Raw genomic sequence first — 57,671 nt, forward strand, 5'->3', positions numbered from 1 at the left:
CGCCCTTGTTCTCGGCCTGGTTAAGGCGGCGGTAAAGCGCCATGCGCACCGCCAGATCGGGCACATAGTCTTCGGGGATCATGATCGGCGCATCGACCGTGATCTGCGGTGACAGGCCGGTGCTGTCGCGCTCCAGCCCAACCTCGCCTGCCTTGGCGGCGAGGATCGCGTCTTCGAGCATCGATTGGTACAGTTCGAAGCCGACCTCGCGGATATGGCCCGATTGCTCGTCTCCGAGCAGGTTGCCCGCACCGCGGATGTCGAGATCGTGGCTGGCGAGCTGGAAGCCCGCACCCAGCGAATCGAGATCGCTCAGCACTTTCAGGCGCTTCTCCGCCACTTCCGAAAGCGCGGTGTTCTCGGCCGTGGTGAGGTAAGCATAGGCGCGGATCTTCGCGCGGCCGACGCGCCCGCGCAGCTGGTAGAGCTGGGCAAGGCCGAAGCGGTCGGCGCGATGAATGATGATGGTGTTCGCGCTCGGAAGGTCGAGCCCGCTTTCGACAATCGTGGTCGAGAGCAGCACATCGTACTTCTTCTCATAGAACGCGCTCATGCGCTCCTCGATCTCGCTCGGCGCCATCTGGCCGTGCGCGGTGACGTACTTCACTTCCGGCACGGTGTTGTGCAACCAGTCCTCGATCTCGGGCATGTCCGATATGCGGGGGACGACGATGAAGCTCTGCCCGCCACGGTGATGTTCGCGCAGCAGGGCCTCGCGCACCACCATTTCGTCCCACTCCATCACATAGGTGCGTACCGCAAGGCGGTCGACCGGCGGGGTCTGGATGGTCGAGAGTTCGCGCAGGCCGCTCATCGCCATCTGCAAGGTGCGCGGGATTGGCGTGGCGGTCAGCGTCAACACGTGAACGTCGGCGCGCAGCTGCTTGAGCTTTTCCTTGTGATTGACGCCGAAGCGCTGCTCCTCGTCGACCAGCACGAGGCCGAGGTTCTTGAACTTGGTGTTCTTGGAGAGGATCGCGTGGGTGCCGATCACCACGTCCATCGTCCCTGCCGCCAGTGCTTCGCGGGTTTCTTTCGCCTCCTTCGCACCGACCAGACGCGAGAGGCGCCCGATGCGCAGCGGGAACCCGGCAAAGCGTTCGCAGAAATTCTGGTAGTGCTGGCGCGCAAGCAAAGTGGTGGGGGCCACCATCACCACCTGTTGCCCGGCCATGGCCGCCACAAAGGCGGCGCGCAGCGCGACCTCGGTCTTGCCGAAGCCGACATCGCCGCACACGAGCCGATCCATCGGCCTGCCGCTTTCGAGATCGCCCAGAACGTCAGCGATGGCCTGATCCTGATCCTCGGTTTCTTCCCATGGGAAGCGGTCGAGGAACTGGTTGTAGCTCGCCTCGTCCACCGCCAGCACCGGGGCCTTGCGCAAGGCGCGCTGCGCGGCGACCAGCATCAGCTCGCCCGCGATGGCGCGGATGCGCTCCTTCAGGCGGGCGCGCCGCTTCTGCCATGCTTCGCCGCCTAGTCTGTCGAGAGCCGCACCATCCTCGCTGCTGCCATAGCGGGAGAGGACGTCGATGTTCTCGACCGGGATGTAGAGCTTGTCGCCGCCGTGATACTCCAGCATCACGCAGTCGTGCTGGCTCTTGCCCACGGCAATGGGTTCGAGCCCGAGATACTTGCCGATCCCGTGATCAACGTGGACCACCAGATCACCCCGGCGCAGCGCCTGCAATTCGGCGAGGAAGGCGTCGGCGTCTTTCTTCTTCTTGCGGCGGCGCACGAGCCGGTCGCCGAGCAAGTCCTGCTCGGTGATCAGCTCGATGTCGTCGCTGGCAAAGCCGGTGTCGAGCGGCAGGACCATCGCCGCAAGCCGCCCCTTGGCCGATTGCCCCAGCGCTTCCTGCCAGCTTGCGGAGAGGGTAGCGGGGGCTCCGGCCTCTTCGAGGATCGAGACGATCCGCGCGCGCGAGCCTTGCGAATAGGCGGCCAGCAGCGGGCGCTTGCCCTGCTTGCCGAGCGCGGTGAAATGCTTGGCGGCGGCCTCATAAACGTTCTCGCCGCGTGAGCGCTCGGGCGTGAAATCGCGCGCCGAGCGGAAGCCGAAATCAAGCGACTTCGCATCTTCGGGGCGGGCGAACTGGTCGGCCACATGGGCGGGCCACTTGGCGAAGAGTCCGGCTGCTTCCTCCGGCTCCAGATAGAGCGCATCGGTGGCGAGCGGACGGTAGCTGCCCTTGGCCTGGCCTGCGACTTCGCTGCGCTGGCGGTGATAGTCGGCGATGTCCTTCAGCCGCTCTTCCATGGCGGAAACGGCGCCTGCATCCATCACCAGCACGTCGGCGGGCGAAAGGTGGTCGAACAGCGTAGCGAGCCGATCTTCGAACAGCGGCAGCCAGTGCTCCATCCCGGCAAGCCTGCGGCCTTCGCTGACCGCCTCGTAAAGCGGGTCTTGCGTGGCGGTGGCGCCGAAGCGCTCGCGGTAGCGGCTGCGGAGGCGCTTGATCGTATCGTCGTCGAGCAGCGCTTCGCTGGCGGGGAGCAGGAGGTGGTTTTCGATCACCTCGGTGGTGCGCTGGGTGCTCGGATCGAACAGGCGCAGGCTTTCCAGCTCGTCGCCGAAGAAATCGAGCCGGAGGCCTGCTTCGAGCCCGCTCGGATAGATATCGAAAATCGAGCCGCGCACAGCGAACTCGCCGGTGTCGACGACGGTATCGGTGCGCGAATAGCCCTGTCGTTGTAACAGCGCGGCGAGGCTCTCGTGCCCGATGCTAACGCCCGGCTTCAGCTCTCGCACCGCCTCGCGGATGCGGAACGGGGTGAGCACGCGTTGCAGCACGGCATTGATGGTGGTGACCAGCAACTGGGTGCCGGGTTTGCCCTGTTGCAGCCGGTAAAGCGCCGACAACCGCCGCGCGCTAACTGAGAGTGCGGGGCTCGCGCGATCGTAGGGCAGGCAGTCCCACGCGGGGAATTCGATTACTTCAAGCTCGGGCGCGAAGTATGCTGCGGCATCCGCCACAGCCCGCATCGCCGCATCGTCGGGCGCGACGAACACCGCGCGGCCCTTCGAGGCGCGCGTGAGATCGGCCAGCACCAGCGGCTGCACCCCGCGCACCAGCGAGGACAGCGTGAGCGGTGTATCCGCCGAGAGGATGCGATTGAGGTCGGGCATGGGGAGTTACTGGATCGGCTGCGGCGGGGATGGGCGCTCAGATGCGCACGTAATCCAGTTTGCGCAAGGCGGTGAATTGTTCTCCGTGGAATTCGGGTGGAGCCTCTGCGGTGCCCAGCGCCCATGACATGATGTCGACGTCTTCCTCGTCGAGCAGCTTTTCGAACCAGACCAACTGCGCTTCGTCCCAGCCTTCATGATAGGCGTCGAAGAAGCCACCGATCATGTAGTCGGCCTCGCGGGTGCCCCGGTGCCAGGCGCGGAATTTCGCGCGGGCGAGGCGGGTGGAAAGGTCTGGGGTAATCATCGCCGCGCCTCCTATCCGATGCGCGCGGCTTGGGCTAGAGCTTCATCCATGCGCCCCGAAGAGCTCAACCCTCTGTTTGCCGAGATCGATAGCCTCGATGGCATCGGCCCAAAGCTGAAGAAGCCGCTCGAACGGCTCGGGCTGGAGCGGGTGCGCGACGTGCTCTATCATCTGCCCGAACGCTTCGTGGCGCGGCGCAGCGTGGCCGATCTCGACGAGGCGCTGGTGGGCGAGCAGATCGTTGTCGCGCTGACGCCCACCGAGCATCGCGCACCGCGCAATCCGGGGCGTGGGCCATACCGCGTGCTGGCCGCCGACGCCAAGGGCAACATCTGCGCGCTGACCTATTTCGGGCGCGCCAGCTACAACGCCAAGAAGCAGCTTCCGGTGGGCGAGAAGCGCTGGGTCGCCGGGCGGCTCGACCAGTATGGCGATATGCTTCAGATCGTTCACCCCGACCACGTGACCGAGGACAGCGCGGGCGCCATGGGCCGCCTGATCGAGCCGATCTATCGCCTTGCCGAAGGGCTGACCCAACCGCGTATCGGTGCGATGGTCGAGCAGGCCTTGGCGCGAATGCCCGAGCTGGCCGAATGGATCGAACCGGGCTTGCTTTCCCGCCAAGGCTGGCCTGAGTGGGCCGAGGCGTTGAAACTCGCTCACGCGGGCGAGGCAGCCAAGGCGCGCGACCGGCTCGCCTACGACGAACTGTTCGCCAATGCGCTCGCCCTCATGCTGGTGCGGCAGAGCAACAAGGCGCGCAAGGGCCAGAGCCTTCAAGGCGACGGAACCTTGCGCGACAAGCTCGCGCTGCCGTTCCCGCTGACGGGCGCGCAGAAACGCTCGATTGCCGAGATAACCGGCGACATGGCGCAGGCGAGCCCGATGCTGCGATTGCTGCAAGGCGATGTCGGCGCGGGCAAGACGGTGGTGGCGCTGGAAGCGATGCTGGCGGCGGTCGAGGCGGGCGCGCAGGCCGCATTGCTCGCGCCGACCGAGATCCTCGTGCGCCAGCATTTCGAGACATTGCGCAAGATGGCCGCGCCCACCGGGGTGACCATCGAGCTACTGACCGGGCGCGACAAGGGCAGGGCGCGCGAGGGCATTCTGATGGGGTTGGTCGACGGTTCGGTGCAGATTCTCGTCGGCACCCACGCCATTTTCCAGCCTACGGTCAGCTACCGTAACCTCGGGCTGGTGGTGATCGACGAGCAGCACCGCTTCGGCGTTTCGCAGCGGCTGATGCTTACGCAAAAGGGCCGCGTTACCCCGCATACCCTCGCCATGACCGCAACGCCGATCCCGCGCACGCTGGTGCTGGCGCAATATGGCGAAATGGATGTCAGCCGCCTCGACGAGATGCCGCCCGGACGTCAGCCGATCGACACCCGTGTGGTGGCGCTCGACCGAATGGCCGATGTGGTCGAAGGCGTGGCACGGCATATTTCCAGCGGCCAGCAGGCCTATTGGGTTTGCCCGATGGTGCGCGATAGCGAGACCGCCAGCGATGACCTCGCCGCCGCAGAAGCCCGCTTCGCGGCACTGAAAGAGCGGTTCGGTGAGGATGTGGTGCTGGTCCACGGCCAGCTCGCGCCCGAGCAAAAAGATGCCGCCATGGCGCGTTTCGCGGCAGGCGAGGCCAAGCTGCTGGTTGCGACGACGGTGATCGAGGTCGGGGTCGATGTGCCCAGTTCCACCCTGATGGTGATCGAGCAGGCCGAGCGGTTCGGCCTTGCCCAGCTCCACCAGCTGCGCGGACGGGTAGGGCGCGGATCGGAGAAATCGGTCTGTCTCCTCTTGCGCAGCAGCGAGCTTTCCGAAGTGGGCAAGCAGCGCCTTGCCCTGATGCGCGAGAGCCAGGACGGGTTCTATCTCGCCGAACAGGATCTGGAGCTGCGTGGTGGCGGCGAACTGCTCGGCACGCGCCAGAGCGGCGAGGACGGGTTCTCTATCGCCAGCCTCGAACAGGTTCAGAAGTATGGCGAAATGGCCAACGATGACGCGCGCCTGCTGGTCGAGCGTGATGGCGGGCTCGACGGGCCACGCGGACAGGCCGCGCGTACCTTGCTCTATCTGCTGGAGCGCGATTGGGGTGTGCAAATGCTCCGAGGCGGCTGATCGACAGCCATCGGGTAACAGTGTGGCGTCAATGCAACACTGCTGTTGAATCTGCGCCTCAACGCGGCGTCGTATTGTATTATCTTTGCGCCATATCAAATGCACCGCGAGCGAACTTTGCCAGCTGCCGCTGTGCAATTAGAGTTTGAGGAAGAGGAACTTCGATGACACCCAGGAATTTCGCCCGCGTCGCCAGTCTTGGCACCGCGTCTCTCGTCGCACTGGCCGTTGCCGCACCGGCTCTGGCGCAGGATGCCGGGCAAGCCGACGATGACATGATCATCGTGACCGCGAACAAGCGCGCGCAGGATATGCAGGACGTATCGGTGGCGGTCTCCGCCGTTGGTGGCGAACTGCTCGCCGATCGCGGCATTTCAAACCTGGCCGACATCCAGTCGGCCGTGCCGTCGGTCACCTTCGGCAACGACTTCAACCAGGCCAAGGTCTTCATCCGCGGTGTGGGCGCCAACACCTCGACCACCGGGTCGAGCACCGGCGTCGCCATGCACGTCGATGGCGCTTATGTCGCTCGCGCCGAAGCGCAGCTGACCTCGATGTTCGACCTTGAGCGCGTTGAAGTGCTGCGCGGCCCGCAGGGCAGCCTCTATGGTCGCAACGCGGTTGGCGGTTCGATCAACCTCATCACCCGCAAGCCGACCGACTACCTGACGGTCGATGCCCAGTTCACGCTCGGCAACTATGAAACAAAGTCGGCGGAAGTCGGCATTGGTGGCCCGATCACCGATGGCGTGATGTTCCGTCTGGCGGGCCGCGTAGATGAGCGCGCCGGTTACGGCGTCGATCCGGTCAATGGCTGGGACGTCGATGACAACTCGCGCCAGATGGTTCGCGGCCAGCTGCTGTTCGACTTCGATCAGGGGTGGGACCTGCTGCTGTCGGCAGAGTATTACGGCCAGCACGACAACTCGGGTGCGGTGCACTATTCGGCTCCGGCCTTCCCCGGTGTTGCGCGCCTTGCCCCTATCGGAGCCGGCGGCTTCGCCACCGACCCGCGCGATCTCTCGAGCGACGAACCGCCCTCGGTCGACACCGAGACCTACAGCTTCACCGCGAACCTCGGCATCGACCTGAACGAGAACCTGCGGCTGACCAACCTTGCCAACTATCGCAAGTTTGACACCCAGCTGATCCAGGATCTCGACATTTCGGCGGTCGTGAACCGGTTGCCGCAGGCGACCACGGTGCAGACCCGCACGATCGATGCCGAGCAGTTCTCGAACGAACTGCAACTCGCGATCGATACCGATTTCGTCACTGGTGTGGCTGGCCTCTACTACTTCAACGAGCGTCAGAAGCCGCGCGATCAGGTCGGGCTTTCAAGCACGACCGGTATGCAGAGCAACATCACCACGCTCGCCACCCGCCCGGTGGTGATCGACGGTACGCCCGCTCCGGTCGGTTCGATCTCGCTGGCCGAATCGCTCGACATGTGCGCGTTCCAGGCTGGCGCTGCGCCCAACCGCGTGTGCCTGCGCTCGAACCTCGGAACCGAGGCCTATGCCGCCTTTGGTCAGCTGAACTTCGACATGGCCAAGTTCGGCCTGGATGGCGTCTCGATCAAGGTCGGAGGTCGCTGGAGCCATGAAGAGGTCGACAGCCGCAACCCGTCGATCATCATGACGGCCAACGCCAACCCGGCGGTGTCGACTATTCTCGTCAACACCAACGAGGGCACCTTCACTGAGCGGACCTTCGAGGACTTCACCCCGGAACTCGGCATCAGCTGGGAGCCGAACTCGGACATGCTGTTCTACTACACCTATTCCGAGGGCTTCAAGGCTGGCTCGGGTGAGAACGCTGCCGGTTCGACTACCATCGTCGACCCCGAGAGCGTGGTGAACCACGAAATCGGCGCCAAGCTGCAGCTGTTCGACCGGATGCTGACGCTGAACCTTGCGGGCTACACCTACGAACTGACGGGTCTGCAGATCAACAAGACCGTGGGTGGCGGCCCCGCCGGCTTCACCACGATCTTCGAGAACGCGGCCGAAACCAGCGCGACCGGATTCGAGGCCGACTTCGTGTTCTCGCCGGTGGATGTGTTCCGCCTTTCGGGTGGCCTGAGCTACACCGACAGCAAGTACGACGATTTCGTCACGCTTGATCCGCTTGATCCGGTTAACGTGTCGCAGCCCGGCCAGCCGGCCTATGACCCGGTGACCAACCCGAGCCCGACCGCCTTTGGCGGGCCGTGCCCGGCGGATTCGCTTGACGACTTTGGCCCCTGCCGCATCCAGCTGGCTGGCAACCCGACGCGCAACACGCCCGAATGGTCGTACAACCTGCGCGCCGAGCTTGATGCCTCGCAGGATCTGCTGGGCGGCACGCTCACCCTTGCGGGTGACATGTATGGTCGTTCGGACGTGTTCTTCACCGAGTTCAACCGCTTGGTGGAAGGCTCGGAGGCCTACACGATGTTCGACGCATCGCTGCGCTGGGAGGACAACAACGGCGGCCTCTATGCGCTCGCCTATGTCCGCAACATCGGCGACACGCTACGTCGTTCGAGCACCTTCGCGCTGTCGACCGGCCGCGTGATCGGCGCGACCTACTTGCCGCCGCGCACCTATGGCCTGACGCTGGGCTATCGGTACTAAGCAAGCGGCCGGGGCGGGCAACCAGCCCGACGCAAAACGAAAAGGCGCTCCCTCACGGGGGGCGCCTTTTTCGCGTGTGGGGGCTGGCCTTTCGCGACACTCCCTTGCGAGCAGTGCCCCGCCACCCCAAATGGCGGACAAAATCAACTGGAAGGGATACCCCGATGACCACCCAGCCGACCGCTGCCGACCTTGCCGCCGACATCAAACGCGTGTTCGCCGCGCAGCAGGAGCATCAATGGGAGGTCAAGGCTTCCAGTGCCGAGGCGCGCAAGGCCAAGCTCACGAAGCTGAAAGAGGTGATCGGCGCGCGGACCGATGACATCATCGCCGCCGTGCGCGAGGATACCCGAAAGCCGGAAGGCGAGATCCGCGTAACCGAGGTGCTCAATATCCTCGGCAATATCCAGCGCAACATCGATAGCCTCGACGACTGGATGAAACCGACCGAGGTGGGCTCATCCTCGAACCCCGACGACAAGGCCGAGATCATCTACGAGGCGCGCGGCGTGTGCCTGATCCTCGGGCCGTGGAACTTCCCGCTCGGCCTCACCTTCGGCCCGCTCGCGGCGGCTGTGGCGGCGGGCAATGTCTGTATGGTCAAGCTTACAGACCTGTGCCCGGCGACTGCGAAGATTGCCAAGGCTATCGTCGAAGAGGTGTTCGACGAGAACGAGGCCGCTGTGTTCGAAGGCGACGTGAGCGTGGCCGAGGCACTGCTTGACCTGCCGTTCAACCACATCTTCTTCACCGGCAGCACCAAGGTCGGCAAGATCGTGATGACGGCTGCGGCCAGGAACCTCGCCAGCGTCACGCTGGAGCTGGGTGGCAAGTCGCCGGTCATCGTGGACGAGGGCGCGGACGTCGCTGCCATCGGGGCTGCGCTCGCCGGGGCCAAGCAGTTCAACGGCGGGCAGGCCTGCATCTGCCCCGACTATGTGTTCGTAAAGGAAGGGCAGAAGGATGCGCTGGTCGAAGCCTTTGCCAGCAACGTTGAGACCAACCTCTACGAGGACGGCAAGATAAAGCACGAGGCCATCGCGCAGGTGGTTAACAAGGGCAACTACGACCGTGTGAAAGGCCTGTTCGACGATGCCGTGGCCAAGGGCGCCAAGGTTGCCGTGGGCGGCACGTTCGAGGAGGACACTCTTACGGTCCACCCGACCATGCTCACCGACGTCACCCCGCAGATGACCATCCTGCAGGAAGAAATTTTCGCGCCGCTGCTTCCGGTCATGACCTACGACGATATCGACCAGGCGATCGGTTACATCGAGGCGCGCGACAAGCCGCTCGCGCTCTATGTGTTCAGCCCGAATGAGGAAAACGTCGAGAAGGTGCTTCAGCGCACCAGCTCGGGCGGAGTGACGGTAAATGGCGTGTTCTCGCACTATCTCGAAAACAACCTGCCGTTCGGCGGCGTGAATGCCAGTGGCATCGGCTCGTACCATGGATACTTCGGGTTCAAGGCATTCAGCCACGAGCGCGCGGTCTATCGCCACATGGCCGAGGCCTGATCTTAAGCCCACCGACAGCAAGCCCCGGCTTTTCCATTGCGAGGCCGGGGCTTGCCGCCTAGACGCCTCGCAGTCGCTTAAACCATACAGAAGCTCAGGCCCTTGATATTAAGCCCTTTCGAATGGACCGTCGCCAAGCGCTATATGTTACCCGGTCGCGGCGAAGCCGTTATCGCGCTGGTGGCTGGCATTTCGATCACCGTGGTGATGCTCTCGGTCGCCATGCTGGTGATCGTAATGAGCGTGATGAACGGCTTTCGCGCCGAGCTGCTTGACCGCATTACCGGCCTGAATGGTCATGCGGTGATTCAGGGCTATGGCGACAAGATCGACGACTGGCAGCAGGTGCTTGAGATCGTGCGCACGACCGAGGGCGTCACCAAGGCCTCGCCGATGATCGAGAAACCGCTTCTGGCAAGCTACGAGGGACGGGCCGACGCGGTGTTCGTGCGTGGAAACACGCCCGAGGACATCGCCGACATGAAGCAGAACCTTGTCTCGGGGTCGCTCGACGATCTCAAGCCAGGTGAGCGCAATGTTGCCATCGGCTCGCGGCTGGCGTTCAATCTGGGGCTGAGGCTGGGCGACACGATCACGATCATCAACCCGCAGGGCCGCACCACGCCTTTCGGCACCTATCCGCGCCAGGTCGGCTACACGGTAACCGGCATTTTCGAAGTCGGGCTCTACGACTTCGACGAGCGTTTCGTCATCATGCCGATCCCCAATGCGCAGACCCTGCTGCTGACGGGTGACACCATCGGCATGATCGAGGTGCAGGTCGACGATCCCGACAAGGTGAGCGAAATTCTCGGGCCGGTGCAGCAGGCAATCTCGGGCCGCGCGGTGCTGACCGACTGGAAGACCCTCAACGCCTCGCTGTTCGAGGCCTTGCAGGTGGAACGGGTGGCGATGGCCTTTGCATTGTCGATCATCGTGCTGGTGGCCGCGTTCAATATCCTGTCCTCGCTGGTGATGCTGGTGCGTTCCAAAACGCGCGATATCGCGATCATGCGTACGATGGGCGCGCGGCGTAATTCGCTGATGAAGATCTTTGTCACCACCGGCTCGGCCATCGGTGTAATTGGAACGGCAGCCGGGCTGACGCTGGGCTTTGTGGTGCTCTATTTCCGGCAGTCGATCGTAAAGTTCATCGAGGTTGTGACCGGGCAAAATCTGTGGGATCCGCAGATCCGCTTCTTGTCCGAACTGCCCGCGCGCACCGACCCGTTCGAGGTGATCGCGATTGCCGGCATGGCGATGGGGCTGTCGTTCCTTGCAACGCTCTATCCGGCCTACCGAGCGGCTAATACCGATCCGGTCGAGGTGCTTCGCTATGAGTAGCCCGGTTGTCCGTCTTACTTCGCTGGCCCGTAATTTCGAGCAGGGCGGCGAGGTTATCGAGGTTCTGCGCGGGGTCGATCTGACGATCCAGCCCGGCGAGATCGTGGCGCTGCTGGGGCCGTCAGGCTCGGGCAAGTCGACCATGTTGCAGGCGGTGGGTTTGCTCGAAGGCGGCTTCTCGGGCCGGATCGAACTCGCCGGTGTCGATGCGAGCAAGGCCAGTGCGGCAGAGCGCACCACAATGCGGCGCGAAAACCTCGGCTTTGTCTATCAGTTCCACCACCTGCTGCCCGATTTCTCCGCCGAGGAGAACGTCATCCTTCCACAGCTTCTGCTGGGTATAAGCCGGAGCGATGCCGAGGCGCGCGCGCGCGACTTGCTCGGCGCGCTGGGCCTCGCGCATCGGCTGACACACCGGCCGAGCCAGCTTTCCGGCGGTGAACAGCAACGCGTGGCCGTAGCCCGTGCGCTGGCCAACAAGCCGCTGCTGGTGCTAGCCGACGAGCCGACTGGCAACCTCGACGAGACCACCTCCGACAAGGTCTTCGCGCAATTCCTCGAATTGGTTCGCGGGCAGGGGAGTTCGGCCTTGGTGGCGACGCATAACGAGCGGCTTGCGGCGCGGATGGACCGGGTCGTACGCTTGTCAGAAGGGCGCCTCGAATAGGCCGGTTCGCGCGGAAACCCGCAGCGCGCTTGGGCGTTGATGAAGCAAACTTAGGAGCGTTCTTAGATGGTCGATTTTCCCAGCAGCTACAGAGCCGAGGGCACGAACCGCCAGGGTATCCAGTGGGATGACCGGGCGTTCCTTCATGCGGCGGGAGATGGCGATGGCGTGCTCGACCGGGCCAAGGCGATCAGGAGCGGGACCTTCGCGGAGCTGGTGGCCGAAATTGCTGCGCTGCCGGAGGACGAACGTCGCGGCTACTACATCCAGAAGGCCGGCGACCGCGAGTTTCATGCCGAAGAGATCGCCGCCCTTGCTGCGCGTGACGACTTCCCGCGGAAGTGATTGATCGCCTGCCGCGATCCTCTAGGTTCGCGGCAGGTGCCCGATGAAGTGCGCCGGAGGTATCGGAGTCGCGCGTGCTGGGATCTTTCAACGACTGGTTTCTAGGTCTCGGCGCGCAATACGGCGTCAATCCATACATCTTCGGCGCGATCTACGTCGGCGCGATCCCGTTCTTCCTCGCCTCCATTGGCTGGTTGGTGAAGCGGGCACGGGCAGGCCGCTCGACCGTGGCCCCCACGATGCTGGCGGGGTTCTTCTTCGTATCGGCCTATCTCTATCTGGCGATTTTCGGTGAGGACATTCCGCTTTGGGTGTGGATGTTCCTTGCCGCACTAATAATCTACGGCGCGTGGTCGACGATCCGCGACACCCGCCGCAAGATCGCCGCCAAGGAAGAGTAAGCTACTCCCCGTTGTTGTCGACCGTGATGTTGACCTGTTCGCCGTCAGGGCCGGTGATGGTCATGGTCGAGCCATCCTCGCTCGCCTGCATCGAGCCAAGGCCACCCATATCGAGCGACATCTGATCCTGCGCATCGGCCGCTGCGATCATTGACGGCGCGGTAATGGCGGTGGAGATCGCACCGGCGATAAGCGAGATCACGAAGGCTGCAACCACCGTGGCAATGGTGAAGACGGGCAGCTTGTCCGGAGCCACGCCCATCACCGGAACCGCGCCCTTGTAGAACAGGTAGAGGCTGTAGATCGCAAAGAGGAGCCCGATCACCGAAAGCGCCGGGAGAAGCCCCACAATGCCGCCCACCATGCTTGCCGTCATCGCGTAGGCCACGAGGCGGAAGGCAGCCGGATAGTCATCCTTGCCACCGAATTTCGGGCTGAGGAAGTTTGCGACGAAGGCGACCAGCCACACGCTCACCAGCGCCATCACGTAAGAGGTTATGAGCGTGGTGATGCCCGTCATCAGGCTGGGGCGGTAGGTGAAGCCGAGAGCGCCATATCCAAACACCTGGCCGCCGATAAAAGCCGCAACCGGCCCGATAGCGGCAAGCGGCACGACATAACGCAGGAAGACGTCTTTGGGCGAATCGCTCTCACCCGCTATGGCCTGCCACTCGGCGGCCGGAGCCATCAAAATGCCCTTGGCGCGCGCCAAAATCGGCGATGGTCCGGATTGTACTGGATTGTCACTCATGTGTTCGTCCCCCAACGAAACCTGACGTGTGCGAAGTTGAACACGAAATCGGGAGACTGGCAAGAATATTGGGTTTTCCCCAAGCCCTGCAACAGACCCCTTGATCGACCGGGCCGCTCTCCGCACATTCACCGGCCCATGCCATATGCCCCCTTTGTCCCCTTGCGAGTCTTTTCCAGTTTCTCGATGCTGGAGGCGGCGATCGACCCCAAGCAGATCGCCAAACTGGCGAAGGAGCGCGGCTTTCCCGCCATCGCCATCTGCGACCGCAATGGCCTCTATGGCTCATCCGCCTTCGCGGGGGCCTGCAAGGGCGAGGGGGTTCAGCCCATCATCGGCACGCTGCTGGGCGTGGCGCGCGACGTTACCGGCGAACTGGTCGATTACCTGCCGCTGTTCGCTCAGGGCGAGCAGGGGTGGAACAACCTGTGCCACCTCGTCAGCCGCGCGCATCTCGACCGCCCGCTAGAGCTGGAACCGCACGTGCAGCTTGGCGATCTGGCCGGCCATACCGAGGATCTGATCGCGCTCACCGGCGCGGGCGAGGGGGCCTTGGCGCGATGGCTGGCTCAGGGCCAGACAGCCCAGGCCGAGGAGCTGCTAAGCCAGCTTGAAGAGCTGTTTCCCGGCAAGCTCTACATCGAACTGGCGCGGCGCGGCGATCCGGTAGAGGAGGCCGCTGAGGGTGCGCTGATCGACCTCGCCTATGCGCGCGACCTGCCGCTCGTGGCAACGAACCCCGCGCACTATGGCGAGCCCCACATGCACAAGGCGCACGATGCCATGCTGTGCATCGCCAACTCGTCGCAGCTTGACAGTTCCGACCGGCCCACCTCGAACGCCGAGACCTACATCAAGCCCGCCTCGATGATGGAGGAGCTGTTCGCTGACCTCCCCGAAGCGCTGGCAAACACGCTGGTGGTGGCACAGCGCTGTGCCTTCGCGCCGCCAAAGCGCAAGCCCATCCTGCCCAGCCTCGCGGGCGATCAGGAGGGCGAGGCGCGGATGCTGGAGGAGGACGCGCGCAAGGGCCTCGCCATGCGGATCGCGCCTTATTACCCCGAAACCGATCAGGCTGAGCTTGACGAAGCCTTGTCCTTGCTTGCCAGCGGCGCGCCCGAGGAAGGGCAGCCCTTCGACAAGCTCAGGGAGAGCGGGAATCTCGAAGAGTTCCGCGAATATGCGAAACGCCTAGATTTCGAGGTTGGGATCATCCAGCGGATGGGCTTCCCCGGCTACTTCCTGATCGTTGCCGACTTCATCAAGTGGGCCAAGGCACAAGGCATTCCGGTTGGGCCGGGGCGCGGCTCGGGTGCGGGCTCGCTGGTGGCCTGGGCGCTGACGATCACCGATCTCGATCCGATCCGCTTGGGGCTGCTGTTCGAACGTTTCCTCAACCCGGAACGCGTTTCCATGCCCGACTTCGATATCGACTTCTGCGAAACGCGGCGCGGCGAGGTTATCCGCTATGTGCAGGCCAAATATGGCCACGATCACGTCGCGCAGATCATCACCTTCGGCAAGATGAAGGCACGCGCGGTGCTGCGCGATTGCGGGCGCATTCTGCAAATGCCCTATGGTCAGGTCGATCGGCTCACCAAGATGGTGCCCAATCACCCGACAGACCCCTGGACTCTGCCACGTACGCTCAACGGCGCGGCCGACTTCAAACGCGAATACTCGAACGACAACGAAGTGAAGCGGCTCGTCGATCTGGCTATCCAGCTCGAAGGCTTCCCGCGCAACTCTTCCACCCACGCGGCGGGCGTGGTGATCGGCGACCGCCCCTTGTCGCAACTGGTGCCGCTCTATCGCGATCCGCGTTCGGACATGCCGGTGACGCAGTTCGATATGAAGCATGTGGAAGACAGCGGGCTGGTGAAGTTTGACTTCCTCGGCCTCAAGACGCTGTCGGTGCTGCGCAAGGCGGTCGACCTACTCGCGCGGCGCGGGATCGAGGTGGAGCTGGACACTCTCGCATGGGATGATCCGGCGGTGTTCGAACTGCTCAAACGCGGCGACACAGTCGGCGTTTTCCAGCTGGAATCGGAAGGGATGCGCCGCACGCTGACTGCGGTAAAGCCCACAAAATTCGAGGATATTATCGCGCTCGTGTCGCTTTACCGACCCGGCCCGATGGACAACATCCCAAGCTTCGGCAGGCGCAAGGCAGGCGAAGAGGAGATCATCTACCCGCACGAAAAGCTGAAGGGCATCCTGGAAGAGACCTACGGCATTTTTGTCTATCAGGAACAGGTGATGCAGGCCGCGCAGATCCTCGCGGGCTATTCGCTCGGCGACGCCGACCTGCTGCGCCGCGCCATGGGAAAGAAGATCCAGGCCGAGATGGACGCCCAGCGCCTGCGTTTCTGCGAGGGCTGCAAGGAGGTCTCGGGGATCGAGAAGGACGAGGCGAACAAGCTGTTCGACTTGATCGACAAGTTCGCCGGCTACGGCTTCAACAAGTCGCACGCCGCCGCCTACGCGCTGCTCGCCTATCAGACCGCGTGGCTGAAGGCGCACTATCCGGAGGAGTTTTACGCCGGGTCGATGTGCTTCGACATGCACCAGTCGGAAAAGCTGGCAGTGTTCGTCGACGACCTCAGGCGCAACGGGCTGAAGCTGCTCGGTCCCTGCATCAACCATTCGGAGGCCGAGTTCCACGTCGAGCAGACCGAAGAGGGGTACGCCGTGCGGTTTGCGCTCGCCGGCTTGCGGAATGTGGGCGAGAGGGCGATGGAGCAGGTGGTGGCTGAGCGCGAGGCGCGCGGAGCCTTCGCCAGCCTCACCGACGTGTTCGAACGGATGCCCGCAGGCGCGATGAACCGCCGCCAACTCGAAAGCCTCGCCGCGTCGGGGGCATTCGACGCGCTCGAACCCAACCGCGCCAAGGTGCTCGCCAATGCCGACATGCTGATGGCCGTGGCCGATGCCGCAAGCCGCGAGCGTTCAAGCGGCCAGGCGGGCCTGTTCGGCGGAGACGACCATGCCGAGCCCGAAGTGCGTCTGGTCGAAGCAAAACCATGGCCGCGCGCCGAGCAGATGGCGGCGGAGCGCGAGAACTTCGGGTTTTACTTCGCTGCCCACCCGGTCGAGCAGTTCCGCCATGCTGCCTCGGCGCAAGGGGCGCGGACCTATGCCTCGCTAATGACCGGCGGGGTGCGCGGGGGCCGCGAGAACGCGGTGGTCGCGGCGATGGTCGAGGGCGCGAGCAAGGGCCGCACCAAGCGCGGGGCCGAATTCATCCGCGCGGACTTCTCCGACAGCACGGGCAACTTCTCCGCCGCCTGCTTCGAGGAAGGGCTGGTCGAGAGCTTCCAGCGCTGGGCCTCGGAGGGCACCTGCGTGCTGCTGAACGTTGAACTCGATAGCCCGAGCCCCGACGAGCCGCCGCGCATCACCGTGCGCGGGGCCAAGCCTCTGGCCGAGGTGACCGGCTCGGCCAAGATGATCCTGCGCGCCGATGTCTACGACGAGGCGGGGCTTGCCACCTTGCGAGCGATGCTCGAACCGGGGCAGCCGGGCCATGGCGAGGTTCTGGTGCGCCTGCGCATCGGTGAGGAGCAGGAGCCGAGCGTGCTGCTCGGCCGCGATTTCGCGCTCGATGGCTCGCTGGTCGACAAGCTGTCCAATGTTGCCGGACTGGGGTCAGTCAGCCTCGCGCCGATCCGGGGGATCGGGCACCTGCGACTGGTGGCGTAAACAGATTCTGGTTCGTCAGTCGTCGAGCGTGACAAGTAAGCATGCTCGAAAGGCGCCGTTTACTGCGTCTTGCCGGTGCCAGATTTCGACGACGTCATAGTATTGGAAATAGCCTGCCGCATCTCGGGCAAGGTGTTCGCCGACATGCGGCAGGAAGTCGAACTCGGCTGCGAACAGCAGCGTTTCCGGATCCTTGCTGTCAAATACTTCAACCAAAGCCATAAAGCCCTCCGTGGGGTATGATTGCCATGTCACCCAGGTTCGGCAACCAATTGTGCCCCGCCACCTCCAGATATAGGTTCATATCTCTCGGCGGTGCCTAGTCTACGCAGCAGGCCAAAGCAGCGCGGGCAGGGTCGAGCCGAGCAGCAGTGCGGCCATCACCACGTTGAACACGCGCAACTGGCTCTCCTTGCGCAGCACCCGCTCGATCCCGCGACCGGCCACCAGCCACAGCGTCACGCTCGGCAGGTTGACCAGCAGAAATACCCCGACGAGCGCCGCCACATCGGCGTACGAGCCGCCCGGGGCGAACAGCGCGCTCACGGCGATCGCCACCACCCAGGCCTTGGCGTTGATCAGTTGCAGGCTCAGCCCCTCGATGAAGCCGAGCGGCTTTGTCTGCGTCGCGCGCGCCTTGGCGGGACTGCTGCGGGCCAGCTTCCAGGCCAGCCACAGCACCACCACCGCGCAACCGAGGCGGAACACCAGATCGGCCTCGGGATGGGCGAGCAGGATCGCCGCCGCGCCCAGTCCGGCCAGCGCGATCAGCATGTGAAAACCGACGATGATCCCGCACAACAGCGGCAACGACCGGCGCACACCGAAGTTTGCGCCCGATGTCATCAGAAGGATATTGTTCGGTCCGGGTGTGATCGAGCCCACGAGCGCAAACAGGGCGAGGCTGGCAAAGCTGGTTTCCATGCCGGCAATAATACGCTGCAATGGGCGCAATATCCTTGTGAAGCGCAGTGCGTTCCCGGTAACAGCGCAATTAATGCCGAGAAATGACGAAATAGACCGCAGGATATTGCGCGAACTTCAGCGCCATGCCCGACTCACCAATGTCGAGCTGGCCGAGCGGGTGGGGCTCTCGCCCTCGGCCTGCCTGCGCCGGGTTCAGGAGCTTGAGCGCGCCGGGATCATCACGGGCTATCACGCGCGGGTCGACCCTCTCGCGGGCGGCGCCGGGTTCATCGCCTATGTGACAGTGGCCCTCTCCTCGCACTCGAAGGAAAACCTCGAGGCGTTCGAACGCGCGGTGGCAGGCGCACCGCAGGTGGTCGAGTGCCACAATATCACCGGCGCGACCTCCTATCTGCTGCGGGTCGAGGTCGCCGGGTTGCAGCAATACAAGAAGTTCCACACCGAGACGCTCGCCGCCGTGCCGGGAGTGGCGCAGATTACCACGCATGTGCTGCTCGCGACAACAAAGCACCGGTTCGACTGAACGCACACAAGGAAAAGGCCCGACAGGATCGCTCCTGCCGGGCCTTCTTGTGTCTGGGCCTAGGGCCGGTTGGGCTTAGTTGCCCGAGCCGGGACCGTAGGTGACTTCGACGCGGCGGTTCTGCAGCTCGCGGACACCGTCGGCAGTCGGCACGCGGTTCTGCGTTTCGCCGAAGGCTTCGGTGCTGATGCGAGCGGCGGGGATGCCGCGGCCGGTCAGGTACTGCTGGACCGAAGCGTTACGACGCTCCGACAGGCCCATGTTGTAAGTGGCCGAGCCCGAACGGTCGGTGTGACCGGCAAGCATGATGCGGGCGGTGCCGCAATCGCCATAGGCCGTAACCGCCGAGTTCAGAACGCTGGCAGCCTCAGCCGTGATGTCCGACTTATCCCAGTCGAAGAACACGATGTACGGGCCAGTGTTGCAAGGCTGCGCAACCGGAGCCGGAGGAGGCGGCGGTGGGGGAGGCGGAGGAGGCGGAGGAGGAGGTGGCGGCGGGGGCGGAGCCGCCGGTTCGCTGCCACCGAAGTTGTAGATCAACGTCGCGAGAAGCGAATGCGTGGCAAAGTCGGTGTCGAGCGTGCGATCCGCTTCGTCGAGCAGAGTCACGTCGTTCACGCGATGATACTTGTACTTCAGCGAAGCTTCGAGCTTATCCGACACCGGCGCGCGCAGCTGGGCGATACCCTGATAGGCGAAGAGAATATCGTTATCGTCGACAAAGTTGATATTCGCGCCGGTGGACAAATCGAAGAACCGCGCGTTCGAGAAGCCCGCGCCGCCGCCGATCGAGAAGCCGATACCGTCTTCACCACCGAAATCGAGCAGCAGGTTGGCCATGCCGCTAGCGACATCGACCTTGCCGTGACCCTGGTCGTAACTCGCGAAACTGAGCGCGGTCCCGCCCGTATAGATGCCGCCCGAAGTGGCATCCACGGGGCCGAGGGTGATGTGCTTGTAGGCACCTTCTGCCTCCAGGCGGACCGGGCCGAAGTCATAGCCGAGCACGGCTTCTGCTTCCCAGCCCGCGTCGAGATCGAGGTCGACCGTGTTCGCGGTGCCAACGACACGCAACGACGGATCGTCGGCGAGCACAATGCCCCCACCGAGACCGCCATAGACCTGGCCATCGCGCGCCATGGCAGGTGTCGCAACGAGCGCCGTGGCTGTCAGGAGGCCGATTGCGGAAAGTCTCATTCGTCATTCCCCTTGCTGCTGGCCGCGATTACGAAACACGGCCGTTAGCGAGCGCTTAGGCTCGAGATAAGGCAAATTGGAGACAGTCGCGCGAAGCCTGAAAATCTCCGTTTCGGCTATCCTAGAACAGCGACAACTGGCCCGTGGGCTCTGGCTTTCGAAAAGCGGTGGTGTCGAGCGCGACGACCTTGCGCGACATGCCCGCACGGCGGCAGGCGAGGTGGAAGCGCTTGCGGAACAGGTCGGCCCAGACTCCTTGCGGGCGCATCCGGGCAAAGAAGCGCGGGTCGTTGTCGCGACCGCCGCGCATGTCGCGCAGAGTGGCCATGACCTTGCCCGCACGGTCGGGGTAATAGGTCTCCAGCCATTCGCGGAACAGCGGGGCAACCTCGTGCGGCAAGCGCAGCGGTATCCAGGTTGCCGACTTGGCCCCGGCAGCGGCGGCGCGCTCGATCAGCCGCTCCATCACGTCGTCGGTGATGGCCGGGATCACGGGCGCGATGGAGCAATTGGTGTGGACTCCCGCTGCCGAAAGCGCGGCCAGTGCAGCAAGGCGCTTTTCCGGGGTGGTCGCGCGCGGTTCGAGCTGCGCGGACAGCCGCGCGTCAAGCGAGGTGACCGAAATCGCCACCGCCACCAGATCATGCCGTGCCAGCTCCGCGATCAGATCGAGATCGTCGAGAACGCGGTCGGACTTCGTCGTGATCGTCACCGGATGGCGCAGCTCAAGGCACAGTTCGAGGATCTGGCGGGTGATCCGGTATTGCCGCTCGATCGGCTGATAGGGATCGGTGTTGGTGCCCATGGCAATCGGCGCGCACTTGTAGCGCGGATGCGCCAGCTCGCACCGCAGCAGCTCTGCCGCATTGGGCTTGGCGAACAGCCGCGTTTCGAAGTCCAGCCCCGGCGAGAGATCGAGATAGGCATGGGTGGGCCGGGCAAAGCAATAGATGCAGCCGTGCTCGCACCCGCGATAGGCGTTGATCGAACGGTCGAACGGAATGTCGGGTGATGTATTGTAGCTGAGGATCGAGCGGGGATGCTCCTCGGTTACCTCGGTGCGCAGCGGGGGAGGCCCGCCATCGACGGCCTCGCGCGCATCACGCCAGTCGCCGTCCTCGGTCCGCTCAGGCAGGGCAAAGCGCGCGGAAACCTTGCCCGATTGCGCCCCCCGTCCTTTGATCCGCTGCTGTTCCACAGTAGGAACATAAACGGAACATTTGAGTCGGGAAAGCTATTTTTCCCGCAGCCTCGGCATCAGTTCGACGAAGTTGCAGGGCCGGTTGCGGCTGTCGAGCTGTTCGGCGAGGATCTTGTCCCAGCCATCCTTCACAGCGCCGTTCGAGCCGGGCAGCGCGAAAATATAGGTGCCCCGCGCCAGCACGGCGCAGGCGCGTGATTGCACCGTGCTGGTGCCGATGGTGTTGTAGCTGACCCAGCGGAACAGTTCGCCGAAGCCGGGGATGTCCTTCTCCTTCACCCGGTCAAGCGCTTCGGGCGTCACGTCGCGCCCGGTAAGGCCCGTGCCGCCAGTGGAGACGACCGCGTCGATGGCCGGATCGTCGATCCACGCCTCAAGCTGCGCGGCGATCAGTCCCGCATCGTCGCGCAGGATCGTGCGCGCGCCGAGCGTGTGGCCTGCGGCGGTGATGCGCTCGGCCAGGATATCGCCTGAGGTATCCTCCTCCGGGCCGCGCGTGTCGGACACGGTCAGCAGCGCGATGGTGATGGGGGTGAAGGTTCGGGTGGTGTCGATAGCCATCGGAGTGCCTTAGTTGGAGAAGTAGACGCGGCCGCTGGTCTGCCCACGTTCCTCGCCGGCGGTGCCGGTGGTGAGCTGCGGCCAGACGTTCTGCGCCAAAGCGCGGCGACTGGCCGAGGGGGCGCGGGCCTGCCGCTCGTACATCCAGTAGTTGCGCATCACGATGGCGACATAGCTGCGCGTCTCCCAATAAGGAATCGCCTCCATGTAAAGCAGCGGATCGTTCTGGTCGTTGACCTCGCTCTCCCAGCGGCGAACCGGAGTGAGGCCGGCGTTATAAGCCGCCATCATCTTGGGCAGCTCGCCCCTGATAGAAGAATCGTCGCGCAGCATCTGGATGTTGCACTGGCCCAGCGCGAGGTTGGTGCTCTCGTCGAACACGTTGATGGAACCGGACGACTGGCCGACGCAGCCCGCGTGCTGGCGCACAGTGATCGGCGTAATCTGCATCAACCCTTGTGCATTGGCCGGGCTCACCGCGCTGGCGCGGAAGTTCGATTCCTGCAGGATATGCGCAAAGGCCAGCGCCGGATCGATCTGCCACCCGCCGCGCGGTGCGATCTTGGGCGCAGGGAAGTAGGAGGCCGGGTCGCTGCTGGTGCCGACCGGCGCGTTGTAGGCCATGTAAAGCTGTGTCTGCGGGAATCCGAGCGAGCGGGCCAGACGCGAGAGCGCGGCATAGTTGCCGGCCGGGCCGATGGCCGCTTCATGCAGAAGCACCTCGCTGCTGAGCACGTCGCGGCCCAGTTCTGCCAGCGCAATGGCAGTCCGGACGTTGTCATTACCGCCGAGCTGCTGCCAGTCGGTCTCGGAGAAGTCGGCGCTTTCCACCCGGTCGGGCAAGTCGCGGCCCAACTGCTCGGCAGCGAGCATTCCGTACATCGTGCCGTCGTTGGCTGCAGCCTGTCCGAGCATCTCGGTAGCCAGATCGGGCTGGCGGCACAGCAGCGCGGAGCGGGCACCCCAGTAGAGCGCTGCCGTGCGCAGTTCCGGGTTGATCGCGTTGTAGGCTGAGCGCCGGAACGCATCGAGCGCGCCTTCGCAATCGTTGAGTCGCCACGAGGCCAGCCCCTCGACCCACTGCCCCTCGGCCACCCATTCGCCAGTACCTTCGCTCACGGTGCGGGCCATGGCCAGCGACTGAGCGTCCATATTCTCGATGAAGTATGACCAGGCGACGCGCTGGCGCCATTCGGCCCGTGCATCGGAGCTGAGCGAGGCGTCGATCCCGTCGAGCAGCTGGCGTGCGCCATTGGGATCATCGTTGGTGATGCGTTCGAGGATCGCGGCTTCGAGCGATGAAGGCATCGTGCCATCGTTCACCGAGCGCGGGCGGGTGCGGCGGACCTGTCCCGGCTGCTGGACGAACCCTTGTTTGGCGGGCAGCGTCAAGGGCACCGATGCCCCGCGCCGTTCGCCCAGACGGGCCAGTTGCTCGGCCTGCGGCAGGTTGCGACCGCTCTGCATCCAGGCCTCGATCTGCGGAGCCTCGACGCGCGGCGAATTGGCGGCAAGGTAATACTCGGCGCGGGCGACCGCGTGGAGCGGCCCATCCGGCCGTTGCGCCAGCAGGCTTTCGACCTCACCCCAGCGCTCTCCGTCGATGGCGCTGAACAGCGCGCCGTAATAGTCGCGGTCAGACTGGTTGAGCACCTGTGGCACGTCGCTCTGGGTTATGCGGGCGGTGAAATAGGTGCGCGAATCCTGCGCCGTGGCGGGCGCACACAGGCAGGCCGTGGCGGCGAGGCCAAGGGCCATGCGTAGGGTCAATGGGCGAAGCGTCATTGGCTGGGCATCCAGTCAAGCAGCGCGCGCCACAGGCGGGCGCGCTGGCGTGGGTGAGCAACGAGGTGTTCGGGCGCGCGCGCGGTGAGCGCCGGGATATCGGCAAGCTGGCCTTGACCCTGCGCCAGCCCGAGCATCTGCCCCATGCCGTCGCCCAGAACCAACACCCGCTGTGGCGCGGCGAGTGCGATATGGCGCTCGGTGATGGCGTTAAGGCCGACGCGCGCTAGGCCGGGCCAGTCGGGCATGGTGGTGGGGCAAGGCAGGGCGCTGGCGAAATAGGCTTTGTCTTCCGTCAAACCGAGTGCGCGCAGGATGTTCTCGAGCAAACGCCCGTGATCGCCCGCGAGCAGCCGATCACTGTCGCCAAATTCAGGCATCGGCACCAGCACCATGATTGGCGCCTCGGCAGGGCCACGCGCGGCGACCCGGTTGCCATGCGCAAGCGGAAGCTCGGTCGTCGGGTCTTGCCACCAACTGGCGAAGGCTTCGAGCGAGGTCGGCAAGGTCGAGGCATCAAAGCTCGGAACCGCCTCTGCCTCGGCTTGGGCCGTTGCTTCGGCCGCTTTCGGCATTGCCTCGGGACTGGCTACCTTCTCACGCAGCAGCGCCTGCGGCTCGTCGTCGAACAGGTGATCGACACCCGCATCGGCCCACCACGCATTTATCGCGGCAAGCTGATCGGCGAAAGAACCAGCAGGTGAATTGTCGAACCCGAGCACGGCGCCACCCTTGACGTTGGCGTGGCTAGCGATCAAGCCCCAGTGCCATGATCTCACTGCAAAACGGGCCGAAACGATGAGTGCGGAGACGGAAATAGAACGCGAAAGCATGCCCTGCGACGTCGTGATCGTCGGCGGTGGCCCGGCCGGCCTTTCCGCCGCAATCCGGCTGAAGCAGCTCAATGAAGAGCTGGAAGTGGTCGTGCTCGAAAAGGGCTCGGAGATCGGCGCGCATATTCTTTCGGGCGCGGTGGTCGATCCCAAGGCGCTCGACGAGCTGCTGCCAGAATGGCGCACGATGGACTGCCCGATGGCCGAAGTGCCGGTCACCGATAACTGGCACTGGCAGCTTTCGAAGGGCGGCAAGACCAGTCTGCCCCACGCTTTCATGCCCCCGCTGATGAGCAACAAGGGCTGCTACACCGGCTCGCTCGGCAATCTGACGCGCTGGCTTGCCGAACAGGCCGAGGCGCTGGGCGTGATGGTGTTCCCCGGCTTCCCCGCCGCCGAAGTGATGCTTGGCGAGGATGGCGCGGTGACCGGCGTGATCACGCAGGACATGGGCGTTGCTGCCGATGGCAGCCATAAGGGCGATTTCCAGCCGGGAATGGCAATCGAGGCCAAGTACACTCTGCTCGCCGAGGGCGCGCGCGGCAACCTTACCAAGCAGATGAAGGCGCGCTTCGATCTGGAAGCGAACTGCGAGCCGCAGGTCTATGGCCTCGGCATCAAGGAGCTGTGGGACATTGATCCGGCCAAACACGTGCCGGGCCGGGTGATCCACACGCAGGGCTGGCCTTTGAGTGAGAGCGATACCTGGGGCGGGGGCTTCCTCTATCATCAGGCAGGCGGACAGGTGGCCTTGGGCTTCGTGACCGCGCTCGATTACAAGAACCCCTACGTCAGCCCGTTCCACGAATTTCAACGCTGGAAGCAGCACCCGGAAATCCGCGCGATCCTCGAAGGCGGCAAGCGCGTGGCTTATGGCGCGCGGGCGATCAACGAGGGCGGGTGGCAGTCGGTGCCGCAACTGGCCTTCCCCGGCGGCGCGCTGATCGGCTGTGCGGCAGGCTTCGTGAACGTGCCGCGCATCAAGGGTAGCCACACCGCGATGAAGAGCGGGATGCTGGCGGCCGAGAGCGTGGCGGCAGCGATTGCTGCGGGCCGCGAGCATGACGCGGTGATGGAATACGATGCGGCTCTGCGCGAGAGCTGGATCGCCACGGAGCTGAAGCTGGTGAAGAACGCGCAGCCCGCCGTCGCCAAGTTCGGGGGCGAGATCGGCACCGTGCTGGCGGGGGCGGACATGTGGATGCGCTCGCTGAAGATCGGCCTGCCGATCACGATGAAGCACCACCGCGATTACGAAGAGCTGCAACGCGCCGACCTGCACCAGCCGATCGAGTACCCCGCGCCTGATGGGAAGATCAGCTTCGACCGGCTCACCAGCGTGTCCTACTCGTTCACCAACCACGCCGAGGATCAGCCCAACCACCTCAAGGTGGCGGACATGGAGCTGCAGCGGGTGAGCGAGCTGGGCGTCTTTGCGGGTCCGTCGACGCGCTATTGCCCGGCGGGGGTCTACGAGTGGCTGATCGAGGACGGCAAGGAGCCGAAGTTCCAGATCAACGCGCAGAACTGCGTCCACTGCAAGACCTGCGACATCAAGGACCCGAACCAGAATATTACCTGGACCACGCCCGAGGGCGGTGGTGGGCCGAACTATCCAAATATGTGAGGGCAGATTTTGAAGCGATTGCGGACGTGAGCAAATTGGCCGATACTATTCTGATGAGCGGTCGAACAAAGCCTCTGACTATCGCTTTCTATCTTGCTTTCGCTGTGTGGTTCATAGCGATGATCTATGTTGGAACGGGGCTTTATCGATGGCTCATCCATCCTTACGCGCAAATCGTGTTCAATGGCGCTCTTTGGGTAACATTTATTGCAATTGTTGTCGCAGTGGCTCGTCGGTCACTTCGCCTCGCATCAATTCCCTGGATTGATTTGGTTGTCTTTGGTTGCGCTCTTGTAGCTCTCGACTTGTTTTGGCGATTTTATCTGAGCTTGCATGCCTGGGATGCCTACAAGATTACTTCAGTCATGGCTGACGCTGCCGCGCCTATAATTTGTGGAATTGGCATTGTTGCATTTGTGGGAGAGTGGCGGCGCGTATGACAGCGCGCGCGCAGCTGCCCATGACCGGGTTCGCTCGGAATGGTTGCGCTCGCAGGTGATTGCGACCACGCGGATTCCGGCACGTTTGATTCTGGGTGAGGTTGAGCCGGTTGTGGTGCGGATAGTCGAGATTTGTCGGGAGCGGATCGGGCGGGGGGCTTTCCAGCGGCCCGTGCCCCTCCACCATGCTGCGCATGGTCCCCCTCCCCCGGTGGGGGAGGATTGATGCAAGAAACCGCCTACGCCAAGATCAACCTCGCGCTGCATGTCCGCAAGCGGCGGGAGGACGGCTATCACGAGCTCGAAACGCTGTTCGCCTTCGTCGATGGCGGCGACACGCTGCTGGCCAAGCGCGCCGAGCAGGACCGGTTGCAAGTGGTCGGCGAATTCAGCACCTTCCTCACCTCTCCCCTCCCCACCGGGGAGGGGTTGGGGGTGGGGGCTCCGGCATTCGATGATCAAGACGGCGCAAGCCCCCCACCCCACCCCCCCCCCCAAGGGGGGAGGAGTTCTGGCGCGAACATCGTCATGCAGGCGCTGGGCGCGCTGCCTCGGCCCAACGGCCTCGCCATCACGCTGGAGAAGAACCTCCCCGTCGCGGCGGGGCTGGGCGGGGGCTCGGCTGACGCCGGGGCGCTGTTCCGGGTGGTGGAGCGCGCGCACGGCCTGCCCGACGACTGGCGCACCCGCGCCGCAAAGCTCGGCGCCGATGTTCCGGCTTGCGTCGAGAGCATCACCTGCGTCGGGCGCGGGACAGGGACCGATCTCGAACCCATCGACAGCGACCTCACCGGAACGCCTGTCCTGCTGGTCAACCCGCGCGTGCCGCTCGCCACCGGGCCGGTGTTCAAGGCGTGGGACGGCAAGGATCGCGGCCCGATGCCCGAGGGCACCGCACGCGAAATCGCCCAGGCAGGCCGCAACGACCTGCGCGATCCCGCGATCAGCCAGTGCCCGGTGATCGCCGAGGTGCTGGCGGCGCTCGGCCAGAGCGCTGCGTGGAAGGTCGAAATGTCCGGCTCGGGCGCGACCTGCTTTGCTCTGTTCGATACCACTGAAGCCCGCGATGCGGCGGCGGCGGCTATGCCAAGCGAATGGTGGCAGATGGCGGGGAAGTTGCGGTAGGAAGTTCAGAACCCCGTCCGCTCGCCCTGAGCTTGTCGAAGGGCCGTCCTTACTTTCACCCTCGCGCTGAATTCTGAAGAGAAGGGCAATCCTTCGACAAGCTCAGGATGAGCGGGTGTTGGTGTTTGGCTCAACATGAACAGGTGTCGCGCTGGGTAAGGACGAGCGCGAATTTTGCTGTATAGGCGCCCCATGACCTTCACCCCCTTCCGCCAGATCGGCACCCCCACGCGCAGCGGCATCGTTGCCGTTTGCGACCATGCCTCCAACCACGTTCCCGATGGCGTCGAACTGGGCGTCACCGCCGAGGTTCTCGAAAAGCACGTGGGCTGGGACATCGGCACCGCCGGAGTGGTCGAGCGGCTGGTGCGGAGGCATGGCATGGCAGCGCACCTTGCGACGCTCAGCCGCCTCGTGATCGACCTCCATCGCGAGGAAGAGTCCGCAGGCCTGATCCCCGAGGTAAGCGACGGCATCCTCATCCCCGGCAACATCGGAGCCGACCGCGAGGCGCGGATCGAGGCCTATCATCGCCCCTATCACGCGGCGATGGCGAGCTGGCTCGACGAGGCCGACCCGGCGCTGATCCTCTCGGTCCATTCGTTCACGCCTCGCATGGAAGATCGCGGCGAGCCGCGCCCCTGGGAGATCGCCCTCCTTTACAATGAAGACGACCGCGCCGCGCAGCACGCGATGAAGTTCTTTGCCGATCAGGGTCTCGTCGTGGGCAACAACGAGCCCTATTCGGGCCGCCAACTCAACGCGACGATGAACCGCCATGCAGAGGCTCATGGCCGCCCCTATTGCGCAATCGAAATTCGCAACGACATGATTACCAACGAGACCGGCCAGGCCCGCTTTGCCAAGCTGCTCGCGCAGATGGGTCAGACGGTTGTCCACGCGCTGGCAGGCTAGGCGAGCCGTTGCAGGTGCAACCGCATTAGCGCTTAGCTTCACGCCTTCGCTGCGCTAAAGGCGCAGCCACAAGCAAATTCAGTCAGGACAAGTTCAATGCCCGCCTATCGTTCCCGCACCTCCACCCACGGCCGCAACATGGCAGGCGCGCGCGGGCTCTGGCGCGCGACCGGCATGAAGGATGGCGACTTCGGCAAGCCGATCATCGCCGTGGTGAACAGCTTTACCCAGTTCGTGCCCGGCCACGTCCACCTGAAGGACCTCGGCCAGCTGGTCGCGCGCGAGATCGAGGCTGCGGGCGGTGTTGCCAAGGAATTCAACACCATCGCGGTCGACGACGGGATCGCCATGGGCCACGACGGGATGCTCTACTCGCTGCCCAGCCGCGACCTGATCGCCGACAGCGTGGAATACATGGTCAACGCGCATTGCGCCGACGCGATGGTCTGCATCTCCAACTGCGACAAGATCACGCCTGGCATGCTGATGGCCGCGATGCGGATCAACATCCCGGTGGTGTTCGTCAGCGGCGGGCCGATGGAAGCGGGCAAGGTTGTGCTCAAGGGCAAGGAAAGGGCGCTCGACCTCGTCGACGCCATGGTTGCCGCCGCCGACGAAAGCTATACCGACGAGGAAGTTTCCGACATCGAGCGCTCGGCCTGCCCGACCTGCGGCTCGTGCTCGGGCATGTTCACCGCCAACTCGATGAACTGCCTGACCGAGGCGCTTGGCCTGTCGCTGCCGGGCAATGGCTCGCAGCTTGCCACCCATTCGGACCGCAAGGGCCTGTTCGAACGCGCCGGGCGGCTCGTGGTGGCGCTGGCCAAGCGCTACTACGAGGAAGACGATGCCACGGTTCTGCCGCGCAATATCGCCAGCTTCGAAGCCTTCGAAAACGCGATGAGCCTCGATATCGCGATGGGCGGCTCGACCAACACCGTGCTGCACCTGCTCGCCGCCGCCAACGAGGCGGGGGTCGACTTCACCATGGCCGATATCGACCGGCTGAGCCGGAAGGTGCCGTGCCTGTGCAAGGTCGCTCCGGCGAAGAACGACGTGCATATGGAAGACGTCCACCGCGCGGGCGGGATCATGGCGATCCTCGGCGAGCTTGACCGGGCTGGCCTGCTGCACACCGCGCTGCCCACTGTCCATTCGCCGACGCTCGGCGATGCGCTGGCCGACTGGGACATCGCGCTCACCAACAATCCGGTGGTCCAGGAATTCTACAAGGCCGCGCCGGGCGGCGTACCGACGCAGACCGCCTTCAGCCAGTCGCGCCGCTGGGACGATGTCGACCGCGACCGCGAGAACGGCGTGATCCGCAGCGGCAAGCATGCCTTCTCGCAGGATGGCGGCCTTGCGGTGCTTTACGGCAATATCGCGGAAGACGGCTGCATCGTGAAGACCGCCGGTGTCGACGAGAGCATCCTCAAGTTCTCCGGTCCGGCGCGCGTGTTCGAAAGCCAGGATGCGGCGGTCGAGGCGATCCTCGCGGGCAAGGTGGGCGAGGGTGACGTGGTCATTATCCGTTACGAAGGCCCGCGCGGCGGCCCCGGGATGCAGGAGATGCTCTACCCGACCAGCTACCTGAAATCGAAGGGCCTGGGCAAAGCCTGCGCCCTGCTGACCGACGGGCGCTTCTCGGGCGGCACTTCCGGCCTCTCGATCGGCCATGCCTCGCCCGAGGCGGCGGAGGGCGGCAATATCGGCCTCGTCGAAGAGGGCGACGTAATCACCATCGACATTCCGGGCCGCACCATCGCGATGGAAGTGTCCGACGCGGACCTTGCCGCGCGCCGTGCGGAAATGGAGGCGAAGGGCGATGCCGCATGGCAGCCTGCCGCCGTGCGCACGCGGCGGGTATCGCCCGCCTTGCAAGCCTATGCCGCGATGACGACCAGCGCAGCCAAGGGCGCAGTGCGCGATGTCACGCAGGTTACCGGGAAGAACCGGGCGTAGGCCCTTTCCTACGGGGGCTTTGCGAGAGTAAGCTCGCCGCCATGATGCTGACCTCGCTCCTCTTCCGACGCCGCGCTCGCCATGTCTTCGGGTCGCGGCTCAGGCGGGACAGTTTTTTTGCCTCAGGACCGTGTAACACCTGTCACACCTTGGGCCTTGCCGGGCTGGCCGCGCTCACGCTGGCCGGATGCGGCAGCGCCAGCGGCGATGAGCTGGCGGAAGGCGCTGTGATGGTCGAATGCGCGGTCGTGGGGGCGGCCTCGTTTGCGCCCGATTGCAGCATGGAGCTGCGCGAGGATAGCGATGGCCGCACCGCGATCCTGCGCCATCCCGACGGGGGCTTCCGCCGGTTCCAGCTTGGCGTTCCGGGCGAAGGCCTGATCACCGCCGATGGGATGGAGCAGGCCGAGGTCGTGCCCGGTGAGGGGATAGTCGAGGTGCGCGTGGGGGCAGACCGCTACCGTCTGCCGATGAAGCCTTAGCGGTATGGAAGCGCCCAACCAGATCCTCACCGCAGCGCAGATGCGCAGCGCGGAAGATCGCCTCATCGAAGGCGGCACCAGCGTCATGGAGTTGATGGAAAGGGCCGGACACGGCGCGGCGGACTGGGTCTATCGCATTGCGGCGGGGCGCAAGGTCACGGTGCTGTGCGGCCCCGGCAACAACGGCGGCGATGGCTATGTGATCGCCCGCGTGCTGGCCGAACGCGGCGTGCCGGTGGAGGTGGTCGCCCCGCGCGCTCCCACGACCGATGCAGCGAAAGAGGCACGCGCGCGTTGGGGCGGCGAGCCGGTCGCAACGGCCAAGGGCGCGGTGCTGGTCGATTGCCTGTTCGGAACGGGCCTCTCGCGTCCGCTTTCGGACGATCTGCATCGGCTGCTGATCGAGCTGAGCTACCATCACGAGCACTGGATCGCGGTGGACCTGCCAAGCGGGATCGACGCTGACAGCGGCGAACTGCTCAACGATCGGCTTCCCGTCTACAGCCTCACCATCGCGCTCGGCGCGTGGAAGCTGGCGCACTGGATGATGCCCGCGCAGGCCATCATGGGCGACATGCGGCTCGTCGATATCGGGGTGATGCCGGTGGAGGGCGCGGCGAGCCTGTCGGAACGACCGCTCCTGTTCGCGCCCGAGCGTGATGACCACAAGTACTCGCGCGGGCTGTTGGCCGTGATCGGCGGCGCGATGCCCGGCGCCGGTGTGCTGGCCTCGCGCGCGGCGATGCACGGCGGGGCGGGCTATGTGAAGCTTTACAGCGATCACGATGGCCTGCCCGGTGTGCCGCCCGATCTGGTGGTGGCAAGCGAGGCCATGCCCGCGCTGGCGACCGATCCGCGCATCTCCGCTGTGCTCATCGGGCCTGGGCTGGGCCGCTCGGAAGAAGCGCGTTCGGTGCTGGCCTGGGCGCTCGCCTGCGATCTGCCGACCGTCTGCGATGCCGACGCGCTGGTCTTGCTCGAACCCGAGATGCTGGAGGACCGCAGCACGCCGCTGGTGCTCACGCCGCACGCGGGCGAGCTCGATGCCATCGGCAACGCCTTCGCCAGCTCGGAGCCCGACCGGCTCGAACAGCTCACCGAGCTGGCCGAGGCGATCGAGGGCGTGCTGGTGGCCAAGGGGCCGGATACGATCGTGGCCGCACCGGGCCGCCCGCCGGTGTTCATGCCGCCCGCGCCCAGCTGGCTATCGACCGCGGGCACTGGCGACGTGCTGGCGGGCCTTATCGCCAGCCAGCTTGCTGTGGGCGAAGTGACCGCCTTTCAGGCAGCGCAAAACGGCTGCTGGCTCCATCGTGAGGCAGCGCTGCGCGCCGGACCTGCGTTCTCGGCAAGCGATCTGGTCGCGCAGGTTCCGGCAGCCTATGGGGCCTTCCTGTGAGCGAAACCGAACAGATCATCCGCATCGCCGCCAAGGGCGATGGCATTACCGCAAGCGGGCGTCACGTCCGCTATGCTGCCCCCGGCGACACCATCAGCGCTGACGGTGCGATTACGCCAGGGCCGCACCATGCCACTCCGCCATGCCGGCACTTCGGCAAGTGTGGCGGATGCCAGTTGCAGCACTGCGACGACGAGGCGCTGGCCGGCTTCGTGCGCGACCGGGTGGTGAACGCCGCCGAGGGGCAGGGGCTGGTGCCGGCCAAGGTCGCCGCGCCGCACATGTCGCCGCCGAACTCGCGCCGCCGCGCTTCGCTGCGCGCGATCAACGGCGGCGGCCGCGCCGTGATCGGCTTCAACGAGGGCGGCTCGCACAAGGTCGTCGACATGCGCGAGTGCCATGTGCTGCGCCCTGAGCTGATGGCTGCGCGCGACACGCTGGCGGCATACTTCGGCAAGCTGAAGGGCAAGTTCGCCATCGGGGTGGAGCTGGCCTTGCTCGATCAGGGTATCGACTGCCTGTTGTCGGGCTTCATGCCTGAGGGGCTGGAGCAGACCGAAGACCTGCTGGAGCTGTGCCGCCGTTCGGGCTTTGCACGGTTGTCGCTCGATCAGGGCTATGGACCGGAGGGGTTCTGGGAGCCCGAGCCGGTGACGATCACGCTGTCGGGCACGCCGGTCGCCTGTCCGCCCGGCGCCTTCCTGCAAGCGACCGACGATGGCGAGGCGGCGCTGGCCGGCGCGGCTCAGGAATGGCTCGCCGGTTGTACCAACGTGGCGGACCTGTTCAGCGGGCTCGGCACCTTCGCGCTGGCGCTGGGTGAGGGCCGCAAGGTGCTGGCGGCAGAGGCCGAGCGGGCCGCCTTGCTCGCCTGCCGCACGGCGGGCGCGAAGGCGGGCTTGCAGTTGGAGGCCGCGCACCGCGACCTGTTCCGCAACCCCCTGCGCGCCGAAGAGCTGCGCGGCTTCGACGGCATCGTGCTTGACCCGCCGCGTGCAGGCGCACGGACGCAGGTCGAACAGATCGCGGCTTCTGGGGTGGAGCGGGTGGTCTACATCAGCTGCAACCCGTCAAGCTGGGCGCGCGATGCCACACTGCTGCGCGAGGCGGGTTACGAGCTGGCAGAGCTGCGCCCGGTCGGCCAGTTCCGCTGGTCAATCCACGTCGAGCTGGCCAGTCTGTTTGTTAAATAGGGCCTGTTCGTCAAGCGCGGCGATTAGCTGGCTGAACAGCCAGTCGCTGTCGGCCCTTGCGGAGAAGGCGTGATCGGCCCCCTCGCGGCGATGGAGGCGCGGGTCGGACTGGTCCCACACGGTGGCAAAGGCCTGCGCGGTGCGGTCGCGCATGGCGAGCAGGATGCGGGCGGGGCCGGCAAACCGGCTCAGCCCTTTGCGCATGTCCTCGGCCAGCGACGAGGGCGCGGCGGGTTTGCTGAGCGCTCCTTGCAGGCCGCGCGCCAGCTTGCGCAGATCGACCCCTCCGCTCACCAAGCGAAGCCACTCGCGCGGGTCCTTGAGGCGGGCGGCATAGCGGGCGCGGATCGCCTCGGCGGGCATGGCCGAGGCATCGTCCGCGGTCTCGCCCTCGAAGGTCCACGGGTTGGCGAGTACCAGTCCGTCGCACCCGGAGCCCGCGCCGAGCATCAGCGCGCTGGCCGCATCGCAGTTGCCGAAGGCCACCACGCGGCGCAGGCCGGGTCGGGCAGCAGCGAAGGCGCGCAAGGCGGCGGTGATGTCGGGTGCGCTGCCGGTGAAACCGAGGTTGTCGCCGCTGCTGTCGCCCACGCCGCGCCGGTCGAAGCGGAGCACCGGGTAGCCTGCCTCGGCGATCCGGGCCGCAAGGCGGGCCTGTCCGGCGAAGGCTCCGGCGCGGGTCTCGTTGCCGCCGCTGACGATCAGCAGGCCGACCGGGCTTGCCGCCTCGTCGAGGGTGCAGGCGAGGGTGTCGCCCTGGCAGTCGGCGGTGAAGTGGGTGCGGCTCATCGGGTCAGCCCAGCGGCGATGAGGTCGGCCAGCGCGGCGGCTTGTTCGGGGTTGTGCTCGGGCTCGGTGCGCAGCCACAGCAACGGGCCGCCCGGTTCTAGCGGCGCAAGTGCATTCGGAGCGAGTGTGGCTTCGGCGAGGTCAGACACCATGGTCGCACCCAGATGGTAGCCCGCCAGCGCCAGCCCCTCGACCTTGCCGGTCTGGAGCAGGGCTTCGGTTGTCTCAGGGCGGCCAGCCTCCTTGGCGGCGAGCGTCCGCGCCCGGAGCAGCGCGCGCAAGGCCGACTTCCCGGCAAGCGGAGCATAGGCAAAGCCGGGCAGGTCGGGCACCAGGTTCGCGCCAGCACGAATGGTCAGCACATGCGAGCATCCGAAATGGTTCGTCGCTTCCCCAGCAGACGCGCGCCACGATCCGAGCGTCTGTTCGGGCAATGCTGACATGCTTTCGTTGCAACCGGGCAGGTCAGGCAGGACGCTGGCTATGCCGCGCTCGGCCAGCAGGCGCATCGTCTCTACGGTGAAGTGGCGGGTCTTGTTGCCCTCGTCGAACCAGGCAGGGAGGACAAGCAGGCAGGGGCCGGTGTCATCGCCAAAGCGGATTGCCAATTCGTCGCTGCCGCCGGGCGCCCGCCAGGTGGTCAGCACGGTCGGTCAGCCCTCGGCGCGCTTGGCGCTTACGAAGGCGAGCAAGGCGCCGTATGTCTCCAGCATGTCGCCATCGACCTCGTCGTCCTCGATCAGGATGTCGCAGCGGTCCTCGACCTCGGTGAGCAGCCCCGCCACCGCCATCGAGTCGAACTCGGGAATATGGCCAAACAGGCCCGAATCCGCATCAAGCTCGGCGACGCGTTCGTCCGACAGGCCCAGCACGTCGCGCAGGATCGCGCGCAGGATAGCGTCGGTATCGTCGGGCTGTGTCACCGAAGCGGGAAGATTGGTCGTCATAGTTTTTGGGCCTTAGCGAGGGCGGATCAGCGAAACAAGTTTGCGCAGGGCGGTCCTGGCCAGTTCGGGCCAGTTGCCGGGCGCGCCGGGCCTCAGACAGGTGAGACGACGGCGTTCGCGTATCTGTTCCATCCAGTCGCGCTTGTAGGCATCGTCGCCCGTGCCAAAGTCCACCAGCGCGACCTTGTCCACATCGATGACCTGCGCGAACAGCGCCGCTGATAGGGTGGTTCCGGGCGACAGCGGCTTCGCGCTCTCGCGGTGGGCGAGCTTGTGGATATAGGCCGTGCCGCCGTCGACGGTCCAGAACTGCGCGGCCACCGGTTGCCCTTCGGCCCGGGCGAGGCCGAAGCGCATCCGGCCCGCAGCGGCTTCCTCGATCGCGAAGCGTTTGAGCAGCGCCGGATCGCCCTCCTCGGGCTTCCAGCTATCGGCATAGATGTCTTCGTAGGCAGCCCAGTCCTGCTCATCGAACTCTTGCGAGAGCGCAATCTCGACCTTGCGGCCCTTGCGCTTGAGCGTGGTGCGCAGTTGCCCCGGGCGTTCTGCCAGATAGTCCGCATAGCTGCGTCCGTTCACGGTGAGCACGTGGTTCACGTCGCAGCGTTCGTCGCGCACGATCCAGCCCGTCCGGCGAAAGGCGTGGGCGAGCAGGGCGGTGCTGCCGTCTTCCACACTCAGTTTGTCGAGCACCACCCGGCGGCTGTGATGGGCAAGGTCCTGCGCCAAGACGCGCAGCAGGTCTGCATCCGGTGCGGGGCCGCTGTGCAGCGGCGCCCAGGTGAAGGCATACCAGTTGGTGAGCGAGATAAGGCTCGCGCCCTGCCGTTCGAGCGGCAGGCAGACATGTTTATCACCGTCACTGGCACAGACCAGATAGGGCCGCTTCCCCGCCTGTTCGAGCAACGCAAACCAGCGCGGCCGAGCAAAGGGCCCGGCGTCAGCCCAGCCTTGGGCTTGCAGATCGTTAAGACTGGCGTGATAGCTGATCGCTGTCACAGCAAAGAAGTCCCCATCTCTTGAAGCAGCCCGCAAACCTTTTCGAACCCGATCCTGCTCCGTGGCCGCTCGATCATCTCGCCCTGCGCGGGAGCGACGATAGCGCGGCTCTGGTGCTCAAGCACGAAGTCCTTAGCTGGAAGGACTTAAGAAGCCGTATCGGGCAGCTTGCGGGATGGCTGGCCGCGCGCGCGTCTGAGCCGGGTACGCGGGTGGCGAGCTGGGCGGGAAAGGGCGAACTGACCTGCCTGCTGCCGCTTGCTGCGGCGCGGGCAGGGGTGGTGCACGTCCCGATCAACCCGCTGCTCAAGCGCGCGCAGGTGGCGCATATCCTTGCAGACTGCGGGGCGAGCCTGCTGCTCGGAAACAAGGCGCGGCTGGCACTGCTCGAAGAGGGCGACCTGCCCGAAGGCTGCGCGGCGCTGGAGGATCTTACCGCGCTGGTCTGGGCTCAGGAGGCTGAAGCGCTGCCGCCCAGCACGGCCGATCCCGATACGCTGGCGGCCATCCTTTACACCTCAGGTTCGACCGGACGGCCCAAGGGTGTGATGCTCAGCCACACCAACATGTGGCTCGGCGCGGTCAGCGTCGCGCACTATCTCGGCATGGCCGCCGATGACGTGACGCTCGGCGTGCTGCCGCTGAGCTTCGACTACGGCCAGAACCAGTTGTTCTCGACCTGGTATGCCGGAGGCAGCGTGGTACCGCTCGATTACCTGACCCCGCGTGATGTGGTGAAGGCCTGCGCGCGCCATGGCGTGACCACGCTGGCGGCTGTCCCACCCTTGTGGGTGCAACTGATCGAGCAGGACTGGCCCGCCGAGGCCACCGCGCCGATGCGCAGGCTCACCAATTCGGGCGGCGCGCTGACTGAAGACATGGTCCGCGCCCTTCGCGGCATGTTTCCCGATGCGCGGCTGTTCCCGATGTACGGGCTGACCGAGGCCTTCCGTTCGACCTATCTCGACCCTTCGATGGTTGACGAACACCCGACCTCGATGGGTCGCGCCATCCCCTTCGCTGAAATCCTCGTGGTCGACGACAAGGGCGAACCGGCCAGCGAAGGCGAGCTGGTCCACTGCGGGCCGCTGGTTGCGCAGGGCTATTGGAACGACCCTGAGCGTACCGCCGAACGCTTCAAGCCTGCGCCCAGAGCTTCGCTTTATGGCGGAATGGCGGTTTACTCGGGCGACATGGTGCGCCGCGACGAACTCGGCCTTCTCCATTTCGTCGGCCGCTCCGACGCGATGATCAAGAGCGCGGGTAACCGCATCAGCCCGCAGGAAATCGAGGAAGCTGCGGTCGCCACCGGACTTGCCAGCGAGGCCGCCGCCTTCGGCGTGCCCGACGCGCGGCTCGGACAGGCGATCCATCTGGTCGTGCGCGGCAGCGGCGACGAGGAGGCCCTGCGCGCCGCGTTGCGGGCCGACCTCCCGAATTTCATGCAGCCTGCGGTGATCCGCTGGGTCGAGGCCATGCCTTTGAACCCCAATGGCAAGATCGACCGCGCTGCGCTCGCGAAGGAACATTCATGAAGCCGCTCGGTCCCATTCCGGAAGACTATACCGCCATTGACGGCGAACTCGCCATTGGCGGTCGCAAGGTGTCGGCGCTGGTCAAGGAAGCCCGGAGAACCCCGCTGTTCGTCTATTCGCGCGACATTATAGGCGCACGGGTCGCCGCCTTGCGCGCCGCCATGCCCGAGCAGCTCAGCATCCACTATGCGATGAAGGCCAACCCCTATCCGCCTTTGCTGGAGCATATGGCTGAGCTCGTCGACGGGCTCGACATTGCCTCGGGCGGAGAGCTGGAGATCGCGCGCAAGGCGGGCTACCTCCCGCGCGAGATCAGCTTTGCCGGGCCGGGAAAGCGCGATGGAGAACTCAAGGCCGCGATTACCACCGGGGTTACGCTCAACTGCGAAAGCGAAGGCGAAATTGCGCGCGCGCTGGCCATGGGCAAGGCGCTTTCGGTCAAGCCGCGGCTCGCCATCCGGGTTAACCCGGGTTTCGAGATGCGCGGCTCGGGCATGAAGATGGGAGGCGGTGCCAAGCCCTTCGGGATCGACGAAGAACAGGTTCCCGCTCTGGCGCGGCGGATCGTCGACGAAGGCGCGGATTGGCGCGGCTTTCACATCTATACCGGAAGCCAGGCGCTCGATGCGTCCGCCATTATCGAGACGCAGGCCAATGTCATCGCACTGGCCGCACGGCTCAGTGAAGAGGCGGGGGTCGCGGTGCCGCATCTCAACATGGGCGGCGGTTTCGGTATCCCCTATTTCGACAAGGATACCCCGCTCGATATCGGTGCCATCGGAGAAGCGCTGAAGGCAAATTTTGCGGAGCTGCCCGAACGTCTGCGCGAGACACGGTTTGCCATCGAGCTGGGCCGCTACCTGGTCGGCGAAGCGGGGGTCTATCTGACCCGGATCGTCGATCGCAAGGTGAGCCACGGCACGACCTACCTCGTCACCGACGGCGGTCTGCATCACCAGCTCGCCGCTTCGGGGAATTTCGGTGCCGTGGTGCGGCGGAACTATCCGCTTGCCATTGGCAGCAGCTTCGATAGTCCGGGCGAGGAAGAGGTGAGCGTGGTCGGGTGCCTGTGTACTCCGCTGGACCGGTTGGCCGACAATGTCCTCCTCCCACAAGCCGATGTTGGTGATCTGGTCGCGGTCTTTTGTGCCGGGGCCTATGGTGCCAGCGCCAGCCCGGCATCGTTTCTAGGGCAGGGACCAGCCGCCGAAATGCTCGTCTGAATTTGCCATATACCGGTTACCGCTGAGCTGTCCCTTATTGGGACGGGGGCTCACAAACCCCGCTATTCCGGCGGGTTCGGACGCAAAACTAACGCAATGTTCACCCTTTTTGGCGAGAAGCGGCTGCGGATCCAAGGGCCTTTGGGTTGCGCCGGGCTTAGTCCCGGCCGCGCCTCAGGTTCGACCACGTGAAGGACTTTCGATGCGAACGACAAAAATCGCCCGTTTCACTCTTGCCGGCGCGGCCCTTGCGCTGACGTTGAGCGGTTGCGCCACCAGCAGCGCGCCGCAGCTCGAACCGGCGCGGTTCGTGGCCATGCAGGAAGGTCCGGGCGAGGAATATGTCATTGGCCCGCTTGACGAATTGACCGTGCACGTGTGGCGCAACGACGAACTCGGCGCTTCGGTGCAGGTACGTCCTGACGGGCGCATCACCACCCCGCTGGTGGCGGATATGCCCGCCGTGGGCAAGACGCCGACCATGCTCGCCCAGGACATCCGCCTGCAGCTCTCGCAGTATATCGAGGAGCCGCTGGTCACCGTCATCGTGAACAAGTTTGCCGGCACCTTCAGCCAGCAGGTCCGCATCGTGGGCGCCACCGAGCAGCCCGCTTCGCTGCCATACCGCGCGAACATGACCCTGCTCGATGCGATGATCGCGGTGGGTGGCCTCAGCGAATATGCGGCAGGTAACCGCGCCAAGCTGATACGTTTCGATCGCGAGAGCGGCCAGCAGGCCGAATATTCCCTGCGCCTGTCCGACCTGCTGCGCAAGGGTGACAGTGATGCCAACGTGATGCTGATGCCGGGGGATGTCATCATCATCCCGGAAAGCATGTTCTGAACCGGAGGCGGGGGGCTTGAACCAACTTCTGGAAGAGGCACGGGCAGCGATATGGGCGGTGTGGAACCGTCGCTGGCTCGCGCTGGGCATTGCCTGGGGCCTGTGCCTGTTGGGCTGGCTGGTCGTGGCGCTGATCCCCAATTCCTACGAGAGCGAGACCCGCATCTTCATTCAGCTCGATGACGTGCTGGCCGAGCAGATCGGCATCGGCTCGGCCAGCCGCGCTCGCGATATCGACCGCATTCGCCAGACGCTGGTGAGTTCCGTCAACCTTGAAAAGGTCGTGCGCGCCACCCGGCTTGGCGATGCCGTCACGACCCCTGCGGAAATGGAGGCTGCCACCACCCAGCTGGGCAAGGAAATTGCGGTCGAAAGCCAGGGCGAGAACATCTTCGAGATTACCGTCACTATCGGCCGCAGCGACTTTTCCGACCGCGAGAACGCGGAACTCGCCCAGACCGTCACCCAGCGCATGATCGACATCTTCCGCGAGGAAAACCTCGGCGGTGCGCGCGACGAGATGCAGCAGTCTATCGCCTTCCTCAACGAACAGCTCGCAGAACGCGAAGCGGAGCTGGCCAAGGCCGAGGAAGAGCGCCTGGCGTTCGAGGCCGCCAACCCCGACCTCGTGGGCGGCTCGGCGGCGATCGCCTCGCAGATGAGCGCCACGCGCAACGAACTGCGTAGCGTCGAGGCCGATCTCGCTGCCGCACAGAGCGCGCTCGCCGCGCTGCGCGGCCAGCTTGCCAGCACGCCCCGCACCATCATCACCGCCAACTCGGGCGGCCCGCAGGCGGCACTGGCGCAGGCCGAAGCGAACCTTGCCGCGCTCCAGGCGCGCGGGCTCACCCCCGAACATCCCGACCTGATGGCCGCGCAGCGTACGGTGGAGAACCTGCGCGCGACCGTCCAGCGCTCTGGCCCCGGAAGCGGGGGTTCGCTTAACCCGGCCTTTACTTCGCTTCAGTCGATGCTGGTCGAGCGTGAAGCGAATGTGCAGGCGCTCATGTCGCGGGCCGCAGCCCTTCGTTCGGAGATCGCCTCGATCAACAGCAGCCTCGCGCGCGAACCTGGCGCGACCGCCGAGGCGCAACGCATCAGCCGCGATTACGACGTGCTGCGCAAGCGCTACGACGACCTGCTCAACGATCGCGAACAGCTTCGCCTGCGCGGCGATGTCGAGAGCGAGAACAGCGCGATCAAGTTCGAAGTGATCGACCCTCCGAGCACCCCGCGCGCGCCCGCCGCGCCCAATCGGCCACTGCTGCTGGCGGGCGTGCTGATAGTAGGGCTGGGAGCGGGGGCGGCCACTGCCTTTGCGCTGTCCAAGCTTGGTTCCACCTTTGCGACTGCGAGCCAGCTTGAACGCGAGATAGGGCTGCCGGTTATCGGCACGGTGTCGCATGTGTTCACCCCTGCGGGCCGCGCTTTGCGGGCCAGGCGTTTGAAGTATTTCGCTGTCGGCGTCGGCGGGCTAGGGCTGCTGTTTGTAATCCTGATGGGCCTCGAATTCGTCCAGCGCGGGCTGATGGCATGAGGATGGACGCATGACCGACCAGAGCAAGATCCCCGGCCCGGGCCGTTCGCTGTTCGACCGCGACGAAGATGTCTGGGGCGCTGACGAGCTGCGCCCGGCTCCCGTTCCCAGCGAGCTTGCGCGCCCGGTAAACCGTCAGGCTCCGAAGCGGGTTGAACCGGCAGTGTCTCCCTTGCGCGATTTGCAGCACGCCGCTCCGGCCCCATCGTCTCCGGCTTCATCGTCGCCGGCCCCATCGTCGCCAGTCTCGGTGTCGGCTCCTCAGGTGCAGGAAGCCGTGCCTGCCGATGTTGCGCCGCTGCAACTCTCAGGCCACATCGAACCAATTGACCGCGAGCAGTTGCAGCGCGCCGGCCTGATCCTGCCCGAAGGCCAGGTGACTGGCCTCCTCGAAGAATTCCGCATCGTGAAGCGGCAGGTGCTCAATTCTGTGCGCAAGGCGCGCGAGGCGGGCAAGGGTGCGCGCGCTCAGCGGGTGCTCGTCTGTTCGCCGCTACCCGCCGAGGGGAAGACTTTCTGCGCCGCCAACCTCGCTCTGGCGATGGCGGCCGAGAAGGACAGTGAAGTGTTGCTGGTCGATGCCGACTTTGCCAAGCCCTCGATCCTCTCTACGCTTGGCCTCTCCAGCAGCACTGGGCTGATGGACGCGCTCGCCAATCCCGATGTGCGGCTCGAAGACTGCATTATCGAGACCGACATCGCCGGTCTGCTAGTGCTTCCAGCGGGCAACCAGACCAATTCCGACAGCGAGTTTCTGACCAGCGAGCGCACCGCGCAGGTGCTTGACCGGCTGACGGCGGGTGCGCCCAATCGCATCGTGATCTTCGATTCTCCTCCGGCGCTGGCGGCTTCTCCGGCGGCGGAACTGGCGCGGCACGTGGGCCAGGCCATCGTCGTCACCCGCGCCGACCGCACCGGCCAGAGCGCGCTTGAAGATGCGCTGACGCTGCTTTCTGCCTGCCCCGATATCAAGCTGCTGCTCAACGCGGCGCACTTCAGCCCCAGCGGTCGCCGGTTCGGCACCTATTACGGTCAGGAGGCGTGAGGATTATGCACCGGTTCCGGCATTCCACTGCTCTGGTCGCCACGCTTGTTGCCGCTTTCGCGACGCCCGTGATGGCGCGCGATGATGAGGCGAGCGGCGAGCGCCAGAGCCGCGTCCAGATCACGCCCTACATCGAAGCGGCACAGGTCGTGACCGCCGAGCTTCAGCCTGGCTCCGACGTGTTTACCTATTCGCGTCTCGGGGCAGGTGTTGACGCCTCCATTTCCGGGCGCAACTCTGCCGCTTCGGTTTCGCTGCGCTACGAACGCTCGATCGGTTGGGACGACGACGTTGCCGATGTCGACACGTTGACCGGCATCGCGCGCGGTTCGCTCGCGCTGGTGCCGCGCACGCTCACCCTCGAGGCGGGCGGCATGGCGGCGCGCACGCGGGTCTCGCGCAACGGCGCCACTTCCATCGGCGGCTATGGCGTCAATTCGGATTCAACCACGCAGATATACTCGGTCTATGCTGGTCCCAGCCTGCAAACGCAGGTGGGTGATGTCGAGGTCACCGGAGCCTACCGGATTGGCTACGCGCGGGTGGATTCGCCCGACGTCGTGACGACCTCCTCGAATGGCGATCTGGTTGACGTGTTTGACGACAGTGTGAGCCAGGCAGCCACCGTGCGGGCAGGAATTGCCCCCAATGTGGTGCTACCGGTCGGCCTAGGCGTTGGCGCCGGATGGAACCGGCAGGACATTTCCAATCTCGATCAGCGGATCGACGACCGCCATGTGCGCGCCGACGTGACCGTGCCAGTCAGCCGCGATGTCGCGCTGATTGGCGGCGTGGGTTACGAGGACGTCGAGGTTTCGAGCCGCGATGCGGTGCGCGATGATAGCGGCACCCCGGTCATCGGGCCCGACGGTCGCTACGTCACCGACGACAGCCAGCCGCGCCAGATAGCCTACGAAACCGAGGGGCTGATCTGGGATGTCGGCGTGATGTGGCGCCCGAGCCGCCGCACCAGTCTGAGCGCAACGATTGGCCGCCGTTACGATTCGACGACCTTCTATGGCTCGCTTTCCTACGCGCCAAACGCGAACTCTTCGATCAACGTTTCGGTTTACGACAACATCACCGGCTTCGGCGGACAGATGTCGGACTCGCTCGCAGGACTGGGCACAGACTTCGAGGCGATCCGCAATCCTGTGACCGGCGATCTGGGCGGGTGCGTGGGCAGCCTTGAGGGCGGCAATTGCACCCTCGCAGGGCTCGGCTCGCTGCGCTCGGCAACTTACCGCCGTCGCGGTGTCAGCGCCAGCTACGCTCGCGCCATGGGCCGCACGCAGCTTGGGCTCGGCCTGGGCTATGATCGGCGCAAATACATCGCCGCGCCGGGAACGGTGCTCGCCCCGCTGGATGGCCTGAAGGACGAGAACTACTGGATCGCCGCCTATGCCAGCCGCCAACTCGACCGCCAGTCGAGCCTCAATTTCAACGCCTCGGCGTCATGGTTCGAAACTGGACTCGATAATGCCGGCGGCTCGCTTGGCTACAACGCGACGCTTTCGTATTATAGGACCATCATCGCAGGCCTGAGCGGCACGGCGGCCGTTGGCCTCGATGGCATCACACGCGAAAGCCTGCCCGATTACACCTCTGCATCGGCCCTGCTCGGCCTACGCTATTCATTCTGACGGACTACGGGAGTTCACAGATGCACGACCAATTCTACGGCTTCACCGCGAAGCCCTTCCAGCTGACCCCCGATCCGGACTTCTATTTCCGCAGCGCCACGCATCGCAAGGCACTGTCGTACCTCGGCTATGGCCTCGCGCAGGGGGAGGGCTTCATCGTCATCACCGGCGAGATCGGCGCGGGCAAGTCCACGCTGGTCGCGCACACGATCCGCAGCCTCGATCCGAACCAGGTAACGGTGGCGCAGGTCGTCACCAGCCACCTCGATGGCGAGGAGATCATCCACGTTATCGCGCGCGCGTTCGGACTGTCGGTGGCGGGTCATGACAAGGCGACTGCGCTGGGCGAGATCGAGGCGTTCCTGCACGAAGAAGCGCGCGCGGGCCGCCGCTGCCTGCTGGTGGTGGACGAATCGCAGAACCTGTCGGTCTCGGCGCTCGAAGAGCTGCGGATGCTGTCGAACTTCCAGCTTGGCAGCCACCCGCTGTTGCAGGTGCTGCTGCTCGGACAGCCCGAGTTCCGTGCCACCTTGCAGAACGAGCCCGCGCTCGAACAGCTGCGCCAGCGAATTATCGCCGCCCATCACCTCGAGCCGATGCAGGCCGAAGAGGTGGAGCCCTATGTATTGCACCGCCTTCAGAAGGCAGGCTGGCAGGGCAACCCGCAGTTTGCCGAGGGCGTGTTCGCCGAGCTTTACGAGGCCAGCGGCGGCATTCCGCGCAAGGTCAACCAGATCGTGAACCGGGTGCTGATGCTCGGTTCGCTTGACCGGGTCGAGGTGATCGATGTCGAATTGGTCGACCACGTGCTTTCCGAAATGGCATCGGAGACGTCCCACCTTGCGCCTGTGAAGGTGCCGCAGGAATTCGGCCAGCCGACAGCGCAGGCAGCCCAGGCCCCGGTGACCGAGCAGACCGCTCCCTCCGCGATCGACCCGCAATTGATCGACGACCTGCTGGCCGAGCGTGACGTGCGCATCGCCGAACTCGGGCAAGCGCTGGACGAACTGGCGGCAAAGGCCGACGGCGGATCGCATGCCGATTCCGATCTGGAGATGATGCGCGAGCAGATCGCCGAGTTGCAGCATGCCGTGCTCGATCTGTCGGGACAGGCGGAAGACAGCGTCAAGCGGCTGCTCACGCCGGAAATTGAGGCCATGCGCGAAAGGATGGTCAAGCTTGAGGCTCGCACCTTCGAGCAGGAGCGCACCATCCGCCAGACGCTTTCGATGCTGATCGAGTGGATCGAAGCGGAAATGGATTCGAGCAAGGCCGCCTGAGCGGCGGTTGGGGGCAGAGCACCGTGAACGCGATTGCGCCAGATCGTGCCGCCAGTCAGGGCAAGGCCACATCCGCAAGGGTGGTCAATGCCCTGTCGGTCGATGTCGAGGACTGGTTCCAGGTCGGCGCCTTCGAGAAGGTGATCGATCGCGATAGCTGGCCTTCGCTGGAAGACCGGGTGGAGCGCAACGTCGAGGCGATCCTCGCCATGTTCGACGCGGCACAGGTCAAGGGCACCTTCTTTACGCTGGGCTGGGTGGCCGAGCGGCATAAGCAGCTGATCCGCCGGATCGCCGACGCAGGCCACGAGATCGCCAGCCATGGTTGGGATCATGCCCGCGTGTTCACGCTCAGCCCTGAGCAGTTTGCGCAAGACATTACCCGTGCGCGCGGCGTGCTGGAGGATGCGGGCGGAACTGCGGTAAAGGGTTATCGCGCCCCGAGTTTCTCGATCGACAAGCGCACTCCCTGGGCTTTCGAGGTGCTGGCCGAGCAGGGCTATGCCTACTCGTCGAGCGTGGCACCAGTCGCGCACGATCACTATGGCTGGCCCGAGGCCCCCCGCTTCGCGTTTCGCCCGCTGGCCGATGCCGATCTGATCGAGCTGCCGGTGACCACCGCCATGCTTGGAAGCAGGCGCGTTGCCGCTGGCGGCGGTGGGTTCTTCCGCGTGCTGCCCTATCACTTCAGCCGATGGGCGATCCGGCAGGTCAACCACCGCGAGGGGCGGCCTGCGATCTTCTATTTCCACCCGTGGGAGGTGGACCCGGGCCAACCGCGCGTGCCCGATGCGCCGCTGCGCTCGCGCTTTCGGCACTACACCAATCTCGACCGGATGGCGGGCAAGCTCGCACGTGTGGTGAGCGAGTTTGCATGGGACCGGGTCGACACGGTTGTCGCGCGTGAGGCGGCGATGCTGGACGCCGCACGATGAACGCGCCGTTCGTCATGACCACCGATGCTGTGCGGCTAGCCGAGCTCACGCAGCCCGACGAGTGCGCGCGTATCGAGGCCTTCGTCGCGCGGCAGGGAGGCACGCTCTTTCACTCTCCGCAATGGCTTCAGGCCGTGGAGCGCGGCACCGGGCAGCGGGCCTTGGGCCTGATCGCCGAGCGCGGTGAAGAGCTAGCCGGATGGATGCCGCTTACCGAGCTACACTCGCCGATTTTCGGGCGCACGCTGGCGTCGTCCGGTTTTGCCGTGGGCGGCGGTGCGCTGGCAGGTGATGAAGCGACGGCCGAGCGGCTGATCGTCGCGGTCGAGGAACTGGCGCAGCGGCTTTCGTGCACGAGTGTCGAACTGCGCGGCGGACCGGCGCGGACAGGGTGGGACTTGCTGACCGAACGCTATTGCGGGTTCGTGATGCCACTGGCCGAGGATGACGAGGCCCAACTCGCCGCGATCCCGCGCAAGCAGCGCGCCGAAGTGCGCAAGAGCCTTGGCGCCGATCTCGAAGTCAGCGTTGGCCGCGATGAGGCCGACCGGGCAGCGCACTATGCCGTCTATGCCGAAAGCGTTCGCAACCTGGGCACGCCGGTTTTCCCGCGCAGCCTGTTCGATGCCGTGCTCGATGCGGTCGATGCCGATATCCTGACCGTGCGCCATCACGGCGTTCCGGTATCCTCGGTGCTGTCGTTCTACCACGCAGGGGCGGTGATGCCCTACTGGGGTGGCGGCACCTATGCCGCGCGCCGCCTGCGCAGCAATGACCGGATGTATTACGAGCTGATGTGTCATGCCCGCCGCAAGGGCTGCACCTCGTTCGATTTCGGGCGCAGCAAGACCGGCACCGGCCCCTATTCCTATAAGAAGACCTGGGGCTTTGAGCCCCAGCCGCTGACCTATGCCGAATGGACCGTGCCGGGCTGCGAGGCGCGCGATGCCGATCCGCTCAGCCCGCAGCACCAGTCGCGCATTGCCGCGTGGAAACAGCTGCCGCTGGCCGCGGCCAACCGGCTCGGCCCGCTGATCGCGCGGGGGTTGGGCTGATGCCGGGAGAGATCCTGTTCCTCGCGCATCGGACACCCTTTCCGCCCGACCGGGGCGACAAGATCCGTTCGCACAATGTGCTGAAGGCGCTGGCCAGGCTTGCTCCGGTGCATGTCGGCTGTCTGGCCGAGACCGATGCTGACATGGCGGAAGAGCAGGAATTGGCCGGGCTGGCGGCAAGCTATTGCATGCCGCGCCGCGCGAAAGCGTTACCCGTCGCCGGGCTGGAAGCCTTGGTGAAGGGCAAGCCGATCAGCCTTTCTGCCTTCGCAAGCGAAGGACTTCATCGCTGGGTTCGCGAGACGCTCGCGAGCCGTTCGATCCAGACAATCTATGTCTTCTCGGGCCAGATGGGACAATATGTCCCGCAGGATTGGGCCGGACGGCTGGTGATTGATTTCGTCGATGTCGATTCGGCCAAGTTCGAGGCCTATGCTGCGAAGAGCGGCTGGCCGATGCGCTGGGTCCATGCGCGAGAGGGCAGGCTGCTGCGCCAGCACGAAGCGCAGCTCGCCGCCCGAGCCGACCGCTCGCTGCTGGTGAGTGAGGAAGAGGCCGCCCTGATGCGCGCGCGTTGCCCAAGTGTGGCGAATATCGGCGCGCTGCGTAACGGGATTGACTGTACGGCCTACGATCCCGCCGAGGTCCGCCCGCATGCCGATCTGGCGGACACAGTCGGCCCGCATTTCGTGTTCTCCGGGCAGATGGACTATGCACCCAACATCGACGCTGTGCAGCGGTTTGCCCGCCAAATCATGCCCGCGATCCTTGCCCGCCAGCCTGCGGCTCAGTTCCACATCGTCGGGCGCGCGCCCACCCCCTCAGTGCGCAACCTGGCGAGCGAGCCGGGCACGCGAGTGTGGGGCGAAGTGCCCGACATGCGCCCGTTTCTCGCAGCGGCCAGTATGGTGGTCGCTCCGCTAACCATAGCGCGCGGGGTCCAGAACAAGGTGCTTGAGGCCATGGCCATGGCCAGGCCCGTGCTCGCCTCGCCGGAGGCCTTGACAGGAATCGACGGCGATCCGGGCGAACACTTCCTCCGCTGCGAGAACGATGCCGATTTCGTCGCTCAGGCCTGCGCGCTGGCGGACGACACTGCGCGCGCTGAACGCATCGGCAACGCAGGTCGTCAGCTCGTGTTCGACCGGATGAGCTGGCCCGCGATGATGGCACCGCTGGCAGCCATTGTCGGCCTTACGCCCGGCCCTGACCGAACGGCGCGCCGCGATGCGGCTTGACGCGATCTCTCCCACGCGCGCTCCACTGACCGAGAGCATCGTCCCGCAGTGGCGCGCCCCGCTGTTGCAACTGGCACTGGCATGGGTGGCGTTGCTGGCGCTGTTCGCAGGCGAATGGGCGGCCATGATGGGGCACTGGTGGAGCAATTCCACCTACAACCATATCCTTCTCGTGCCGCCGATCCTTGTCTGGCTCGTCTGGCAGCGGCTGCCCGAGCTGGCACTCCTGACCCCGCGCGCCTGGTGGCCTGGCCTTGTTGCGCTGGGCGCGGCCTTGCTGGTCTGGCTGCTCGGCAACATCTCTGGGCTGGCCACGGCGAGTCAACTTGGCGCGGTGGCAATGCTGCCCGCCAGCGTGCTGGCGCTGCTCGGCCCACGGGCCTCCTATGCGCTGCTGTTTCCGCTGTTTTACAGCGTGTTCCTCGTGCCAATCGGCGAGGAACTGGTGCCCGTGCTGCAAATGATCACGGCGGATATCACGATTGCGCTCACCCACTTATCGGGCATTCCTGCCGAGATCGAAGGGGTGTTCATCGATACGCCGGTGGGTCTGTTTGAGGTGGCGGAGGCTTGCTCGGGCGTGAAGTTTCTCGTTGCTATGGTGGCGCTCGGCGCGCTGATCGCCAACCAGTGCTTCCGCTCGGTATGGCGGCGGGCGGCATTCATGGCGGCCTCGGTGATCGTGCCGATCCTCGCCAATGGCGTGCGCGCGTGGGGGACGATTTACATAGCGCAGTTCCAGGGCATCGAGTTCGCGGCGGGGTTCGACCATATTTTTTATGGCTGGATCTTCTTCGCCGTGGTGATGGCGACTCTGGTAGGCGCTGGCTGGCGATTCTTCGACCGCAGCGTGGACGAGCCCGCGATCGACCTCGCAGAAATCCAGGGCGCAGGCTGGATCACGTCGCTCGAACGGTTTGCGGCTCCGGGCTGGGCGGTGCTTGCAAGCCTTGCAGCGCTCGCCATCGCCACGACCGCTTGGGCAGGCGTAGCCCGCGCAGTTGAGGCTCCGCTGCCGCAAGCCATCGTGCTCCCCCAGGTGGCTGGATGGGAGCAGGTGCCGACCGAGCAAGGCTGGCCATGGCGACCCCAAGCTCCGGGTGCGGACCGCCGCCTGTTCGGCACCTATCGTAGTGCAAGCGGCGCGCGGGTCGACGTGTTCCTTGCCTATTACGCCGCGCAGGAAGAGGGCCGCGAGGCCGGAGCCTATGGCGAAGGCGCGCAGCCGCCTGGCACCGAGTGGCGCTGGCTGGGCGAGGCCCCCGCCATCGACGGCGGCAAGGCCGACCGGCTACAAGCCGTTGGCGTTCACCCGCGCCTGGCCATGACCTGGTATCGCCATGGTGACTGGACAGGCAGCAGCCGCCTCGAACTGAAGGCGCTCACCATGCGCGACCGCCTGCTGTTCACCGCCCGCCCGACCGCAACGTTGATCGTCTCGGCAGAGGGCAGCGGGGATGCGGCACAGGCTGCCATTTCCGACTTTATCGGCGCTATCGGCCCGTCCGGCAAATGGATGGACCGGATCGTCGGGCTGGACTAGGCAACGCGCCCATGTGCGGGATCGCTGGCATTTTCCACTGTGGCACGGTCAAGCCGGTCGATCCCGCCCGGGTTGCGCGGATGTGCGACGTGCTTGCCCATCGCGGGCCGGACGGATCGGGCGTGTGGAATGCACCGGGTGTTGCGTTGGGACATCGCCGTCTTTCGATCATCGATATCGAGGGATCACCGCAACCGATGCTCTCGCCCGACGAGCGCTCGATCATCGTGTTCAACGGCGAGATCTACAACTACCGCGAGCTGCGCCGGGACCTTGCCTCGCTAGGCGAACAGTTCCGCACCGATGGCGACACCGAGGTGATCCTCGCGGCCTGGCGCCGCTGGGGGCCGGACTGTGTGCGGCGGCTCGACGGGATGTTCGCCTTCGCGATCTACGATCAGGGCGAGCGCACGCTGTTCCTTGCTCGCGACCGGTTCGGGGTGAAGCCGCTGTTTCTGGCGCATCTCTCGGATGGATCGCTGGCCTTCGCCTCAGAACTGAAAGGGCTGCTCGCGCACCCGCTGCTGCGGCGTGACGTCGATCCGCTGGCGATCGAGGACTACATGACCTGGGGCTATGTTCCCGATCATCGCTCGATCCTCAAGGGCGTGGATAAGCTGCCTGCCGCGCATACCATGCTGCTGCGCCATGACAGCGCGGTGCCAGAGCCGCAGCGCTATTGGGATATCTCCTTTGCGGACCGCCACAAGGGCAATCAGCGCGACCTGGAGGCCGAACTGCTGCACCGGCTGAAGCTGGGGGTATCCTCGCGCATGGTGGCCGACGTGCCGCTTGGGGCCTTCCTCTCGGGCGGGGTCGACAGCTCGACCGTCGTGGCGATGATGGCGGAGGAGGCGCGCGAGCCGGTGCGCACCTGCTCGATCGGGTTCGACATCGCCAGCGCCGACGAGACCAGCTACGCCGAGCGTGTGGCCGAGCTGTTCGGGACCAACCACGCCGCGCGCACCGTCAGCGCCGACCAGTTTGACGCTATCGACGCCATCGCGGGCATGTTCGACGAGCCTTTCGCAGATGCCTCCGCGCTGCCGACATGGCGGGTGTGCCAGCTCGCGCGCGAAAGCGTGACCGTGGCGCTCTCGGGCGACGGGGCGGACGAGGCGCTGGCGGGCTACCGCCGGCAGGTGTTCCATGCGCATGAGGAGCGGGTGCGGGCCATGATCCCGCAGGCGCTGCGCGAGAAGGCGCTGGCTCCGCTGGGCGCGGCATGGCCAAAGGCGGACTGGCTCCCGCGTCCCCTGCGCTTCAAGTCGACCTTGCAGTCGCTTTCGGGGACGGGGCCGCAGGGCTATGCGCGCGGGCTGTCGGTAACACCGCCTGAGGTCCGGCTCGGCCTCTATTCCGATGCGCTCTCCCGGCAGATTGGCGACTATCGTGGCGAGACGGCGCTGATCGAGCGGATGGCAGGCGCTCCGGCACGCTCGGGCCTCGATGCGGCCCAATATGCCGACCTGACGTTCTGGCTGCCGGGCGATATTCTCACCAAGGTGGACCGTACTTCGATGGCGGTGAGCCTCGAAGCGCGCGAGCCGCTGCTCGATCACCATTTGGTGGAGTTCTGCGCGCGTCTCCCCGAGGGGATGCGGGTGAAGGGCGGGCAGGGCAAGTGGCTGCTGAAGAAGGCGATGGAGCGCTATCTGCCCAAGGACATCCTTTATCGGCCCAAGCAGGGTTTCGTGACCCCGATTGCCGAATGGTTTCGCGGGCCGCTGGCCGACAAGGCGCGCGGCATCGCCGGGCCTTCGGCGCTGGCGCGGACGGGCTGGTTCGACAACGCGCGGCTGGCTGCGGTGGCCGAGGAGCATATCTCCGGGCGCAGCGATCATGGGCGGCTGCTGTGGCAACTGGTGATGCTGGATCGTTCGCTGGCCCGGTTGGGGATAAGTGGCTAGGCTCCGCAGGCCATCACCGACGCGCAACCAATCCTTCGAGACGCTCAGACTGCGTTTTCGCTCTTCAGGACGAACGGGGGTGCGGGGAGGGATGCCAGATACCGTTCGTCCTGAGGAGGGCACGAAGCCGAAGGCTAAGCGCCCGTCTCGAAGGACAGGCTCAAAACCTTCGGTAGCTAGTCACCCTCGCCATGGCCGAGCGCCATATACTCGCTGCTCTGCATCTCGTTGAGGCGGCTTACCGTGCGTTCGAACTCGAAGGCCCCATCGCCCGCAGGATAGAGGTCGTCATGCGCGCAGGCGGCAGTGGCGAACAGCTTCACCCGGTGCTCGTAAAGCGCGTCGATCAGCGTCACGAAGCGTGCCGCCTCGTTGCGCATATGCGGACCCATCTGCGGAATGCCGACCAGGATCACCGTGTGATAAGCGCGCGCGATGGCGAGATAGTCGGGCGCGCCGCGCGCCTCGCCGCAAAGCCGCTTGAAGCTGAACACCGCCACGCCCTTCAGGCTCTTGGGCACATGCAGCGTGCGGCCGCCGCCGACATCCAGTTCCGCGCTGGGCACATGCTCGGCATCTTCGGGCGCGAAATCGGTCAGCCGGAAGAACGCCTCGCGCACCTTCCCCGTGGCCTCGTCGCCAATCGGGCAGTGCCAGGTGTCGAGCCCGCCGATGCGCTGCATCCGGTAGTCGGTTGGGCCATCGAGCGGGAGCACGTCCAGTTCCTCCTCGATCAGCGTGATGAACGGAACGAACAGGTCACGGTTGATCCCGTCCTTGTAAAGATCGCGCGGAGGGCGGTTACTGGTTGTAACAACGGCAATCGAATGCTCGTGGATCAGCGCAGTGAACAGTCGGCTCATGATCATCGCATCGGCTGAATTGGTGACCACCATCTCGTCGAAGGCAAGCACGCGCAGCCCCTCGGCGATCTCACGGGCGATAATCGGGATCGGATCGCCGCTTTCGCTCTTGCGAGCATCGCGCAGGTGGGCGTGGACCTCTTGCATGAAGGCATGGAAATGCACGCGCCGCTTCTCGGATATGGCGAGGTTCTCGTGGAACAGATCCATCAGCATGGACTTGCCGCGCCCGACGCCGCCCCACATGTAAACGCCCTGCGGCCGCACCTTCTTGCGCCCGAACAACTGGCCGAGCAGCCCGCCGGTCTCGTCAGCCTCCAGCTCGCGCTGGAGCCGGTCGAGCCGTTCGGCGGCGCGGCGCTGGTCGGGGTCGGGGCGCAGCTGGCCGTCGGTGATCAGCCGCTCGTAGCGTGCGAGTACGCTCATCGCGAAACCTGTTAGCTCGCAGCAATCTTGCGCAGGATCGAGGACCACGAGCCGATAATCGCGCCATCCTGCTCGACGGTGCCGCGCACGAAGAGCATTTTGCCCGTTTCGCGGACTATCTGTGCCACGGCATCGAGCGGCCGCCCCGCTTCAGCCGAGCCGACGAAATGGTTGTTGAGTTCGATGGTGACCCCGCCCGGAAATGCGCCGTCGCTCAATTCGGTGGCGGCAGCAAATCCGGCAATGTCGATCAGGCCCAGAATCATCCCGCCGTGAATGACGCCATACTGGTTCTTGTGCCATTCCTCGGGCATCATCCGCAGCCGTGCCACCTGCGGGCCTTCCCGCCGGATCAGCAGCGTTCCGACGACGGCACGGTTATAATGCTCGGCCTCGCCGAAGGATGCATCGATCCATCCGGGGTGGTCGGGATGTTCGCGGCGCGAGGCCGGGTCGCTTGCCTTCACCAAGGGTCAGACGTGCCTTTCGGCCATCATCTTCTTCGTTTCGGCAATCGCCTTGGCGGGCGAGAGGCCCTTGGGGCAAACGTTCGCGCAGTTCATGATCGTGTGGCAACGATAGAGGCGGAACGGATCTTCCAGCGCATCGAGCCGTTCGCCGGTCATCTCGTCGCGGCTATCCGCCAGCCAGCGATAGGCCTGAAGCAGGATCGCCGGGCCGAGAAACTTGTCGGAATTCCACCAGTAGCTCGGGCACGAGGTCGAACAGCAGGCGCACAGGATGCACTCGTAAAGCCCATCGAGCTTCTCGCGCTGTTCGGGCGACTGGAGCCGCTCCTTGCCCGAAGGCGTGGTGCTGACGGTCTGCAACCAGGGGCGGATGCTGGCATACTGGGCATAGAAGTGGGTGAAGTCGGGCACCAGATCCTTGATCACCTCCATGTGCGGCAGCGGGGTGATGCGGATTTCGCCCGAAAGGTCTTCGATGGCGGTGGTGCAGGCGAGGCCGTTCTTGCCGTTCATGTTCATCGAGCACGAACCACAGATACCCTCGCGGCACGAGCGGCGGAAGGTCAGCGTGGGATCGACCTCGTTCTTGATTTTGAACAGCGCATCCAGCACCATCGGTCCGCAGTCGTCGAGATCGATCTCGAAGGTGTCGTAGCGCGGGTTCTTGCCGCTGTCGGGATCGTAGCGATAAATCTTGAAAGACTTCACACGGGCGGCGCCTTCGGCCTTATGGACATTGCCCTTGCCGGAAATCTTGGAGTTCTTGGGGAGGGTGAAGGTCGCCATGGGATCGGTCCTGTATGAATTTGGTCCCTATCTAGCCGCCTGAGGCGTTGGCGCAAGGTGTGCAGGCGCAGCAGAGCGAGGAATTTCACACTCAGGCGCGCAATTGGAGAGCGAAAGCGGCAATGACCATCGGCAAGGCAGCAGTGTTCGGGGCAGGCGGCGGCATCGGCAGCGCGCTGGTGGCCGGTCTGGCAGCGCGGGGCGTGGAAGTTCTGGCCGGCTCGCGCAGCGGCGAGGGGCCGCATCTGGAAGGCGTGCGACGGTTTGCCTGCGATATCGGCGACGAGGACAGCATCGCGCAGGCGGTGGCGCACTGGACCGGCGATCCGCCCGACCTGGTGGTGGTGGCAACAGGTGTCCTGACGCTGCCTGACGGTACGGGGCCAGAGCGAAGCTACAAGGCGCTCGATCCCGAGGCGATGGCGGAGATCTTGCGGATCAACACGATCGGTCCGGCGCTGGTTGCGAAGCATGTGCTGCCGTTGTTCCCGCGTGAGCGACGAAGCGTGTTTGCGGCGCTGTCGGCGCGGATCGGGTCGATCTCCGACAACCGGATCGGCGGGTGGCATTCGTACCGCGCTAGCAAGGCGGCGCTCAACATGCTGGTAGCGAACTTCGCCATAGAGATGGGGCGCACCCATCCTCAAGCCGTGGTCGTCGCGCTGCATCCTGGAACCGTCGATACGCGCCTGTCGTCCCCTTTTCAGAGCAACCTGCCAGAAGGACAACTGACCACGCCTGACGATGCAAGCGCCAACCTGCTATCGGTTATCGAAGGGCTGAACCCGGCAGACAGCGGCGGCCTGTTCGACTGGCGCGGAGACCGCATTGCGCCGTGATCGCGATTGGTGACGGCGAAAAGACCTGCTAAACGAAGCATCTGGCGGCGCGAAGGAGCGGCGATGGGGCTTGGGGCTTGGTATGACGCGCAGGTGCTTCCGCGCGTTATCGCGATGGCATGCGGCAGCGACGATGTGGCGCAATTGCGCCGTGAGGTCGTGCCACTGGCGCGCGGCGCGGTGTTCGAACTCGGATGCGGCGGCGGGTTTAACCAGCAGCTCTACGATCCCGCGCAGGTCACCAGCTTTGCCGGTATCGATCCCAATGCCAATCTGCTCGAAGCGGCGCGGGGAAGGGCGCAGGCCCACGGGCTATCCGCCGATATCCGCGCGGGCGTTGGCGAAGATATCGCCTTTGCCGACGGTGCCTTCGACGCGGTGGTCTGCACATACACGCTGTGTTCGGTCGGCGATCAGGCGAGAGTGCTGGCCGAGCTGCGCCGGATACTGAAGCCAGGCGGACGGCTGATCTATCTCGAACATGGTCGTGCACCCGATCCTGAGGTGGCCCGCTGGCAACGGCGGATTGAGCCGGTCTGGAAGCGGCTTGCAGGCAATTGCCACCTCACCCGCGAAATCGGCGCGGCCATCCGTACTGCCGGGTTCGAGGTCGGGCCCGTTGGTCAGGACTACTTTGCAAAGGCCCCGCGCTGGGCGGGCTGGATGGAGTGGGGCACAGCCCGCCGCGCCGGGGCCTGAAGCGGCCCGTCCATGCGAAACGGGCCGCTTGCCCGAAGACAAGCGGCCCGCTCGTGTTGCTTTGATAGAGTGATCAGGCGCCAAAAGTGCGCTGCCACCATCCGCCGCGACGCGGCTGCTCTTCGGACGTCTGTTCGCCTGCTTCGCTCTCTTCGGCGGGAGGCGTTTCCGTCTGCGCTGCTTCCTCAGCGGGTGCAGCTTCCTGCGCCGATTGGACCGGGGCCGGGGCCGCCTCTGCCTCGGGCTTGGCCTCGCTTGCCTCCTCCGACGCAGGCGCAGCCTCCTCAGGAGCCGGTTCGGCGACCTTCTTGGCGCGCGAGCGGCGCTTGGGCTTCGGAGCCTCTTCGGCTGGCGCTGCGGCCTCCGTTTCCGCTTCGGGTTTCGGCTCGGCCTTCTTGGCGCGCGAGCGGCGCTTGGGCTTCGGAGTTTCTTCTTCGGCTGGCGCAGCGGCCTCCGCTTCGACTTCGGGCTTCGGCTCGGCCTTCTTGGCGCGTGAACGGCGCTTGGGCTTGGGCGCTTCTTCCGCGACCGGCTCGGCGGTCTCCGCCGCTTCGGCAGCAGGTTCCGCTGCCTCGGCTACTTCGGGAGCGGGACCCTTTTCCTTGCTCTCGGCGGCGTCGGGGCTGGCCTTCTCGGCCGCGCCATCGTCGCCTTGCGAGCTTGCTTCATCCTCGCCCTCGGCGCGGTCCTCGTCACGGCGACGGTTGCGGCCACGGCCACCCCGGCGACGGCGGCGGCGCGGCTTGTCCTCGTCGTCACCCTCCTTATCGCTTTCGCCCGTCTCGGAGGATTCATCGTCCGCGCCGGCATCGCCACCGCTATCCGCGCTGTCGTTGTCACCGTCCTCGGGGCGGCTCTTGTTCCGGCCCCGGCCACCGCGACGGCGACGGCGACGCGAGGACCGGCGCTGATCGCCATCCTCGCTGTCGTCGGTCTCGTCCTCGTTGCCGTCGTCTTCATCCTCGTCGTCAACAGGGTCATCGTCCTCGTCGACGATCTGTTCGAACTTCGGCGTTTCTGTCGGGCGCGGGCCGGAGGAAGTGACGCGCATCTTCGCGCCTTCGTCTTCGCCCTCGGGCTGGACTTCAACCGTCACGCCATAGAGCTTCTCGATCTCGGCAAGATCGGCGCGCTTGGAGTTGAGCAGGTAGATTGAAGCCTCGGTCGAGGCATAGAGCGTAATCAGCGTGCCCTTGCCCTTGGCCGCCTCGTCCTCGATCAGACGCAGCGCCGACAGGCCCGCCGAGCTGGCGGTGCGGACAAGGCCGGTGCCGTCGCAGTGCGGGCACTCGCGCGTGGTTGCCTCGAGCACGCCAGTGCGCAAACGCTGGCGGCTCATTTCCATCAGGCCGAAGCCCGAAATGCGGCCGACCTGAATACGCGCGCGGTCGTTCTTCAGCGCGTCTTTCATCGCCTTCTCGACCTTGCGCACGTTCGAGCCGTGTTCCATGTCGATGAAGTCGATCACCACGAGGCCCGCCATGTCGCGCAGGCGCAACTGGCGCGCGATCTCGCGCGCGGCTTCGAGGTTGGTGTGGAGTGCCGTCTGCTCGATGCCGTGCTCCTTCGTGGAGCGGCCCGAGTTGATGTCGATCGAGACGAGCGCTTCTGTCGGGTTGATGATCAGGTAGCCGCCCGACTTGAGCTGCACCATCGGATCGTACATCGCCGAGAGCTGATCTTCCGCGCCATAACGCTGGAACAGCGGTACCGGATCGGAATAGTGCTTCACCCGTCGCGCATGGCTGGGCATCAGCAGTTTCATAAAGTCGCGCGCGGCCTTGTAACCAGCCTCGCCTTCGACCACGACCTCTTCGATCTCGCGGTTATAAATGTCACGAATGGCGCGCTTGATCAGGTCGCTGTCCGAATGGATCATCGACGGCGCCGACGACTTCATCGTGTTCTCGCGGATCTCGTCCCACAGGCGGGCGAGATAGTCGAAGTCGCGCTTGATCTCGGTCTTGGTGCGAGAAAGCCCGGCGGTACGCACGA

The 57,671-nt window shown here is 65.3% G+C and carries 49 protein-coding genes (2 of these 49 only partly in view); 31 read left to right on the forward strand and 18 right to left on the reverse strand.

Going from position 1 to position 57,671, the window contains the following annotated elements; all coding sequences use genetic code 11:
• Positions 1-3,130: the 5' portion of a transcription-repair coupling factor gene (mfd, locus tag ABDJ38_RS04000; RefSeq protein WP_346783766.1), read on the reverse strand. It extends 350 nt beyond the left edge of the window; only the first 3,130 of its 3,480 coding nucleotides appear in the window; the start codon lies at positions 3,128-3,130; its stop codon lies beyond the left edge, outside the window.
• Positions 3,131-3,167: 37 nt separating this feature from the next.
• Positions 3,168-3,437 (reverse strand): FAD assembly factor SdhE, encoded by a 270-nt coding sequence (locus tag ABDJ38_RS04005; RefSeq protein ID WP_346783767.1) that lies wholly within the window; start codon positions 3,435-3,437, stop codon positions 3,168-3,170.
• Between the two features lie 48 nt (positions 3,438-3,485).
• Here ABDJ38_RS04005 and recG point away from each other — a divergent pair, with 48 nt between their 5' ends.
• The 7 genes from recG to ABDJ38_RS04040 all read left to right on the forward strand — a co-directional run bounded on the left by recG (position 3,486) and on the right by ABDJ38_RS04040 (position 12,447).
• Positions 3,486-5,555 (forward strand): ATP-dependent DNA helicase RecG, encoded by a 2,070-nt coding sequence (recG, locus tag ABDJ38_RS04010; RefSeq protein ID WP_346783768.1) that lies wholly within the window; start codon positions 3,486-3,488, stop codon positions 5,553-5,555.
• 164 nt (positions 5,556-5,719) lie between these two features.
• Complete coding sequence (locus tag ABDJ38_RS04015; RefSeq protein WP_346783769.1) at positions 5,720-8,173, forward strand: TonB-dependent receptor; 2,454 nt, start codon at positions 5,720-5,722, stop codon at positions 8,171-8,173.
• Between the two features lie 164 nt (positions 8,174-8,337).
• Positions 8,338-9,690 carry an aldehyde dehydrogenase family protein gene (locus ABDJ38_RS04020; RefSeq protein ID WP_346783770.1) on the forward strand — a complete coding sequence of 451 codons (1,353 nt, stop codon included), beginning with the start codon at positions 8,338-8,340 and terminating at the stop codon, positions 9,688-9,690.
• A 102-nt stretch (positions 9,691-9,792) separates the two neighbouring features.
• On the forward strand, positions 9,793-11,034 hold the full coding sequence (locus tag ABDJ38_RS04025) for a lipoprotein-releasing ABC transporter permease subunit (protein ID WP_346783771.1): 1,242 nt from the start codon (positions 9,793-9,795) through the stop codon (positions 11,032-11,034).
• The gene (locus ABDJ38_RS04030; RefSeq protein ID WP_346783772.1) at positions 11,027-11,701 is read left to right on the forward strand and encodes an ABC transporter ATP-binding protein; all 675 of its coding nucleotides are present in this window, start codon (positions 11,027-11,029) and stop codon (positions 11,699-11,701) included. Before ABDJ38_RS04025 ends, ABDJ38_RS04030 begins: the two co-directional genes overlap by 8 nt.
• A 66-nt stretch (positions 11,702-11,767) precedes the next feature.
• A complete protein-coding gene (locus tag ABDJ38_RS04035) occupies positions 11,768-12,046 on the forward strand; it encodes a hypothetical protein (RefSeq protein ID WP_346783773.1) in 279 nt (92 codons plus the stop codon).
• A gap of 74 nt (positions 12,047-12,120) precedes the next feature.
• Positions 12,121-12,447 carry a hypothetical protein gene (locus tag ABDJ38_RS04040; protein WP_346783774.1) on the forward strand — a complete coding sequence of 109 codons (327 nt, stop codon included), beginning with the start codon at positions 12,121-12,123 and terminating at the stop codon, positions 12,445-12,447.
• A gap of 1 nt (position 12,448) precedes the next feature.
• Here ABDJ38_RS04040 and ABDJ38_RS04045 read toward each other — a convergent pair whose 3' ends face one another.
• The gene (locus ABDJ38_RS04045; RefSeq protein WP_346783775.1) at positions 12,449-13,198 is read right to left on the reverse strand and encodes a Yip1 family protein; all 750 of its coding nucleotides are present in this window, start codon (positions 13,196-13,198) and stop codon (positions 12,449-12,451) included.
• 138 nt (positions 13,199-13,336) lie between these two features.
• Here ABDJ38_RS04045 and dnaE point away from each other — a divergent pair, with 138 nt between their 5' ends.
• On the forward strand, positions 13,337-16,900 hold the full coding sequence (gene dnaE / locus ABDJ38_RS04050; protein WP_346783776.1) for a DNA polymerase III subunit alpha: 3,564 nt from the start codon (positions 13,337-13,339) through the stop codon (positions 16,898-16,900).
• 15 nt (positions 16,901-16,915) lie between these two features.
• Here the strand turns inward: dnaE and ABDJ38_RS04055 are convergent, their stop codons facing one another.
• Complete coding sequence (locus ABDJ38_RS04055) at positions 16,916-17,122, reverse strand: hypothetical protein (protein ID WP_346783777.1); 207 nt, start codon at positions 17,120-17,122, stop codon at positions 16,916-16,918.
• Between the two features lie 102 nt (positions 17,123-17,224).
• Entirely contained in the window at positions 17,225-17,845 is a 621-nt protein-coding gene (locus ABDJ38_RS04060; protein ID WP_346783778.1) for a LysE family translocator, read from the reverse strand.
• Positions 17,846-17,897: 52 nt separating this feature from the next.
• On the opposite strand from ABDJ38_RS04060, the gene ABDJ38_RS04065 reads away from it, so the two are divergent.
• Positions 17,898-18,350, forward strand: coding sequence for an Lrp/AsnC family transcriptional regulator (locus ABDJ38_RS04065; protein ID WP_346783779.1), 453 nt, complete (start codon positions 17,898-17,900; stop codon positions 18,348-18,350).
• Between the two features lie 75 nt (positions 18,351-18,425).
• On the opposite strand, the gene ABDJ38_RS04070 is transcribed toward ABDJ38_RS04065, so the two are convergent.
• The 5 genes from ABDJ38_RS04070 to ABDJ38_RS04090 all read right to left on the reverse strand — a co-directional run bounded on the left by ABDJ38_RS04070 (position 18,426) and on the right by ABDJ38_RS04090 (position 23,852).
• Positions 18,426-19,547, reverse strand: coding sequence for an OmpA family protein (locus tag ABDJ38_RS04070; RefSeq protein ID WP_346783780.1), 1,122 nt, complete (start codon positions 19,545-19,547; stop codon positions 18,426-18,428).
• Between the two features lie 121 nt (positions 19,548-19,668).
• Positions 19,669-20,745: a PA0069 family radical SAM protein gene (locus ABDJ38_RS04075; RefSeq protein ID WP_346783781.1), complete on the reverse strand. Its 1,077-nt coding sequence runs from the start codon at positions 20,743-20,745 to the stop codon at positions 19,669-19,671.
• A gap of 36 nt (positions 20,746-20,781) precedes the next feature.
• Positions 20,782-21,309 (reverse strand): molybdenum cofactor biosynthesis protein B, encoded by a 528-nt coding sequence (gene moaB, locus ABDJ38_RS04080; protein WP_346783782.1) that lies wholly within the window; start codon positions 21,307-21,309, stop codon positions 20,782-20,784.
• A 9-nt stretch (positions 21,310-21,318) separates the two neighbouring features.
• Complete coding sequence (locus ABDJ38_RS04085; RefSeq protein WP_346783783.1) at positions 21,319-23,094, reverse strand: transglycosylase SLT domain-containing protein; 1,776 nt, start codon at positions 23,092-23,094, stop codon at positions 21,319-21,321.
• Positions 23,091-23,852, reverse strand: a complete 762-nt coding sequence (locus ABDJ38_RS04090; RefSeq protein WP_346783784.1) for a uracil-DNA glycosylase family protein — start codon at positions 23,850-23,852, stop codon at positions 23,091-23,093. Before ABDJ38_RS04090 ends, ABDJ38_RS04085 begins: the two co-directional genes overlap by 4 nt.
• A gap of 40 nt (positions 23,853-23,892) precedes the next feature.
• On the opposite strand from ABDJ38_RS04090, the gene ABDJ38_RS04095 reads away from it, so the two are divergent.
• The 8 genes from ABDJ38_RS04095 to ABDJ38_RS04130 all read left to right on the forward strand — a co-directional run bounded on the left by ABDJ38_RS04095 (position 23,893) and on the right by ABDJ38_RS04130 (position 33,070).
• Positions 23,893-25,554 carry an electron transfer flavoprotein-ubiquinone oxidoreductase gene (locus tag ABDJ38_RS04095; RefSeq protein ID WP_346783785.1) on the forward strand — a complete coding sequence of 554 codons (1,662 nt, stop codon included), beginning with the start codon at positions 23,893-23,895 and terminating at the stop codon, positions 25,552-25,554.
• A 26-nt stretch (positions 25,555-25,580) separates the two neighbouring features.
• Positions 25,581-25,994 (forward strand): hypothetical protein, encoded by a 414-nt coding sequence (locus tag ABDJ38_RS04100; RefSeq protein ID WP_346783786.1) that lies wholly within the window; start codon positions 25,581-25,583, stop codon positions 25,992-25,994.
• 225 nt (positions 25,995-26,219) lie between these two features.
• Entirely contained in the window at positions 26,220-27,119 is a 900-nt protein-coding gene (locus ABDJ38_RS04105; protein ID WP_346783787.1) for a GHMP family kinase ATP-binding protein, read from the forward strand.
• Positions 27,120-27,311: 192 nt separating this feature from the next.
• Positions 27,312-28,034 (forward strand): N-formylglutamate amidohydrolase, encoded by a 723-nt coding sequence (locus ABDJ38_RS04110; RefSeq protein WP_346783788.1) that lies wholly within the window; start codon positions 27,312-27,314, stop codon positions 28,032-28,034.
• Between the two features lie 96 nt (positions 28,035-28,130).
• The gene (gene ilvD, locus ABDJ38_RS04115; protein WP_346783789.1) at positions 28,131-29,996 is read left to right on the forward strand and encodes a dihydroxy-acid dehydratase; all 1,866 of its coding nucleotides are present in this window, start codon (positions 28,131-28,133) and stop codon (positions 29,994-29,996) included.
• Between the two features lie 41 nt (positions 29,997-30,037).
• The gene (locus tag ABDJ38_RS04120; protein ID WP_346783790.1) at positions 30,038-30,478 is read left to right on the forward strand and encodes a hypothetical protein; all 441 of its coding nucleotides are present in this window, start codon (positions 30,038-30,040) and stop codon (positions 30,476-30,478) included.
• Between the two features lie 4 nt (positions 30,479-30,482).
• Positions 30,483-31,877 (forward strand): NAD(P)H-hydrate epimerase, encoded by a 1,395-nt coding sequence (locus ABDJ38_RS04125; protein WP_346783791.1) that lies wholly within the window; start codon positions 30,483-30,485, stop codon positions 31,875-31,877.
• The gene (locus tag ABDJ38_RS04130) at positions 31,874-33,070 is read left to right on the forward strand and encodes a class I SAM-dependent RNA methyltransferase (RefSeq protein WP_346783792.1); all 1,197 of its coding nucleotides are present in this window, start codon (positions 31,874-31,876) and stop codon (positions 33,068-33,070) included. The genes ABDJ38_RS04125 and ABDJ38_RS04130 overlap by 4 nt, the downstream gene beginning before the upstream one ends.
• Here the strand turns inward: ABDJ38_RS04130 and ABDJ38_RS04135 are convergent.
• The 4 genes from ABDJ38_RS04135 to ABDJ38_RS04150 are packed head-to-tail and all read right to left on the reverse strand — an operon-like array spanning position 33,032 to position 35,805.
• Entirely contained in the window at positions 33,032-33,859 is an 828-nt protein-coding gene (locus ABDJ38_RS04135; RefSeq protein ID WP_346783793.1) for a hydrolase 1, exosortase A system-associated, read from the reverse strand. The two genes, ABDJ38_RS04130 and ABDJ38_RS04135, sit on opposite strands and share 39 nt — an antisense overlap.
• A complete protein-coding gene (locus ABDJ38_RS04140; RefSeq protein WP_346783794.1) occupies positions 33,856-34,506 on the reverse strand; it encodes an alpha/beta hydrolase family protein in 651 nt (216 codons plus the stop codon). The genes ABDJ38_RS04135 and ABDJ38_RS04140 overlap by 4 nt, the downstream gene beginning before the upstream one ends.
• 6 nt (positions 34,507-34,512) lie before the next feature.
• Positions 34,513-34,806 carry an acyl carrier protein gene (locus tag ABDJ38_RS04145; protein ID WP_346783795.1) on the reverse strand — a complete coding sequence of 98 codons (294 nt, stop codon included), beginning with the start codon at positions 34,804-34,806 and terminating at the stop codon, positions 34,513-34,515.
• Between the two features lie 12 nt (positions 34,807-34,818).
• On the reverse strand, positions 34,819-35,805 hold the full coding sequence (locus tag ABDJ38_RS04150) for a GNAT family N-acetyltransferase (RefSeq protein WP_346783796.1): 987 nt from the start codon (positions 35,803-35,805) through the stop codon (positions 34,819-34,821).
• 20 nt (positions 35,806-35,825) lie between these two features.
• Here ABDJ38_RS04150 and ABDJ38_RS04155 point away from each other — a divergent pair, with 20 nt between their 5' ends.
• The 12 genes from ABDJ38_RS04155 (at position 35,826) to ABDJ38_RS04210 (ending at position 51,593) form a co-directional block, all read left to right on the forward strand.
• Positions 35,826-37,340 (forward strand): acyl-CoA ligase (AMP-forming), exosortase A system-associated, encoded by a 1,515-nt coding sequence (locus ABDJ38_RS04155; protein WP_346783797.1) that lies wholly within the window; start codon positions 35,826-35,828, stop codon positions 37,338-37,340.
• Entirely contained in the window at positions 37,337-38,563 is a 1,227-nt protein-coding gene (locus tag ABDJ38_RS04160; protein ID WP_346783798.1) for a pyridoxal-dependent decarboxylase, exosortase A system-associated, read from the forward strand. Before ABDJ38_RS04155 ends, ABDJ38_RS04160 begins: the two co-directional genes overlap by 4 nt.
• Before the next feature lie 202 nt (positions 38,564-38,765).
• On the forward strand, positions 38,766-39,407 hold the full coding sequence (locus ABDJ38_RS04165; RefSeq protein WP_346783799.1) for an XrtA/PEP-CTERM system exopolysaccharide export protein: 642 nt from the start codon (positions 38,766-38,768) through the stop codon (positions 39,405-39,407).
• Positions 39,408-39,423: 16 nt separating this feature from the next.
• Complete coding sequence (locus ABDJ38_RS04170; protein WP_346783800.1) at positions 39,424-40,944, forward strand: XrtA system polysaccharide chain length determinant; 1,521 nt, start codon at positions 39,424-39,426, stop codon at positions 40,942-40,944.
• Positions 40,945-40,954: 10 nt separating this feature from the next.
• Positions 40,955-41,989, forward strand: coding sequence for an AAA family ATPase (locus ABDJ38_RS04175; protein WP_346783801.1), 1,035 nt, complete (start codon positions 40,955-40,957; stop codon positions 41,987-41,989).
• Positions 41,990-41,994: 5 nt separating this feature from the next.
• The gene (locus tag ABDJ38_RS04180) at positions 41,995-43,632 is read left to right on the forward strand and encodes a TonB-dependent receptor (RefSeq protein WP_346783802.1); all 1,638 of its coding nucleotides are present in this window, start codon (positions 41,995-41,997) and stop codon (positions 43,630-43,632) included.
• Between the two features lie 20 nt (positions 43,633-43,652).
• Entirely contained in the window at positions 43,653-44,912 is a 1,260-nt protein-coding gene (locus ABDJ38_RS04185) for an XrtA/PEP-CTERM system-associated ATPase (protein WP_346783803.1), read from the forward strand.
• Positions 44,913-44,944: 32 nt separating this feature from the next.
• Positions 44,945-45,847, forward strand: coding sequence for an XrtA system polysaccharide deacetylase (locus tag ABDJ38_RS04190; RefSeq protein ID WP_429771087.1), 903 nt, complete (start codon positions 44,945-44,947; stop codon positions 45,845-45,847).
• Positions 45,844-46,902: a FemAB family XrtA/PEP-CTERM system-associated protein gene (locus tag ABDJ38_RS04195; protein WP_346783805.1), complete on the forward strand. Its 1,059-nt coding sequence runs from the start codon at positions 45,844-45,846 to the stop codon at positions 46,900-46,902. Before ABDJ38_RS04190 ends, ABDJ38_RS04195 begins: the two co-directional genes overlap by 4 nt.
• Complete coding sequence (locus ABDJ38_RS04200; protein ID WP_346783806.1) at positions 46,902-48,140, forward strand: TIGR03087 family PEP-CTERM/XrtA system glycosyltransferase; 1,239 nt, start codon at positions 46,902-46,904, stop codon at positions 48,138-48,140. Before ABDJ38_RS04195 ends, ABDJ38_RS04200 begins: the two co-directional genes overlap by 1 nt.
• On the forward strand, positions 48,130-49,683 hold the full coding sequence (gene xrtA, locus ABDJ38_RS04205; protein WP_346783807.1) for an exosortase A: 1,554 nt from the start codon (positions 48,130-48,132) through the stop codon (positions 49,681-49,683). The genes ABDJ38_RS04200 and xrtA overlap by 11 nt, the downstream gene beginning before the upstream one ends.
• Positions 49,684-49,694: 11 nt before the next feature.
• On the forward strand, positions 49,695-51,593 hold the full coding sequence (locus ABDJ38_RS04210; protein ID WP_346783808.1) for an XrtA/PEP-CTERM system amidotransferase: 1,899 nt from the start codon (positions 49,695-49,697) through the stop codon (positions 51,591-51,593).
• 176 nt (positions 51,594-51,769) lie between these two features.
• On the opposite strand, the gene zapE is transcribed toward ABDJ38_RS04210, so the two are convergent.
• The 3 genes from zapE to ABDJ38_RS04225 are packed head-to-tail and all read right to left on the reverse strand — an operon-like array spanning position 51,770 to position 54,138.
• Positions 51,770-52,882 (reverse strand): cell division protein ZapE, encoded by a 1,113-nt coding sequence (gene zapE / locus ABDJ38_RS04215; RefSeq protein ID WP_346783809.1) that lies wholly within the window; start codon positions 52,880-52,882, stop codon positions 51,770-51,772.
• 11 nt (positions 52,883-52,893) lie between these two features.
• Entirely contained in the window at positions 52,894-53,349 is a 456-nt protein-coding gene (locus ABDJ38_RS04220) for a PaaI family thioesterase (RefSeq protein ID WP_346783924.1), read from the reverse strand.
• Positions 53,350-53,355: 6 nt separating this feature from the next.
• Positions 53,356-54,138 (reverse strand): succinate dehydrogenase iron-sulfur subunit, encoded by a 783-nt coding sequence (locus tag ABDJ38_RS04225; protein ID WP_346783810.1) that lies wholly within the window; start codon positions 54,136-54,138, stop codon positions 53,356-53,358.
• A 122-nt stretch (positions 54,139-54,260) separates the two neighbouring features.
• Here ABDJ38_RS04225 and ABDJ38_RS04230 point away from each other — a divergent pair, with 122 nt between their 5' ends.
• Together ABDJ38_RS04230 and ABDJ38_RS04235 are read left to right on the forward strand one after the other, a co-directional pair.
• Positions 54,261-54,977, forward strand: coding sequence for an SDR family NAD(P)-dependent oxidoreductase (locus tag ABDJ38_RS04230; RefSeq protein WP_346783811.1), 717 nt, complete (start codon positions 54,261-54,263; stop codon positions 54,975-54,977).
• A gap of 63 nt (positions 54,978-55,040) precedes the next feature.
• Positions 55,041-55,676: a class I SAM-dependent methyltransferase gene (locus ABDJ38_RS04235; RefSeq protein WP_346783812.1), complete on the forward strand. Its 636-nt coding sequence runs from the start codon at positions 55,041-55,043 to the stop codon at positions 55,674-55,676.
• Positions 55,677-55,749: 73 nt separating this feature from the next.
• Here the strand turns inward: ABDJ38_RS04235 and ABDJ38_RS04240 are convergent, their stop codons facing one another.
• Positions 55,750-57,671: the 3' portion of an Rne/Rng family ribonuclease gene (locus tag ABDJ38_RS04240; RefSeq protein ID WP_346783813.1), read on the reverse strand. The gene runs 910 nt beyond the window's last position; 1,922 of the gene's 2,832 nt are visible here — the last part of the coding sequence; its start codon lies off the right edge, out of view; its stop codon occupies positions 55,750-55,752.

It is taken from the genome of Aurantiacibacter flavus, assembly GCF_039710615.1.
In the GTDB taxonomy this organism is placed as follows: domain Bacteria; phylum Pseudomonadota; class Alphaproteobacteria; order Sphingomonadales; family Sphingomonadaceae; genus Alteraurantiacibacter; species Alteraurantiacibacter flavus.

What these genes read in the sequence shown, in the direction of transcription:
- ABDJ38_RS04005 (WP_346783767.1), bottom strand. Translation starts at nt 3,437, where the DNA reads ATGATTACCCCAGACCTTTCCACCCGCCTCGCCCGCGCGAAATTCCGC.
- recG (WP_346783768.1), top strand. Translation starts at nt 3,486, where the DNA reads ATGCGCCCCGAAGAGCTCAACCCTCTGTTTGCCGAGATCGATAGCCTC.
- ABDJ38_RS04015 (WP_346783769.1), top strand. Translation starts at nt 5,720, where the DNA reads ATGACACCCAGGAATTTCGCCCGCGTCGCCAGTCTTGGCACCGCGTCT.
- ABDJ38_RS04020 (WP_346783770.1), top strand. Translation starts at nt 8,338, where the DNA reads ATGACCACCCAGCCGACCGCTGCCGACCTTGCCGCCGACATCAAACGC.
- ABDJ38_RS04030 (WP_346783772.1), top strand. Translation starts at nt 11,027, where the DNA reads ATGAGTAGCCCGGTTGTCCGTCTTACTTCGCTGGCCCGTAATTTCGAG.
- ABDJ38_RS04035 (WP_346783773.1), top strand. Translation starts at nt 11,768, where the DNA reads ATGGTCGATTTTCCCAGCAGCTACAGAGCCGAGGGCACGAACCGCCAG.
- ABDJ38_RS04045 (WP_346783775.1), bottom strand. Translation starts at nt 13,198, where the DNA reads ATGAGTGACAATCCAGTACAATCCGGACCATCGCCGATTTTGGCGCGC.
- dnaE (WP_346783776.1), top strand. Translation starts at nt 13,337, where the DNA reads ATGCCATATGCCCCCTTTGTCCCCTTGCGAGTCTTTTCCAGTTTCTCG.
- ABDJ38_RS04055 (WP_346783777.1), bottom strand. Translation starts at nt 17,122, where the DNA reads ATGGCTTTGGTTGAAGTATTTGACAGCAAGGATCCGGAAACGCTGCTG.
- ABDJ38_RS04065 (WP_346783779.1), top strand. Translation starts at nt 17,898, where the DNA reads ATGCCGAGAAATGACGAAATAGACCGCAGGATATTGCGCGAACTTCAG.
- ABDJ38_RS04070 (WP_346783780.1), bottom strand. Translation starts at nt 19,547, where the DNA reads ATGAGACTTTCCGCAATCGGCCTCCTGACAGCCACGGCGCTCGTTGCG.
- moaB (WP_346783782.1), bottom strand. Translation starts at nt 21,309, where the DNA reads ATGGCTATCGACACCACCCGAACCTTCACCCCCATCACCATCGCGCTG.
- ABDJ38_RS04085 (WP_346783783.1), bottom strand. Translation starts at nt 23,094, where the DNA reads ATGACGCTTCGCCCATTGACCCTACGCATGGCCCTTGGCCTCGCCGCC.
- ABDJ38_RS04095 (WP_346783785.1), top strand. Translation starts at nt 23,893, where the DNA reads ATGAGTGCGGAGACGGAAATAGAACGCGAAAGCATGCCCTGCGACGTC.
- ABDJ38_RS04105 (WP_346783787.1), top strand. Translation starts at nt 26,220, where the DNA reads ATGCAAGAAACCGCCTACGCCAAGATCAACCTCGCGCTGCATGTCCGC.
- ABDJ38_RS04110 (WP_346783788.1), top strand. Translation starts at nt 27,312, where the DNA reads ATGACCTTCACCCCCTTCCGCCAGATCGGCACCCCCACGCGCAGCGGC.
- ilvD (WP_346783789.1), top strand. Translation starts at nt 28,131, where the DNA reads ATGCCCGCCTATCGTTCCCGCACCTCCACCCACGGCCGCAACATGGCA.
- ABDJ38_RS04120 (WP_346783790.1), top strand. Translation starts at nt 30,038, where the DNA reads ATGATGCTGACCTCGCTCCTCTTCCGACGCCGCGCTCGCCATGTCTTC.
- ABDJ38_RS04125 (WP_346783791.1), top strand. Translation starts at nt 30,483, where the DNA reads ATGGAAGCGCCCAACCAGATCCTCACCGCAGCGCAGATGCGCAGCGCG.
- ABDJ38_RS04135 (WP_346783793.1), bottom strand. Translation starts at nt 33,859, where the DNA reads ATGAGCCGCACCCACTTCACCGCCGACTGCCAGGGCGACACCCTCGCC.
- ABDJ38_RS04145 (WP_346783795.1), bottom strand. Translation starts at nt 34,806, where the DNA reads ATGACGACCAATCTTCCCGCTTCGGTGACACAGCCCGACGATACCGAC.
- ABDJ38_RS04160 (WP_346783798.1), top strand. Translation starts at nt 37,337, where the DNA reads ATGAAGCCGCTCGGTCCCATTCCGGAAGACTATACCGCCATTGACGGC.
- ABDJ38_RS04165 (WP_346783799.1), top strand. Translation starts at nt 38,766, where the DNA reads ATGCGAACGACAAAAATCGCCCGTTTCACTCTTGCCGGCGCGGCCCTT.
- ABDJ38_RS04175 (WP_346783801.1), top strand. Translation starts at nt 40,955, where the DNA reads ATGACCGACCAGAGCAAGATCCCCGGCCCGGGCCGTTCGCTGTTCGAC.
- ABDJ38_RS04180 (WP_346783802.1), top strand. Translation starts at nt 41,995, where the DNA reads ATGCACCGGTTCCGGCATTCCACTGCTCTGGTCGCCACGCTTGTTGCC.
- ABDJ38_RS04185 (WP_346783803.1), top strand. Translation starts at nt 43,653, where the DNA reads ATGCACGACCAATTCTACGGCTTCACCGCGAAGCCCTTCCAGCTGACC.
- ABDJ38_RS04195 (WP_346783805.1), top strand. Translation starts at nt 45,844, where the DNA reads ATGAACGCGCCGTTCGTCATGACCACCGATGCTGTGCGGCTAGCCGAG.
- ABDJ38_RS04200 (WP_346783806.1), top strand. Translation starts at nt 46,902, where the DNA reads ATGCCGGGAGAGATCCTGTTCCTCGCGCATCGGACACCCTTTCCGCCC.
- xrtA (WP_346783807.1), top strand. Translation starts at nt 48,130, where the DNA reads ATGCGGCTTGACGCGATCTCTCCCACGCGCGCTCCACTGACCGAGAGC.
- ABDJ38_RS04210 (WP_346783808.1), top strand. Translation starts at nt 49,695, where the DNA reads ATGTGCGGGATCGCTGGCATTTTCCACTGTGGCACGGTCAAGCCGGTC.
- zapE (WP_346783809.1), bottom strand. Translation starts at nt 52,882, where the DNA reads ATGAGCGTACTCGCACGCTACGAGCGGCTGATCACCGACGGCCAGCTG.
- ABDJ38_RS04225 (WP_346783810.1), bottom strand. Translation starts at nt 54,138, where the DNA reads ATGGCGACCTTCACCCTCCCCAAGAACTCCAAGATTTCCGGCAAGGGC.
- ABDJ38_RS04230 (WP_346783811.1), top strand. Translation starts at nt 54,261, where the DNA reads ATGACCATCGGCAAGGCAGCAGTGTTCGGGGCAGGCGGCGGCATCGGC.
- ABDJ38_RS04235 (WP_346783812.1), top strand. Translation starts at nt 55,041, where the DNA reads ATGGGGCTTGGGGCTTGGTATGACGCGCAGGTGCTTCCGCGCGTTATC.